Source organism: Kocuria sp. UBA5001 (assembly GCF_002398425.1).
GTDB lineage: Bacteria > Actinomycetota > Actinomycetes > Actinomycetales > Micrococcaceae > Kocuria > Kocuria salsicia.
The window spans coordinates 438,009-495,679 of record NZ_DGYR01000009.1; the positions used below are offsets into that span (position 1 = coordinate 438,009).

The 57,671-nt window shown below is 71.8% G+C and carries 48 protein-coding genes and 1 pseudogene (1 of these 49 only partly in view); 29 read left to right on the forward strand and 20 right to left on the reverse strand.

What is annotated here, in order from left to right; all coding sequences use genetic code 11:
- The 5 genes from B3G12_RS06005 to B3G12_RS06025 form a co-directional block, all read left to right on the forward strand.
- Positions 1-826, forward strand: an 826-nt coding sequence (locus tag B3G12_RS06005; RefSeq protein WP_290499607.1) for a PIG-L family deacetylase, incomplete at its 5' end; no start/stop codon positions are given.
- On the forward strand, positions 823-1,353 hold the full coding sequence (locus tag B3G12_RS06010) for a hypothetical protein (protein ID WP_290499608.1): 531 nt from the start codon (positions 823-825) through the stop codon (positions 1,351-1,353). The genes B3G12_RS06005 and B3G12_RS06010, both read left to right, overlap by 4 nt.
- Before the next feature lie 62 nt (positions 1,354-1,415).
- Complete coding sequence (fdxA, locus tag B3G12_RS06015) at positions 1,416-1,739, forward strand: ferredoxin (protein WP_055086032.1); 324 nt, start codon at positions 1,416-1,418, stop codon at positions 1,737-1,739.
- Between the two features lie 4 nt (positions 1,740-1,743).
- A complete protein-coding gene (dapC, locus tag B3G12_RS06020; RefSeq protein ID WP_145009599.1) occupies positions 1,744-2,889 on the forward strand; it encodes a succinyldiaminopimelate transaminase in 1,146 nt (381 codons plus the stop codon).
- Between the two features lie 175 nt (positions 2,890-3,064).
- The gene (locus B3G12_RS06025; RefSeq protein WP_144942041.1) at positions 3,065-4,366 is read left to right on the forward strand and encodes a citrate synthase; all 1,302 of its coding nucleotides are present in this window, start codon (positions 3,065-3,067) and stop codon (positions 4,364-4,366) included.
- A gap of 197 nt (positions 4,367-4,563) precedes the next feature.
- On the opposite strand, the gene galE is transcribed toward B3G12_RS06025, so the two are convergent.
- Positions 4,564-5,580, reverse strand: a complete 1,017-nt coding sequence (gene galE, locus B3G12_RS06030) for a UDP-glucose 4-epimerase GalE (RefSeq protein ID WP_144942043.1) — start codon at positions 5,578-5,580, stop codon at positions 4,564-4,566.
- A gap of 88 nt (positions 5,581-5,668) precedes the next feature.
- Positions 5,669-6,643, reverse strand: coding sequence for a 2,3,4,5-tetrahydropyridine-2,6-dicarboxylate N-succinyltransferase (gene dapD / locus B3G12_RS06035; protein WP_290499610.1), 975 nt, complete (start codon positions 6,641-6,643; stop codon positions 5,669-5,671).
- A 149-nt stretch (positions 6,644-6,792) separates the two neighbouring features.
- Here dapD and dapE point away from each other — a divergent pair, with 149 nt between their 5' ends.
- The 4 genes from dapE (at position 6,793) to B3G12_RS06055 (ending at position 10,283) form a co-directional block, all read left to right on the forward strand.
- A complete protein-coding gene (gene dapE, locus B3G12_RS06040) occupies positions 6,793-7,899 on the forward strand; it encodes a succinyl-diaminopimelate desuccinylase (protein WP_260983319.1) in 1,107 nt (368 codons plus the stop codon).
- Positions 7,900-7,965: 66 nt separating this feature from the next.
- On the forward strand, positions 7,966-8,772 hold the full coding sequence (locus tag B3G12_RS06045; RefSeq protein WP_144942047.1) for a TIGR00730 family Rossman fold protein: 807 nt from the start codon (positions 7,966-7,968) through the stop codon (positions 8,770-8,772).
- Positions 8,769-10,043, forward strand: coding sequence for a hypothetical protein (locus B3G12_RS06050; protein ID WP_144942049.1), 1,275 nt, complete (start codon positions 8,769-8,771; stop codon positions 10,041-10,043). Before B3G12_RS06045 ends, B3G12_RS06050 begins: the two co-directional genes overlap by 4 nt.
- A gap of 72 nt (positions 10,044-10,115) precedes the next feature.
- Entirely contained in the window at positions 10,116-10,283 is a 168-nt protein-coding gene (locus B3G12_RS06055) for a DUF3117 domain-containing protein (protein ID WP_082810297.1), read from the forward strand.
- Between the two features lie 101 nt (positions 10,284-10,384).
- Here B3G12_RS06055 and B3G12_RS06060 read toward each other — a convergent pair whose 3' ends face one another.
- Genes B3G12_RS06060 through B3G12_RS06070 form a run of 3 tightly spaced genes read right to left on the reverse strand, consistent with a single transcriptional unit; the run spans position 10,385 to position 11,870 of the window.
- The gene (locus B3G12_RS06060) at positions 10,385-10,756 is read right to left on the reverse strand and encodes a fluoride efflux transporter FluC (protein WP_144942051.1); all 372 of its coding nucleotides are present in this window, start codon (positions 10,754-10,756) and stop codon (positions 10,385-10,387) included.
- Positions 10,753-11,241: a fluoride efflux transporter FluC gene (locus tag B3G12_RS06065; protein ID WP_144942053.1), complete on the reverse strand. Its 489-nt coding sequence runs from the start codon at positions 11,239-11,241 to the stop codon at positions 10,753-10,755. Before B3G12_RS06065 ends, B3G12_RS06060 begins: the two co-directional genes overlap by 4 nt.
- Complete coding sequence (locus B3G12_RS06070; protein ID WP_144942055.1) at positions 11,238-11,870, reverse strand: O-methyltransferase; 633 nt, start codon at positions 11,868-11,870, stop codon at positions 11,238-11,240. Before B3G12_RS06070 ends, B3G12_RS06065 begins: the two co-directional genes overlap by 4 nt.
- A gap of 254 nt (positions 11,871-12,124) precedes the next feature.
- Here B3G12_RS06070 and B3G12_RS06075 point away from each other — a divergent pair, with 254 nt between their 5' ends.
- On the forward strand, positions 12,125-12,808 hold the full coding sequence (locus B3G12_RS06075) for a hypothetical protein (protein WP_144942057.1): 684 nt from the start codon (positions 12,125-12,127) through the stop codon (positions 12,806-12,808).
- A 45-nt stretch (positions 12,809-12,853) separates the two neighbouring features.
- Positions 12,854-13,213: a twin-arginine translocase TatA/TatE family subunit gene (locus B3G12_RS06080; protein WP_144942059.1), complete on the forward strand. Its 360-nt coding sequence runs from the start codon at positions 12,854-12,856 to the stop codon at positions 13,211-13,213.
- Here the strand turns inward: B3G12_RS06080 and B3G12_RS06085 are convergent, their stop codons facing one another.
- The 3 genes from B3G12_RS06085 to B3G12_RS06095 are packed head-to-tail and all read right to left on the reverse strand — an operon-like array spanning position 13,214 to position 16,267.
- Complete coding sequence (locus B3G12_RS06085) at positions 13,214-14,401, reverse strand: Mrp/NBP35 family ATP-binding protein (RefSeq protein ID WP_144942061.1); 1,188 nt, start codon at positions 14,399-14,401, stop codon at positions 13,214-13,216.
- The gene (locus B3G12_RS06090) at positions 14,398-14,976 is read right to left on the reverse strand and encodes a DUF1003 domain-containing protein (RefSeq protein ID WP_144942063.1); all 579 of its coding nucleotides are present in this window, start codon (positions 14,974-14,976) and stop codon (positions 14,398-14,400) included. The genes B3G12_RS06085 and B3G12_RS06090 overlap by 4 nt, the downstream gene beginning before the upstream one ends.
- Positions 14,969-16,267, reverse strand: a complete 1,299-nt coding sequence (locus B3G12_RS06095; protein WP_126874962.1) for a magnesium transporter MgtE N-terminal domain-containing protein — start codon at positions 16,265-16,267, stop codon at positions 14,969-14,971. The genes B3G12_RS06090 and B3G12_RS06095 overlap by 8 nt, the downstream gene beginning before the upstream one ends.
- Before the next feature lie 163 nt (positions 16,268-16,430).
- Here B3G12_RS06095 and B3G12_RS06100 point away from each other — a divergent pair, with 163 nt between their 5' ends.
- The gene (locus tag B3G12_RS06100; protein ID WP_290499626.1) at positions 16,431-17,513 is read left to right on the forward strand and encodes a general stress protein; all 1,083 of its coding nucleotides are present in this window, start codon (positions 16,431-16,433) and stop codon (positions 17,511-17,513) included.
- 111 nt (positions 17,514-17,624) lie between these two features.
- Here the strand turns inward: B3G12_RS06100 and B3G12_RS06105 are convergent, their stop codons facing one another.
- Positions 17,625-19,232 (reverse strand): aminopeptidase P family protein, encoded by a 1,608-nt coding sequence (locus B3G12_RS06105; protein ID WP_290499627.1) that lies wholly within the window; start codon positions 19,230-19,232, stop codon positions 17,625-17,627.
- Positions 19,233-19,353: 121 nt separating this feature from the next.
- Here B3G12_RS06105 and B3G12_RS06110 point away from each other — a divergent pair, with 121 nt between their 5' ends.
- Positions 19,354-20,205 (forward strand): PHP domain-containing protein, encoded by an 852-nt coding sequence (locus B3G12_RS06110; RefSeq protein ID WP_144942067.1) that lies wholly within the window; start codon positions 19,354-19,356, stop codon positions 20,203-20,205.
- Between the two features lie 171 nt (positions 20,206-20,376).
- Here B3G12_RS06110 and B3G12_RS06115 read toward each other — a convergent pair whose 3' ends face one another.
- The 5 genes from B3G12_RS06115 to B3G12_RS06135 all read right to left on the reverse strand — a co-directional run bounded on the left by B3G12_RS06115 (position 20,377) and on the right by B3G12_RS06135 (position 25,673).
- Positions 20,377-21,249, reverse strand: coding sequence for a DNA-methyltransferase (locus B3G12_RS06115; RefSeq protein ID WP_144942069.1), 873 nt, complete (start codon positions 21,247-21,249; stop codon positions 20,377-20,379).
- Positions 21,250-21,254: 5 nt separating this feature from the next.
- Entirely contained in the window at positions 21,255-22,958 is a 1,704-nt protein-coding gene (locus B3G12_RS06120; protein WP_290499630.1) for a DEAD/DEAH box helicase, read from the reverse strand.
- Positions 22,959-23,310: 352 nt separating this feature from the next.
- Positions 23,311-23,544 (reverse strand): DUF3107 domain-containing protein, encoded by a 234-nt coding sequence (locus tag B3G12_RS06125; protein WP_055086565.1) that lies wholly within the window; start codon positions 23,542-23,544, stop codon positions 23,311-23,313.
- A 91-nt stretch (positions 23,545-23,635) separates the two neighbouring features.
- Positions 23,636-24,316, reverse strand: coding sequence for a TetR/AcrR family transcriptional regulator (locus B3G12_RS06130; RefSeq protein WP_290499631.1), 681 nt, complete (start codon positions 24,314-24,316; stop codon positions 23,636-23,638).
- Between the two features lie 40 nt (positions 24,317-24,356).
- A complete protein-coding gene (locus tag B3G12_RS06135; RefSeq protein ID WP_144942203.1) occupies positions 24,357-25,673 on the reverse strand; it encodes a glutamyl-tRNA reductase in 1,317 nt (438 codons plus the stop codon).
- A gap of 173 nt (positions 25,674-25,846) precedes the next feature.
- On the opposite strand from B3G12_RS06135, the gene hemE reads away from it, so the two are divergent.
- From hemE to hemL, 8 genes and pseudogenes are all read left to right on the forward strand, one after another.
- Positions 25,847-27,085, forward strand: a complete 1,239-nt coding sequence (gene hemE / locus B3G12_RS06140; protein ID WP_144942075.1) for a uroporphyrinogen decarboxylase — start codon at positions 25,847-25,849, stop codon at positions 27,083-27,085.
- Positions 27,082-28,593, forward strand: a complete 1,512-nt coding sequence (gene hemG / locus B3G12_RS06145) for a protoporphyrinogen oxidase (protein ID WP_290499632.1) — start codon at positions 27,082-27,084, stop codon at positions 28,591-28,593. The genes hemE and hemG overlap by 4 nt, the downstream gene beginning before the upstream one ends.
- A gap of 105 nt (positions 28,594-28,698) precedes the next feature.
- A complete protein-coding gene (gene hemQ / locus B3G12_RS06150; protein WP_144942079.1) occupies positions 28,699-29,427 on the forward strand; it encodes a hydrogen peroxide-dependent heme synthase in 729 nt (242 codons plus the stop codon).
- A gap of 1 nt (position 29,428) precedes the next feature.
- On the forward strand, positions 29,429-30,640 hold the full coding sequence (locus B3G12_RS06155; RefSeq protein WP_144942081.1) for a ferrochelatase: 1,212 nt from the start codon (positions 29,429-29,431) through the stop codon (positions 30,638-30,640).
- Positions 30,637-31,581 (forward strand): hydroxymethylbilane synthase, encoded by a 945-nt coding sequence (gene hemC / locus B3G12_RS06160; RefSeq protein WP_144942083.1) that lies wholly within the window; start codon positions 30,637-30,639, stop codon positions 31,579-31,581. Before B3G12_RS06155 ends, hemC begins: the two co-directional genes overlap by 4 nt.
- Before the next feature lie 11 nt (positions 31,582-31,592).
- A pseudogene (locus B3G12_RS06165) lies at positions 31,593-32,468 on the forward strand (uroporphyrinogen-III synthase); the annotation flags it as partial.
- A 138-nt stretch (positions 32,469-32,606) separates the two neighbouring features.
- Complete coding sequence (gene hemB / locus B3G12_RS06170; RefSeq protein ID WP_260983329.1) at positions 32,607-33,599, forward strand: porphobilinogen synthase; 993 nt, start codon at positions 32,607-32,609, stop codon at positions 33,597-33,599.
- A gap of 80 nt (positions 33,600-33,679) precedes the next feature.
- Positions 33,680-34,999 (forward strand): glutamate-1-semialdehyde 2,1-aminomutase, encoded by a 1,320-nt coding sequence (gene hemL, locus B3G12_RS06175; RefSeq protein WP_144942087.1) that lies wholly within the window; start codon positions 33,680-33,682, stop codon positions 34,997-34,999.
- A gap of 243 nt (positions 35,000-35,242) precedes the next feature.
- Here hemL and B3G12_RS06180 read toward each other — a convergent pair whose 3' ends face one another.
- Positions 35,243-35,941, reverse strand: a complete 699-nt coding sequence (locus B3G12_RS06180) for a 3'-5' exonuclease (RefSeq protein ID WP_144942204.1) — start codon at positions 35,939-35,941, stop codon at positions 35,243-35,245.
- 366 nt (positions 35,942-36,307) lie between these two features.
- Here B3G12_RS06180 and B3G12_RS06185 point away from each other — a divergent pair, with 366 nt between their 5' ends.
- Positions 36,308-39,745, forward strand: a complete 3,438-nt coding sequence (locus B3G12_RS06185) for an ATP-dependent helicase (protein ID WP_145009555.1) — start codon at positions 36,308-36,310, stop codon at positions 39,743-39,745.
- Between the two features lie 2 nt (positions 39,746-39,747).
- Entirely contained in the window at positions 39,748-43,329 is a 3,582-nt protein-coding gene (locus B3G12_RS06190; RefSeq protein WP_349678115.1) for an ATP-dependent DNA helicase, read from the forward strand.
- Here B3G12_RS06190 and B3G12_RS06195 read toward each other — a convergent pair.
- Positions 43,326-44,642, reverse strand: a complete 1,317-nt coding sequence (locus tag B3G12_RS06195; RefSeq protein WP_290499634.1) for a macrolide 2'-phosphotransferase — start codon at positions 44,640-44,642, stop codon at positions 43,326-43,328. The genes B3G12_RS06190 and B3G12_RS06195 overlap by 4 nt on opposite strands.
- 85 nt (positions 44,643-44,727) lie before the next feature.
- Between B3G12_RS06195 and nudC the strand changes: the two genes are divergently transcribed.
- On the forward strand, positions 44,728-45,702 hold the full coding sequence (nudC, locus tag B3G12_RS06200) for an NAD(+) diphosphatase (RefSeq protein ID WP_290499635.1): 975 nt from the start codon (positions 44,728-44,730) through the stop codon (positions 45,700-45,702).
- 2 nt (positions 45,703-45,704) lie between these two features.
- Positions 45,705-47,504 (forward strand): ATP-dependent helicase, encoded by a 1,800-nt coding sequence (locus B3G12_RS06205; RefSeq protein ID WP_414672727.1) that lies wholly within the window; start codon positions 45,705-45,707, stop codon positions 47,502-47,504.
- 20 nt (positions 47,505-47,524) lie between these two features.
- On the opposite strand, the gene B3G12_RS06210 is transcribed toward B3G12_RS06205, so the two are convergent.
- Entirely contained in the window at positions 47,525-48,349 is an 825-nt protein-coding gene (locus tag B3G12_RS06210) for an alpha/beta fold hydrolase (RefSeq protein WP_144942097.1), read from the reverse strand.
- Positions 48,346-49,824 carry a flavin-containing monooxygenase gene (locus tag B3G12_RS06215; RefSeq protein WP_145009543.1) on the reverse strand — a complete coding sequence of 493 codons (1,479 nt, stop codon included), beginning with the start codon at positions 49,822-49,824 and terminating at the stop codon, positions 48,346-48,348. Before B3G12_RS06215 ends, B3G12_RS06210 begins: the two co-directional genes overlap by 4 nt.
- 291 nt (positions 49,825-50,115) lie before the next feature.
- Between B3G12_RS06215 and B3G12_RS06220 the strand changes: the two genes are divergently transcribed.
- Positions 50,116-51,123 (forward strand): LacI family DNA-binding transcriptional regulator, encoded by a 1,008-nt coding sequence (locus B3G12_RS06220; protein ID WP_145009541.1) that lies wholly within the window; start codon positions 50,116-50,118, stop codon positions 51,121-51,123.
- Between the two features lie 26 nt (positions 51,124-51,149).
- Here B3G12_RS06220 and B3G12_RS06225 read toward each other — a convergent pair whose 3' ends face one another.
- On the reverse strand, positions 51,150-51,965 hold the full coding sequence (locus B3G12_RS06225) for a hypothetical protein (protein WP_244944697.1): 816 nt from the start codon (positions 51,963-51,965) through the stop codon (positions 51,150-51,152).
- A gap of 104 nt (positions 51,966-52,069) precedes the next feature.
- Between B3G12_RS06225 and B3G12_RS06230 the strand changes: the two genes are divergently transcribed.
- The gene (locus B3G12_RS06230) at positions 52,070-52,663 is read left to right on the forward strand and encodes a M48 family metallopeptidase (protein ID WP_244944696.1); all 594 of its coding nucleotides are present in this window, start codon (positions 52,070-52,072) and stop codon (positions 52,661-52,663) included.
- A gap of 201 nt (positions 52,664-52,864) precedes the next feature.
- Here the strand turns inward: B3G12_RS06230 and B3G12_RS06235 are convergent, their stop codons facing one another.
- Positions 52,865-54,454, reverse strand: a complete 1,590-nt coding sequence (locus B3G12_RS06235) for a zinc-dependent metalloprotease (RefSeq protein ID WP_144942103.1) — start codon at positions 54,452-54,454, stop codon at positions 52,865-52,867.
- A 347-nt stretch (positions 54,455-54,801) separates the two neighbouring features.
- Here B3G12_RS06235 and B3G12_RS06240 point away from each other — a divergent pair, with 347 nt between their 5' ends.
- Complete coding sequence (locus B3G12_RS06240) at positions 54,802-55,884, forward strand: YlbL family protein (RefSeq protein ID WP_290499639.1); 1,083 nt, start codon at positions 54,802-54,804, stop codon at positions 55,882-55,884.
- Between the two features lie 108 nt (positions 55,885-55,992).
- Positions 55,993-57,671 carry the 5' portion of a UPF0182 family protein gene (locus B3G12_RS06245; RefSeq protein WP_144942105.1) on the forward strand. The gene runs 1,306 nt beyond the window's last position, so the window shows 1,679 of its 2,985 coding nt (coding positions 1-1,679); its start codon is at positions 55,993-55,995; its stop codon lies beyond the right edge, outside the window.

Here is a 57,671-nt window from a genome sequence, read left to right on the forward strand (position 1 = left end):
CGCCCGGGCGCGTCTGCTCTTCGTGCACGCGCACCCGGACGACGAGGCCGTGAACACCTCGGCCACGATGGGCCACTACAGCGCCCTGGGGGGCGAGACGGTGCTACTCACCATGACCCGTGGTGAGCGCGGCGAGGTCATCCCGCCCGCACTCCGGTACCTGGAGGTGGGTCAGCCGGGCTGCCCGGACACGGACGGCACCGCCCTGGGGCTGTACCGGATCGCGGAGCTCGACGCCGCCGCGCGCGCCATGGGTCTCGCGGACCGGTTCTACGCGGGGGAGCCCCCGGCGCAGGACCCGCGCGTGGGATTCGCGAACGGCGCGGGGAAGTACGTGGACTCCGGCATGAGCTGGGGTCCAGACGGCTACGCCCAGCCGGCCCTCGACGTCTCGCCCGCCGCCCTGACGGCGGCGGATCCCGAGGAGACGGCCGCGCACGTGGCTGCCGCGATCCGGGCGTTGCGCCCGCACGCCGTGGTCACCTACGCGGACGACGGCGGCTACGGCCACCCGGACCATGTGGCAGCCCACCGGGTCACCCAGCGCGCGGTCGAGATCGCGGCGTCTGCACCGGACGCCGCGGACGCCGTCTGGGACGTCCCCCTCTTCTGGGGCATCGAGAGCCAGGTGGACCCCGCCGACCCCCGGCTGCAGGCCGCGATCCACGGGGAGCTTGCCGTGAAGCGAGCCGCCATGGCGGCCCACGCCACGCAGATCGTGCTCGCGGAGGACCCGGAGGACCGCAGCTACACGATGTCCAACGGGGTGCCGCAACGCATCAACACCACCGAGACGTACCGGCTGCTGCGGCGGGCGGGCGCATGAGCACCTCCTCGCCGCAGCGCCGCGAGGCCCCGTGGGCATCCCCCGAGGGCCAGAGATCGTACGAGACACCGGCGACGGACGAGCTGTCGGCGCCGGACGAGGAACGGACGACGAACGGGCCACGGGCGTCGGACGAGCGCCCCGGCGCAGCGTCGTCGGCCCTGACCGCCGTGCTCACCGGCGTGCTCGTGGGAGCGGTGGCCACCGCCATGCACGGTGGGATCTGGTACCTGGACGGGTGGTGGCTGCCGTGGGGGCTCGTGTTCTCCGGTGCTCTGCTGCTGTGCGCGGGTCTGTGGTGCGGCACCTCCACCCGCAGGGTCTGGGCCGCCGCGGTGCCCGGCCTGGCCACGTACCTGATCGCCTGGGCCACGGCCTACCTCCGGCAGGGTTCGGCGCTCGTGGTCACCCAGTGGAGCGCGCCCATCGGCGTGGTGGGCATTGCGTGGTTCGTGGTGGTCTTTCTGGCCGTGATGGCCTCGGTGATTGTTACGGGACGTTGGCTGGCCCGCCGGTGCACGCGGTAGCGTCAAAGGCCCTTCGCTAGAATGGTCGAAGTTTTGGGAACAGAAGGAAAGGTCCAACAACCGTGACTTACGTGATCGCTCAGCCCTGCGTGGACGTCAAGGACAAGGCGTGCGTGGAGGAGTGCCCCGTGGACTGCATCTACGAGGGTGAGCGCAGCCTGTACATCCACCCGGACGAGTGCGTGGACTGTGGTGCGTGCGAGCCGGTGTGCCCCGTGGAGGCGATCTACTACGAGGACGACACACCGGACGAGTGGGCCGACTACTACAAGGCCAATGTGGAGTTCTTCGACGACCTCGGGTCTCCGGGCGGAGCCGCGAAGCTCGGCAACACCCACAAGGACCACCCCCTGATCGAGGCGCTGCCTCCGCAGAACCAGGACTGAACCGGTGGATGAGCGCCGCGGCTTCGGCCTGGACCTGCCCGACTATCCCTGGAACGCGCTGGCTCCGTACCGTCGTCTCGCCGAGGAGCACCCGGGCGGTGTCGTGGACCTGTCCATCGGCACGCCGGTGGACCCCACGCCGCTCGTGGTCCAGGACGCCCTGGCCGCCGCCGCGGACGCACCCGGGTACCCGACGACGCACGGTACCGCCGCGTTGCGCGAGGCCGTGGCCGCGTGGTATGCCGAGCGGCGCAACGTTCCCGGGCTGGATCCCGATGCCGTGATGCCCACCGTGGGCTCCAAGGAGCTCGTCGCGTGGTTGCCGCTGCTACTGGGGCTGGGCCCCGGGGACGTCGTCGTGCGGCCCGTGGTGGCCTACCCCACCTACGACATCGGGGCCCGGCTCGCTGGCGCCGAGGCCGTGGCCGCGGACTCCCTGGACGAGCTGGACCCGGCCGTGCGCGAGCGCGTACGCATGGTGTGGGTCAACTCCCCGGGCAATCCCACCGGCATCGTGCGGGACGTCGAGTCCCTGCGCACCCTGGTGGACCAGGCCCGCGCCCAGGGTGCCGTGGTGGTCTCGGACGAGTGCTACGCGGAGCTCGGCTGGGGCGCGTGGGACCCGTCGGAGGGCGGCGAACCCGTTCCGTCCGTACTGGACCCGCGCGTGAGCGGCGGGGACATGTCCTTGCTGTTCAGCGCGTACTCGCTGTCCAAGCAGTCGAACCTCGCCGGCTACCGCGCTGCGTTCCTCGCCGGTGACCCGGCGCTGATGCCGTCATTGATCAACTCCCGCAAGCACGCCGGGATGATCGTGGCGTACCCCGTGCAGGAGGCCATGCGCGTGGCCCTGGGGGACACCGTCCACGTGGCCGCGCAGAAGGCGCTCTACCGGGCCCGCCGCGCGGCGCTGAGGCCCGCGGTCGAGGCCTTCGGGCTGCGCGTCGAGCACTCGGAGGCCGGTCTCTACCTGTGGAGCACCGCGGGGGAGGACACATGGACCACCGTGGAGCGCTTCGCCCGCCTGGGCATCGTGGTGGGGCCGGGAACCTTCTACGGGGACGCCGGCGACGGCTTCGTCCGGCTGTCCCTCACGGCGTCGGACGAGCGCATGGCCGCCGCGGTGGAACGGCTCCGCACCGGGCGCTGAATGCACCTCCCGCGGGGCGGGAAAGTGGAATCGGGATCACACCAACGGGTAAGTTGGTGCCGGATCAATCTGTGTTCCCACCCGGCCCGCGTGCATGTCACCCGCCACGACGGTGTGGCGGACAGGGCCGCGAACAGGTCGCGGGACACCCCAGTCGAATTGCGAAGGACTCACCATGACAGAGGCCAAGAAGTCCACCGACAAGGTGGAGCTGAACTACGAGAAGGGCAAGTCCCTCGAGCTCCCCGTGCTGGAGGTGACCGAGGGCAACAAGGGCTACGGCGTGGGCTCCCTGCTCAAGGAGACCGGCAACGTCAGCTTCGACCCCGGGTTCGTGAACACCGCGAACACGCGCTCCACGGTGACCTACATCGACGGTGCCCAGGGCATCCTGCGCTACCGCGGCTACCCCATCGAGGAGCTTGCGGAGCACTCCAACTTCCTGGAGACCGCCTACCTGCTGATCTACGGCGAGCTTCCCACGCGTGAGCAGTACGAGGACTTCCAGCACCGCATCACCACGCACACCATGGTGCACGAGGACATCAAGATGTTCTTCAACGGCTTCCCCCGCTCCGCGCACCCCATGCCCGTGCTGTCCTCGGCCGTGTCCGCGCTGTCCACCTTCTACTCGGACTCCCTGGACCCGTTCAACAAGGAGCACGTGGAGATCTCCACCATCCGCCTGCTCGCCAAGGTCCCCACTCTGGCCGCGTACGCGTACAAGAAGTCCGTGGGCGAGCCGCAGCTGTACCCCCACAACAACCTCAACTACGCGGAGAACTTCCTGCGCATGTGCTTCGGTGTGCCCGCCGAGGACTACGAGGTGGACCCGGTGGTCGCCAAGACCCTGGACATCCTGTTCATGCTGCACGCGGACCACGAGCAGAACTGCTCCACCTCCACGGTGCGCCTGGTGGGTTCCTCCCACGCCAACATGTTCGCGTCCGTCTCCGCGGGCATCAACGCCCTCTACGGCCCGCTGCACGGCGGTGCCAATGAGGCCGTGCTGGCCATGCTGGACCAGATCCAGAACCGTGGGCTCTCCGCGGACGAGTTCATGGAGAAGGTCAAGAACAAGGAGGACGGCGTCCGCCTCATGGGGTTCGGGCACCGTGTCTACAAGAACTACGATCCCCGTGCCCGCATCATCAAGGGCTACGCGCACGACGTCCTGGCCAAGATGGGCGGCAACAACGAGCTGCTGGACCTGGCCATCGGCCTGGAGGAGAAGGCCCTCGCGGACGACTACTTCGTGGAGCGCAAGCTCTACCCGAACGTGGACTTCTACACGGGTTTGATCTACAAGGCCATGGGCTTCCCGGAGAAGATGTTCACCGTGCTCTTCGCGATCGGCCGCCTGCCCGGCTGGATCGCGCAGTGGCGCGAGATGATCGAGGACCCCGAGACCAAGATCGGCCGTCCCCGCCAGCTCTACGTGGGCGAGGGTGAGCGCCACTACCCCACGACCGACTGACCGCTCCCCGTACGCCGCCGCCCCGGTCACCTTCTCGGTGACCGGGGCGGCGTTCTCATGGGGCTTCTGCTGCGGCATCCCACCGCAGTACCGTGGTTGGGGCGGCCGGGGCTGCCCCAACGGCGTTGGCGCTTCGGAACCAGCCCGGTTGAGCGGGCCCGGCGGCACCAGCCGAGGGACCAGCTCCGGGAGAGGGCTCAGCCCTCGTAGCCGTTGGGGTTGTTCTTCTGCCAGTTCCAGTGGTCGCGGCACATGGTGTCCATGTCGCGGTCCGCGGACCAGCCCAGCTCCGCCAGGGCGGAGGCGGGATCGGCGTAGGACACGGCGGCGTCGCCGGGGCGGCGCGGGGCGATCTCGTAGGGGATCTCGCGCCCGGAGGCCTTCTCGAACGCCTCGCGCACCTCCAGGACGGAGTAGCCGCGGCCGGTGCCCAGGTTCCACACGTGCACCCCGGGGTCCTCGCTGATCCGGTCCAGGGCCTTGAGGTGGCCGTCCGCGAGGTCCACCACGTGGATGTAGTCGCGCACGCCCGTGCCGTCCGGGGTGGGGTAGTCACCTCCGAAGACCATGAGCTTCTCGCGCCGTCCCACCGCCACCTGGGCCACGAAGGGCATGAGGTTGTTGGGGATGCCGGAGGGGTCCTCGCCGATCCGCCCGGACTCGTGCGCGCCCACGGGGTTGAAGTAGCGCAGCAGCGCCACGGACCAGCGCTCGTCCGCCGCGGCGAGGTCCGAGAGCATGTCCTCGATGTGCTCCTTGGTGCGCCCGTAGGGGTTCTGGGCATCCATCTCGAGCTTCTCCGTGAGCGGCATGGTCTCGGGGGCGCCGTAGACCGTGGCCGAGGAGGAGAAGACGATGGAGCGGCACTCGTTTTCATCCATGGCCCACAGCAAATTCACGGTGCCACTGACGTTGTTCGTGTAGTACCACAGGGGCTTCTGCGCGGATTCCCCCACGGCCTTCAAGCCCGCGAAGTGGATCACGGCGTCCGGGCGGTGCTCGCGGAACACGCGGTCCAGGCCGGGGCGGTCCAGCAGGTCCACCTGCTCGAACGCGGTGACGTCCCGTCCGGCGAGTTCCGCCACGCGCTCCAGCGAGGTCCGCGAGGAGTTGGAGAGGTTGTCCAGCACCACGACGTCGTGCCCCGCCTCGAGCAGCGCCAGGACCGTGTGCGAGCCGATGTATCCGGTTCCCCCGGTGACAAGAATCTTCATGGACTCCACCCTATCCAGTGGGCCCCGGGAAACGGGTGTGGCCGGCGTCGCCAGAGGGCGGCGCCGGCCACGAACCGGGCGACGGGACTCAGTTGGCGTGCAGCACCGAGTTCAGCTTCACGGAGCCGCCGCTGCGGGGCAGGGCCTCCACTGCGCCGGTGGTGGAGTTGCGGCGGAACAGCAGGTTGTCGAGGCCCGAGAGCTCGGACGCCTTGACCACGCGGGGCTCCGCGGCGGCGTCGTCGAGCAGAGAGACCCGCGTGCCAGCGGTGACGTAGAGCCCGGCCTCCACCACGCAGTCGTTGCCGAGGGAGATCCCCACGCCGGCGTTGGCGCCCAGCAGGCACCGCTCGCCCAGGGTGATGCGCTGCTTGCCGCCGCCGGAGAGCGTGCCCATGATGGACGCGCCGCCACCGATGTCCGTGTGGTCGTGGACCACCACGCCGGCGGAGATCCTGCCCTCGACCATGGCCGCGCCGAGTGTGCCCGCGTTGAAGTTCACGAAGCCCTCGTGCATCACGGTGGTGCCCTCGCCCAGGTGGGCGCCCAGGCGCACGCGGTCCGCGTCCCCGATGCGCACACCGGAGGGGACCACATAGTCCACCATGCGGGGGAACTTGTCCACGGAGAAGACCGTCACGGGCCCTCCCGAGCGCAGGGCCAGCAGGGAGCGCGTGAGCTCCTCCGCGAGCACCGGCCCGCGGCTGGTCCAGGCCACGTTGGTCAGCAGACCGAAGAGACCGTCCAGGTTGAGGGTGTTCGGCCGCGCCAGGCGGTGGGAGAGCAGGTGCAGCCGCAGGTAGGCGTCGGCGGTGTCCTGCGGGGCGTCGTCCAGGTTGATGACAGTGGTCACGATCTCGGAGCGCACGTTGCGGTCCGGGTCCGTGGTGGCGGCCACACGCAGGTCTGCCTCGTAGGTCGTGTCGGGGTTGGCGCGCAGGGCGGGTGCGGGGTAGAAGACGTCCAGGACGGTCCCCGCGCGCTCGCCGGAGTCCACCACGGTGGCCAGGCCCACCGCGGAGGCCGTGCGGGAATTCTCGGTGCTCTCGCTCGTTGAAGTCATGGTCCCATCCTAGGGGGAGCGCCGGCGCGCACAGGCGACGACGACGCGGCGTCCCCGCTGGTGGGACGGGCCCGGCCCGTTGATGCGAGGGCCACGCTCAGCCGAGTGGCCCGGCGCTGGAGGCCGTTGCGGTGACTATGCTGGCAGCCATGGCAGCCGATCAGCAGACCCCCGTACTCGACCTCACCACGGACCCCGCGGACCTCACGGCGGCGCTCGTGGACGTGGAGTCCGTCTCGGACCACGAGACGCCCCTCGCGGACGCCGTGGAGGCGGCGCTGCGGGCGCTGCCGCACCTGAGTGTGCACCGGGACGGTGACACCGTGGTGGCCCGCACGAACCTGGGACGGGCCGAGCGCGTAATCCTCGCCGGACACCTGGACACCGTGCCCCTGCCCTCCGTGGAGGGGGCGCTGGGCACCGTGCCGTCCGTGCGGCGTCGTGAGGGGGAGCGGGACGTGATCTACGGTCGCGGCACCACGGACATGAAGGGCGGCGTGGCCGTGCAGCTCGTGCTCGCGCAGCAGCTGCGGGAGCCGAACCGGGACGTGAGCTACGTGTTCTACGACCACGAGGAGGTTTCCAGTGACGCCAGCGGCCTGGGGCGCGTGATGCGCAACGCACCGGAGCTGCTCGAGGCGGACTTTGCGGTGCTGCTCGAACCCACCAACGGCACCGTGGAGGGCGGCTGCAACGGAACCATGCGCTTCCGCATCACCACCCACGGAAAGGCGTCCCACTCGGGGCGCTCGTGGATCGGGGAGAACGCGATCCACAAGCTGGCGGAGGTGCTGGCCACCCTGGCGGGCTACGAGCCGAAGACCGTGGGCGTGGAGGGACTCGACTACCGCGAGGGCCTCAACGCCATCCGCGTCGGTGGGGGAGTGGCGGGCAATGTCATCCCGGACACCGCGTGGGTGGAGATCAACTACCGCTTCGCCCCGGACAAGACCCTGGAGCAGGCGCAGCAGCATGTGCGCGAGGTCTTCGAGGGCTACGAGATCGAGTGGCAGGACCTCTCCCCGGCGGCGCGCCCTGGTCTGGACCGCCCCGCCGCCGCCCAGTTCGTGGCGGCGGTGGGCCAGGAGCCCCAGCCCAAGTACGGATGGACGGACGTAGCCCGCTTCTCCGAGCAGGGGGTCCCTGCCGTGAACTTCGGACCCGGGGACGCGCTGCTCGCCCACACGGACCACGAGCACGTGCACGCCGACGCCGTCCGCGAGTGCCACCGCGCGCTCCTCTCCTGGCTCTCCTGAGACCAGACGCGCCCCGCCTCGGGGGCGCACGGCGAGCGTGCAGAGCGGGACAGTAGCCTGTCCTGCATGCACACTGCCGAGTCATTGAACGAGCACACCATGCCCCCGGAGCGCCACAAGGGCCCGGTGGTGCTGCGCCGCGAGCAGCTGCGCCGCAGCACCTCCGACGAACGGCTGCTGGACCAGCGCCCCGCCCCGCCGGAGGACTTCACCCGCACGGATCCGTGGCGCGTGCTGCGCATCCAGGCGGAGTTCGTGGAGGGCTTCGACGCCCTCGCCCACCTGGGACCGGCGGTAGCCGTGTTCGGTTCCGCGCGAACCGCACCCGAGCACCCCGAGTACGAGCAGGCCCGAGAGCTCGGGCGCGCGCTCGGGGAGGCGGGGTACGCCGTCGTGACCGGGGGCGGGCCCGGCGTCATGGAGGCCGCCAACCGCGGCGCCGTGGACGCCGGCGCGAAGTCCGTGGGTATCGGCATCGAGCTGCCCCACGAGCAGCACCTGAACGAATGGGTGGACCTGGGGATCAACTTCCGCTACTTCTTCGCCCGCAAGACCATGTTCGTGAAGTACAGCCAGGGCTTCGTGGTGCTGCCCGGGGGCTTCGGCACCCTGGACGAGCTCTTCGAGGCGCTGACGCTGGTGCAGACGGGCAAGATCACGCGCTTCCCCGTGATCCTGCTCGGCACCGAGTACTGGGGTCCGCTCGTGGACTGGATCACCAGCACGCTCGTGGCCAGCGGCAAGGTCGCCGAGGGGGACCTGGACCTGCTGCGCGTGACCGACAGCGTGAGCGAGGCCGTGGCCGTGCTGACCGAGGTCCACGCGGGCTCCGAGTCCCTGCCCGACGACGCCGCGCCCGGTTTCGGGGCATGAGCCGGGCGGCACTCGATCCGGCCGCCCGCGCTACCCCGTCCGACTGCACCGCACGGGTGCGGCACGCCCTCGCGCGGTGCCCGTGGTGGCTCGCGGTGGTGCTGGTCTACGGCCTCTCGCGGTTGTGGGGCTGGGTGGTGTTCGCCACGATCGGCGGGCAGCAGGGCCCGGGGCCGTGGGGCGACGGCGCCCTGGGCTACCTGGACTTCGTGAACACCTGGGACGCGGACTGGTACCACCGGATCTTCAACGAGGGGTACCCCTCCACGCTTCCGGTGGACACCCTCGGCACGGTGGTGGAGAACCAGTGGGCCTTCTACCCGGTGTATCCGCTGCTCGTGCGGGGCATCACCGGACTCACGGGCACCGGGTGGGCAGGCACCGCGGCCACCGTGTCCCTGGTGGCCGGATTCGGGGCGGCCCTGGTGCTGTACCGGCTGTTCTGCAGCGCACCCGTGATGACGCAGCCGCGCACGGCGGGCGGGGTCTCCCGGCCCGCGCTGTGGGCTGTGGCTGTCTTTGCCTTCAACCCTGTGGCGCCCGTGCTGCAGACCCCCTATGCAGAGTCCCTGAGCATGCTCTTCCTGTGCGGCGCGATCCTGTGCGTGGTCCGCGAGCGGCCCGTGTGGGCGGTGGTGCTCATTGCGGCGCAGGCTCTGACACGGCCAACTGGGGTGGCGCTCGCTGCAGCCCTGGGCGTCTGGTGGCTGTGGCGCAGCGTGCGGGACGTCCGCGAGCGGCGTCGGCCCTGGTACCGTTGCGCGGATCGCTGGCTGGCCGTGGCCCTGTGTGCGTGCGTTGCCGCGCTCGCGTGGCCGGCCGTCGCGTGGGCGGTGACCGGGGAACCGGACGCGTACACCGCGACGGAGGCCGCGTGGCGGGGCAGCGGAGTGGTGGTTCCGGTCGTGCCCTGGTTCCACGAGGCGGCGACCTTGTTCGGCCCGGTCGGGGGCCTGGTGGCCCCGGTGGTCCTCATGGTGGTTGCGGTGCTGCTGCTGCGGTCCGCACCGGTCAAGCGCTCACTGCCGTTCTTCGTGCGCGTGTGGCTCGCCGCGTACGGGATCTATCTGCTGCTCGTGCTCAACCCACAGACCTCCACGTTCCGGCTGCTGCTGCCATGGGCCCCCGCCGCGGCCGCCCTGGTGCACGTGAGCGACTCGCGGGCCTACCGCGTGCTGCTGGTGATCACGGGCGCTGTGCTGCAGTTCGTGTGGGTCGGGTGGCTGTGGCACTGGAAGCAGCTGCCCGGCGGAGGCGACTACCCGCCGTGATGGCCGTTCCCGGACCAGTGTGTGTGTTCGATACCATGGAGGGCGTCAGTACACACGAAGAGGAGCTCTCAGATGGCGGCCATGAAGCCGAGAACTGGTGACGGACCCATGGAGGTCACCAAAGAAGGACGCAGCCTGATCATGCGGGTCCCCCTGGAAGGCGGCGGGCGTCTGGTGGTCGAGCTCAAGGCGGACGAAGCGGCGGAGCTGCGCGAGTGCCTGGCGTCGGTGACCCAGTAGCACCGGCGTCCACCCCACCTCATGCAGCGAGGGCCCCCGAAACCGGGGGCCCTCGCTGTGTGTTTGGGGTGCTGTGTGTTTGGGGTCTTCCGAGGGGGGATTCAGCCGGCCCAGTGCGCGCCGAGTCTCATGCCGGCGGCGGCGGCGAGCAGGCTCCAGAACGCCGTGCCGAGCACCACGGCCAGCATGGCGCCGCCGCGGTGGCCGCGGGCCAGTCGAACGGCGTCCACCATCGCGGTGGAGAACGTGGTGTAGCCCCCGCACAGCCCCGTTCCCAGGGCCATGGTCCACACGGGACCGAGCACCATGCCCAGCCCGCTCACGAGCCCCAGCACGAACGAACCCGTGACGTTGACGACGATCATGGCCCACGGGAACGGACGCTTCTGACGCGAGGCGATCAGCCGGTCCACGAGGAAGCGCAGCACCGCGCCGGCGGCACCGCCCAGGGCGACGGCGAGCACGGCGATCACGGGGCCCCTCCATCCTGGGTGGCGCGCCCGGCGGCGTCGGACGAGCGCTGCAGTGCAGGTGCCGGATCCCCTCGCCCGGCCGCAGGACGGTCCCGCAGGGCGCTGCCGGCGAGAACCCCGAACGCTGCAGCGAGCAGACCGGCCCCGAGCGTGACCACGGCGTAGCCGAACGCCCCGGCGGAGTCACCGCCGTCGACCAGCTGCCACATCTCCTCGGCGAACGCGGAGTACGTGGTGAAACCGCCCAGCAGACCGGTGCCCACCAGCAGCCGCACGGTGTGGGCGCGCGTGCTCTCAACACCGGGGCGGGTCAGGAACTCCAGCAACAGGCCCAGCAGGAACGCACCCAGGGCGTTGACGGCGAACGTGGGCCAGTGCCACAGGGACCCTGCGGGCAGCACGTGGGCGACCCCCCAGCGGCCCAGGCTGCCGAGCGCCCCGCCGACGGCCACGAGCGCGGCGTCCCGCACGGGTGCCCGGCTCACCGGCGGACGGCCAGCAGCACGCCGGTGCCGGTGGACAGCACCGCGGTGGACAGCCTCGGCTCGTCGCGCAGCGTGCGCACGACCTCCCGCATGGCCACGGTCTCCTCCTGGCGCTGCGCGGGCTGGGGCACGAGGTCCTGGTGCAGGGCGTCGTTGACCACGAGCATCCCGCCGCGGCGCAGCAGCCGGGCACCCTCGATCACGTAGTCGGCCGTGCTCGCCACATCCGCGTCGATGAACACCATGTCGTAGGCGTTCTCGGTGAGTCGCGGCAGCACGAGCCCAGCCGCCCCGGAGATGGTGCGAGTGCGCTTGGTCTCGAACCCGGCCTCCCGGAACGTGTCTCGCGCGGCGCGCAGGGCACGGATGTCCGTGTCGATCGTGGTGAGGACGGACTCGGCGGGCATCCCGCGCAGCAGCGCGAGGCCCGAGACACCCGCACCGGTGCCCACCTCCACCGCGGTGGCGGGGCGGGCCGACGAGGCGAGGACGGTCAGCAGCGCGGCGGTCGCCGGGGTCACGGGGTCCAGCCGCAGGGCCAGGGAGCGCTCGCGGGCACGGAAGGCGGTCTCGTCCTCCGTGGCGTAGGCCTCGCAGTAGGCCCAGCTCGTGGTTTTATCCGTGGTCATGGACGCGGGGTGCCCTTCGCTGCTGTGTCTCGACGGTGCGCTCCCGGGTCCAGTGGACCCCGCGCTCCGCGGTTGGTGGACACGGCCTCGCGGCCGGGTCTCTTCGCTACGCTCAGCTTATCGCGGACCGTGCGCGGCGTCGGGAACACCCGGAGGACGCCCAGAGCTCTGTCAGGCTCCTGCACCACAATGGTCGCCGGAACGGCCCGGAACGGAGCCACCACCGGGGACGAGCTGAGCGGGAAGGGGAGCACATGGCCACACGTCTCGAGGGCCCTAGCACCCCGCGCACTCGTCTGCCGGGCAGGCGCACCGCGGGGCTCGTGGCCGCCGTTGCGGCGTGCGTGTGCGTGGCGCTGCTGACCGCGGTGGCGTTCACCGTGGGCAAGCGCTCGCAGCCGGAGGAGCAGCTCAGCGCCCGGGCCACCGCCACGTGGGCGCCCGGGGCCCAGGGGATGGTGGACACGACCTCCGAGTCGGACATCGGCACCCTCCGCTCCCAGGGCTGGGCGCTGCCTAGCCTCTCCTCGCAGGGCTACTCCATCGCGGACATCCGCCAGACCCGGGTGGGCGGACAGCCCGCCGTCGTGCTCTCCCTGCACAACGACCACGGCACCGTGACCATTGTGGAGCAGCGCGGACGGGTGAACGCGGAAAACCCCCTGGACGGCGTCACCGGGTTGCCGGTGAGCGCGGAGGGCATGGCGGCCTCCTCGATCTCCGGGTCCAGGATGTGGCTGGAGCGCCGCGAGTGGCGCGCCGTCGTGGCACGCACGGACGCGGTCTACACCGTGACGTCCCAGACCCCTCCGGCGACCATGGCGCAGACGGTCAGCGGAATCGTGGCGGAGGACCGGGGTCGGGTGAGTCTGCCCTCCGCGCAGGACGAGGGGTTCGCCGCCACCGTGGCGGACGGGCTCCGGAAGATGTTCGGGTAGGAGCGCCCCCGCGGGGGAGCTCCCTGACGTTGATAGGCTCGGCGAGTGTTCGGGATTTCTGGCGGAGAAGCCATCATCATTCTCATCGTGGCCCTGGTGATCATTGGGCCCGAACGGCTTCCCGAGTACACGCAGAAGTTCAAGGAGATGGTCAAGGCCGTCCGCCGCTACGCCACGGGTGCCACGGACGACCTCAAGGAGACCCTGGGCCCGGAGTTCTCGGACCTCGACTGGCGCAAGCTAGATCCCCGGCAGTACGACCCCCGTGTGATCGTGCGGGAGGCCCTGCTGGAGGAGGACCAGGACCGCGCGGCGCAGTCCCCCCGCGAACCTGCGCCGGGCACTCCCACGGTGCGACGGCTGGCCCGCGGCGAACGGGCGCCGTTCGACACCGAGGCCACCTGATCAGCCCCTCGGCGTGATTCCGAGGCTCTTCCCGGCGAGTCCCCGGCCCTGCTCGTCCAGAGCCCGGGCCACGTCCCACATCGCGGTGGCCGCGGGGGAGTCGGGGTTCGCCCACACAGCGGGAACCCCCCGGTCAGAGGCCTCCCGCACGGTGACGTCCAGGGGCACGCTGCCCAGCAGGGGGACGTCGTAGCCCAGCCGCTCGGTGAGGGACCTGGCGATCGTCTCGCCCCCGCCGGACCCGAAGACCTCCATCCGGGTGCCGTCTGGCATCACCATGGCGGACATGTTCTCCACGACCCCCGTGACCCGCTGCTCCGTCTGCTCGGCGAGCGTCCCCGAGCGCTGCGCCACGCTCACGGCAGCGTGCTGCGGGGTGGAGACCACCACCACGCCGGAGCGCGGCAGCAGCTGGCCCACCGAGATCGCGATGTCCCCGGTGCCCGGGGGCAGGTCCAGCAGCAGGTGGTCCAGGTCCCCGAAGTGCACGTCCGTGAGGAACTGCTCCACGGCCCGGTGCAGCATGGGGCCGCGCCACGCGACCGGTTGGGACGGGTCCACGAACATCCCGATCGAGATGACCTTAATGACACCGCGGGACCGGTGCCCGGCTCCCGCAGCGCTGTCCTCGGGCCGCCGGTCCACGCCCTCCGGGACCTCGACGACGGGCGGCAGGATCATGTCTCCCACGCGCGTGGGCGCCTGCGTGATGCCCAGCAGACCGGGCACGGAGAAGCCGTGGATGTCCGCGTCCACGATGCCCACGGTGCGTCCCATCGCTGCGAGCGCCGCCGCGAGGTTCACCGTGACGCTCGACTTTCCCACGCCGCCCTTGCCACTCGTGACAGCGTGCACACGCGTGAGGGTGTGCGGGTCGGCGAAGGGGTTGCTGCGGTGGTGGCCGAGACGTTCCTGCAGCTCCTGGCGCTGGGCCGGGGTCATCACCCCCACGTCAATGGTGACGTCCGTGACCTCGGGGACCTCCCGCAGGGCGGCGGTGAGGTCCGCCTCGATGGTCGAGCGCAGCGGGCACCCGGAGACGGTCAGCAGCACGCTGACCCGCGCCGCCCCGTCCTCCAGGGTTGCCGAGGGGATCATCCCGAGCTCCGTGACGGGGCGGCGCAGCTCGGGGTCGAGCACCCCGTCCAGGGCGGCTCGCAGCCGTGGGTCGACGTCATCCGTGGTCATCGCCGTGCTCCGTCCGTGTTCTTGGGCTGCGCGTCCTGCGCACCGCGCTGCGCCGCGCGCTCGTCCTGGTCCTGGATGATCTCCTCGAGCAGCCCGCGCAGCTCGGAGCGCACGTAGTCGCGGGTGGCGACCTCGCGCAGCGCGATCCGCAGGGACGCGATCTCCCGGGTGAGGTACTCGGTGTCCGCGAGGTTCTGCTGACCACGCTTGCGGTCCTCCTCCGCGACCACGCGGTCACGGTCGTCCTGCCGGTTCTGCGCGAGCAGCAGCAGGGGAGCCGCGTAGGAGGCCTGCAGCGAGAGCATCAGAGTGAGCAACGTGAAGTTCAGCGACCGGGGGTCGAACTGGATCTCCTCGGGGGCCATGGTGTTCCACCCGAGCCAGATGGCCACGAAGACCGTCATCCACAGCAGGAACTGGGGGGTGCCCATCCACCGAGCGATCGACTCGGTGGACTGGCCGAAGGCGTCCGGGTTGGGCCGGAACCGGGTGAGGAACTCCTGGCGCTTCTCCCGCGGCTGGTCCAGGGGACCGGGGGAGTACTGCGAGGACGGGTTCTGTCTTGAGCTACTCATACCGCTTGCCCACCTTTCGAACAGGGGTTCCGTCGTCGTACGTGCGCCAGTCCTCGGGCAGCAGGGCGTCCAGGACGTCGTCGATCGTGACCGCGCCCACGAGCCGGTCCTGGTCGTTGACGACGGGCAGGATCGTGAGGTCGTACGAGGCCAGCTCGCGCGCCACGTCTGCCAGGGATGCCTGGTCCGAGACGGGCTCGATGGAGCGGTCGATCAGGTTGCCGATGGCCTCGGGCGGGGGATAGCGCAGCAGCCGCTGGGTGTGCACGAAACCCAGGTACTTGCCCGTGGGAGTCTCCAGGGGCGGGCGGCACACCAGCACCGCGGACGCCGCTGCGGGGATGATCTCCTCCTGGCGGATGTGCGCCAGGGCCTCCGCGACCGTGGCCTCCGGGGAGAGCACGATGGGCACGGGGGTCATCAGCGAACCGGCGGTGCCCTCCTCGTACTCGCGCAGTCGTCGGACGTCCTCGGCGTCCTCGGGCTCCATCATGGTGATCAGTCGCTCGGCCTCTGCCTCCGGCAGCTCGTTGAGCAGGTCCGTGGCGTCGTCCGGGTCCATCTCCTCGAGCAGGGCGACGGCGCGCTCGTTGTCCAGGTGCGTGAGGATGAACACCTGGTCCTCCTCGGGCAACTCCTCCAAGACGTCCGCGAGGCGTTCGTCTTGCAGCTCTGCGGCGATCTCGAGCTTGCGCTTGTCCGGCATGTCCCGCAGCTCGTCCGCGAGGTCCGCCGCCTGGTCCTCCTCGTGCTGCGCGACCCACTGGGTGGCCGGCTGGTGGCCCGCGTTGGAGGGGTCGTCCGTGTCCTCCCAGTCCACGATCAGCGTCTGGTTGCGACGCCGGATCAGACCACCGGTCGTCTGAGAGCGGCGCACGAAGAGCTGCGAGATGACCCAGTCCCCCCGGTTGCCGGACTTCTCCATGGCGACGTCCTCGATGGTCGCCGTGCCGGAGCCGTCCAGGAGCACCACCGTGCGGTCGAAGAGCTCTCCCACCGCCAGCGTCTCGGCACCTCGCTGCTCGAAGCGGCGCAGGTTCACCAGGCCCGTGGAGATGATCTGGTCCGCGTCGATGCTCGTCACCCGGGTCATGGGCACGAACACGCGTTTCTTTCCCAGCACCTCCACCACGAGACCCACCACGAGGGGACGGTTCATCACCGACGGGCGGGAGCCGGGGCGCAGCAGGACCACGACGTCGCGCAACCGCCCCAGGCGGTCGCCCAGGGGGTCGAAGACGTCCAGGCCGATGAGCCTGGCGACGAAGATCTTGGAAAGGTTTGTGCTCACCTGTCCAGCCTAGTGAACACGGCGACACGCACGCATTCCGGGCGCGGAGATCCGGTTCACGGGCCCCGCGGAGAGGGGAGGGGGGGCGTCGTCGTGTTCACCGGTCGCGATGCCCCGGCGTTCTCCCGGCGGGCTCCGGGGCGGATACGGGACAATGGTGGACATGAGCAACTCGAGTCGAGGTCCCGCACAGCTGTCCATCGCCCCGGAGATGCCGCGCGGCGAGGTGGTCGGTCGCTACCGCACCTACGCGCAGGCACAGAAGGCTGTGGACCACATGGCGGACGAGAACTTCCCCGTGGCCATGGTCTCGATCATCGGAAGCGACCTGAAGTCCGTGGAGCAGGTCACCGGGCGCCTGTCCTACCCGCGCGTAGCCCTGCAGGGTGCGCTCAACGGCGTGGTCTTCGGTGCGTTCTTCGGCCTGCTCATGTCCCTGCTGGGCGGCGCGAACATGGCGGCCTCCCTGGGGCTGACCATGGTGCTGGGTGGCGCGTTCTGGATGCTGATGGCCACCATCACGTACGCGATGTCACGCGGCAAGCGGGACTTCACGTCCACGAGCCGGATCGTTGCGGGCAGCTACGAGGTGCTGGCGGCGCCGGAGGTCGCGGGCCAGGCGCGGCAGGTGCTCAGCGCCATGGAGCGCGGCCAGGCCGCGGGACAGAACGGCCAGGGCCAGCCCCCCGCCGGGTTCGGCGGGCGGGCGCCGCAGGGCGGCGAGTGGGGCGGCCCGCAGCAGGGCGGCCCCCGCAACGGCGGCTTCCAGGGCGGACCGGGCCAGGGTGCACCGCAGCAGCGGCCCCCGTACGGCGGCCCCGCGCAGAACGGCCAGTACGGCAACAACGGCCAGGGCGCCCCGTCGCAGCCCTACAGTCCCGAGCCCTACAACCCGCAGTCCCAGGATCCGCGGACCCAGTCGTCGTCCGCGGGCGGCACCGGCTACGCCGGGGACGCGGCGCGCCCCGACGGCTCCACCGCCGCGGGCCAGTCCGCACAGGAGAGCGCCAACCGCTCGGCGAAGTTCCCCGACCTGCCGGACGGCCGCCCCCAGTACGGCATCCGCATCGACCCCGAGGCCAACGGCACGCCCACGGCCCCCGCGGCCCGCCCCGAGTCCGACCAGAGTCAGCCTGCCCAGGCCCAGCCGGAGCAGACGGCGCCGTGGAACCGCCCGTCCGGCGACGACGCCGCCCAGCGTACGGACGAGACGGAGCGCCTGCCGCAGGACCGCCGCGACTCCTGAGCCGGGACTGGGCGCTCGTCACCCCCACCCCCCCCTACGAAAGAGACCGCGCCCCGCACCATCTCGGTGCGGGGCGCGGTCTCTGCCGTTCGGCGTATCCCGAGCGGGAGGTCAGGCGGCGGGTCCCGCGGCGGGGCCCACGTTCTCGTCCCGGTTCCAGATGCCTTGGATCCAGGACTCGACGTCCTCCGGGCGGCGGGGCAGCGCCTCGGAGAGGTTCTCGTTGCCCTGCTCGGTGATCAGGACGTCGTCCTCGATGCGCACGCCGATCCCGCGGTACTCCTCCGGGATCGCGAGGTCCTCGCTCTTGAAGTACAGCCCGGGCTCGATGGTGAAGACCATGCCCGGTTCGATCACGGCGTCCAGGTACAACTCGCGCTTGGCCTGCGCGCAGTCGTGGACGTCCAGGCCCAGGTGGTGGCTCGTGCCGTGGGGCATCCAGCGGCGGTGGTGCTGCCCGGCCTCGGACAGGGAGACCTCCGCGGAGACGGGAAGCAGCCCCCACTCCTCGAGCCGCTGGGCGAGCACCGTCATGGCGGCCGCGTGCACGTCGCGGAAGCGGTTGCCGGGCACAGCGACCTCGAATGCGGCGTCCGCGGCGTCGAGCACCGCCTGGTAGATCCGGCGCTGCACGTCCGTGTAGCTGCCGTCCACCGGCAGGGTGCGGGTGAGGTCCGCGGTGTAGAGGGACTCGGCCTCCACACCGGCGTCCACGAGGATCAACTCACCGGGCTTCACGGAGCCGTTGTTGCGGATCCAGTGCAGCACGGTGGCGTTGTTGCCGGCGGCGGCAATCGTGTCGTAGCCGAGGTCGTTGCCCTCCAGGCGGGCACGCGAGAAGAACGCCCCCTCGACCACACGCTCACCGCGCTCGCCGCCGATCGCGCGCGGCAGCACGGAGACGATGTCCTCGAAGCCGCGGATCGTCGCGGCCACGGCCTCGCGCAGCTGGGCGACCTCGTACCGGTCCTTGACCAGGCGCAGCTCGCTCAGCGCCTCGGACAGGGTGGCGTCCTTCGCGTCCGACTGCTCGAGGTCCACGCCAGTGTTGATCCGGGAGGTGTCCACGAGCGCGTCCATGTTCAGGTCCACGTCCCGCACGAGCCGGATGCTCAGACCGCCCAGGGCCGAGTTGCCGGCATCCTTCGTGACCGCGGTCTCCAGTGCGGAGAGGTCCTGCGTGGGCAGCGCGAACTCGTCCTGAAGCTGCTCGAGCGTGGGGCGCGGACCCACCCAGAACTCGCCGTTCTTGGCGTCCGCGTAGAACTCGGCGGAGTCCCGCCCGGCCATCGGGTGGAAGTAGAGGGTGGCCACGTGTCCCGAGCCGTCGTCCCCGGCTCCCTCGTCGGTGGGCTCCATGACGAGCACGGCCTCGGGTTCGTGGTCCACGCCCATGCCGGTCAGGTGGGCGAAGGCCGAGTGGGGACGGAAGCGGTAGTCGGTGTCGTTGGAGCGCACCTTCGGCGCGCCGGCCGGGACCACGAGGCGCTCACCCGGGAACAGTCGCGAGAGCCGGGCGCGGCGGGCGGCGGCGAACTCAGCGACCTCGGAGCGCGGCGTCGTCGTGTGCTCCGGCGCGGCCCAGCCGGAGGCCATGAACTCGCGGAACTGCTCGTTGTCGGGGCGCTGGGACCGGTTGTCCACGCGCTGCTCCATGGGCTGCGCGGTGTCCTCGCTCGCGTGCCCGGATGCTGTGGCGTGCTCTGAGCCCTGCGTCATGGGGCGCTCATCTCCTTCGCGGCGCGGATCCTCGCGCCCGTGGGGTCTGGTGGTGTCCGATCCATAGTGTCACGACGGTCAACCGGGCGGCGCGTGGGAGCCCGCGGGTATCGTGGCACGGGTGAAGATCGACCTGCACACCCACTCCATCGCCTCGGACGGCACCCAGACTCCCGCGGACGTGGCCCGCTCAGCCCGCGAGGCCGGACTCAACGTCTTCGCGCTCACGGACCACGACACGACGGCGGGCTGGCAGGAGGCTGGCGACGCCGCCGTGCGCCTCGGGGTGGCATTCGTCCCGGGGATGGAAGTCACATGCACCACGCAGGACGGGATCTCGGTGCACATGCTCAGCTACCTCCACGACCCCGGATACCAGCCGCTCGTGGAGCGGATCGAGGAGTGCCGCAGCAACCGCCTGACGCGGGCGCGCAGCATGGTGGAACTGCTCGCGGAGGACTACCCGATCTCGTGGCAGGACGTGCAGCACCAAGTGGGTCCGGGCGCCACGGTCGGGCGCCCGCACATCGCGGACGCCCTCGTGGAGCTCGGAGTGGTGCCCACCCGCTCCGCGGCGTTCTCCGGCCTGCTCTCGGGCCGATCCAAGTACTACGTGCGCCACCGGGCCCTGGACCCGGTGGAGGCCATCAAGCTCGTGCGTGCGGCGGGCGGGGTCCCGGTGTGCGCGCACCCCATGGCGCCGCTGCGGGGACGCGTGGCGAGTGCCGCGGACTTCGACGCCATGATCGACGTCGGGCTCGCCGGTCTGGAGGTGGCCCACCGGGACAACCCGGACGAGTCCCGCGCGATCCTCATGAAGCTCGCCGCGGAGCACGACCTGATCGTCACAGGCTCCAGCGACTACCACGGCGCGGGCAAGCCCAACCGGCTGGGGGAGAACTCCACCTCTGTGCGTTCGCTCACGAGGATCTGCGAACAGGCCACCTCTGGCGTGGAGGTGCGCTGGCCCTGAGGTCGGCAGCGGTGACCGGAGCGCGGCGTCGTCGGCGAGGGGCGGCCGCGACCTCTGGTCAAGCCGTCTCCCCACCGGATGGAAAGCAGGTGCTGCCGTCGGTTCGGGACCGGTGGTCGGGACAGTCGGTGGGCGGCGCGTCGTCCTCGGCCTGCTCGGCGAACGGCCCGCTCAGGGGGCGCGCAGCACCGGGACGCCCGGGAGGCGGCGGTGCATGACCGCCACGGACTCCGGGTTGCTGTCCACCAGCACGAACCGGCGGTCCAGGGCGGCGCAGACCGCGCCGGTGGTCCCGGAGCCGGCGAAGAAGTCGAGCACCCAGTCACCGGGGCGCGATGACGCCGTGACGATGCGCCGCAGCACCCCCTCCGGCTTCTGGGTGGGGTAGCCGGTCTTCTCCCGGCCCGTGGGGGAGACGATCGTGTGCCACCACACGTCCGTGGGCAGCTTGCCGCGGGCGGCCTTGGCCGGGCCCACGAGACCGGGGGCCATGTACGGCTCGCGGTCCACGTCCTCGGAGTTGAAGTGGTAGGCGTCCGGGTCCTTCACATAGACCAGGATGGTGTCGTGCTTCGCGGGCCAGCGCTTGAGCGTGCGCGCCCCGAAGTCGTAGGCCCAGACGATCTCGTTGAGGAAGCACTCCCGCCCGAACAGGGCGTCCAGCAGGATCTTCACGTAGTGCACCTCGCGGTAGTCCAGGTGCACGTACAGGGTCCCGTGGCTGGCGAGCACGCGCCGGGCGTGCAGCAGCCGGGGCTCCAGGAAGCCCAGGTAGTCCGCGAAGGAGTCCTCGTAGCGGCGCAGGCTGCCGAGCACCGTCTCGTAGGAGCGGCCCGCGAAGCCCACGCGGTCGCCCTCGCCCGCCGCACGGTGGATGGAACGGGTGGTGCGCCGCACCTGGTCCCGGCCCGTGTTGAACGGGGGATCCAGGTAGATCAGGGAGAAGCTCTCGTCCGGCAGCGACTCCAGGACCGTGAGGTTCTCACCGGCCACCACGGCACTGACGCCCTGCGGGTCGAACGCGAAGGGCGCCCGCGCCGTCATCCGTCTCAGTCCTGGGCGGCGGGGGAGTTCTGCTCGCCCTGGGCGGGCCGGTTCTGACCCGAGGGACGGCGTCGCCGACGACGCCGCTTCGCCCCGGTTCCCGAGTTCTCCGTGGACTTCTCGCGTGGAGCCCGGGTGGAGTCCTCGCGGGAGCCCTCACCGCCGGCCTTCTCGCCAGCGGAGCCGTCCCGCGAGCGCTCGCCCGAACGGCCGGGGCCATCCGAGCGACTGCGGCCCGAGCCCCCGGAGCGGCTACGGCCGGAGCCGCCGCCGGAAGTGCCCGAGCGACGTCGTGACCCCGAGCCGTCGCGCGAGCCGCCCGGGGAGCGCTTGTCGCCGCGCGCCGGGCGGGCGTCGCCCAGGTCCTCGAGCTCCTCGCCGGCGAGGCCCTCGAGCGTGCGCTGGGAGCGGGGCAGCTTGCCCTTGGCCGTGCGCGGGATGTCGAGGTCCGTGTAGAGGTGCTCGGAGGATGAGTAGGTCTCCACGGGCTCGGGGATGCCGAGATCCAGGGCCTTGTCGATCAGCCGCCAGCGGGGGACGTCGTCCCAGTCCACGAACGTGATGGCCGTGCCCTTGTTGCCTGCGCGCCCGGTGCGGCCCGTGCGGTGCAGGTAGGTCTTCTCGTCCTCGGGGCACTGGAAGTTGATGACATGGGTGACGTCCTCCACGTCGATGCCGCGGGCGGCCACGTCCGTGGCGACCAGCACGTCAACCTTGCCGTGGCGGAAGGCGCGCAGCGCCTGCTCACGGGCACCCTGGCCGAGGTCCCCGTGCAGGGGAGCGGCGGCGAAGCCACGGTGGATCAGCTCGTCCGCGAGCTTCGCGGCTGCGCGCTTGGTGCGCGTGAAGATGATGCTGCGTCCGCGGCCCTCGGCCTGCAGGATGCGCGCCACCACCTCATCCTTGTCCAGGTGGTGTGCGCGGTAGATGACCTGGCGGATGTCCTTCTTGGTGGTGCCCTCGTCCGGGGCGGCCGCGCGGATGTGCATCGGGTGGGTCATGTAGCGGCGCGCCATGGCGACCACGGGGCCCGGCATGGTGGCCGAGAACAGCATGGTCTGTCGCACCTCGGGAACGCTCGCGAGCAGCTTCTCGACGTCCGGGAGGAAGCCGAGGTCCAGCATCTCGTCCGCCTCGTCCAGTACGACCATGCGCACGTGGCTCAGGTCCAGGTAGCGCTGCCGGCTGAGGTCGATCAGGCGCCCGGGGGTGCCCACCACGACCTCCACGCCCTTCTCCAGCTCGGCGATCTGCGACTCGTAGGGCCGCCCGCCGTAGATCGTGGCCACGCGGGCGTTGCGGGTCTTCGCGGCGATCGCGAGGTCGCTGCCCACCTGCACGGCGAGCTCACGCGTGGGGACCACGATCAGGGCCTGGGGGGCGCCAGGCTTCTTGAGCTGCTCCCACCCGGCGTCGTCCCGCCCCACGGCGCGCTGCAGCGCGGGGATGCCGAAGCCGAGGGTCTTGCCCGTGCCGGTCTTGGCCTGGCCGATGATGTCCTGCCCGGACAGCGCGATGGGCAGCGTCATGGCCTGGATGGGGAACGGGGAGGTGATGCCGTGGGCGGCGAGGGCGTCCACGATGTCCTGGCGGACGCCGAAGTCCGCGAACGTGGTCTCGGCCACGGGCTCGGCGGTCTCGACGGCCTGGGCCCCGGCCTCGTCGAGCTCGGGGGCTTTGTCCTGCGGTGTTGCGGTGATGTCGGTCACGAAAGTCCTTCACGGGTTGGCGCGGGGCACGAACCGCGGTGTCCGCTGCCGAGTCCGTCCTGGTGGACGGGCGGCGCGGGCCGGGGGCCGCCGCGCGGTGAGAGGAAGCCGATCGTGAAACGCACCCCGTCCGAGCGCTCTGCGGGGGGCGCTGGGGCTCTCCGGGCGGGATCCTCGAAAACGGGTGACAAGTGAACGTGACGGTCTCGTGGGACGACCGGTCATCCTGGCAAACAGTCCCAGTGTACCTGCTGCACGCACGGTGCCCCCGGACGGGAGGTCCGGGGGCACGCACGGCGGGTCCTGGTGGTGGCGCCGGGCGGCGTCGGGCGTCCCGGGGCGTTTGAGCGGATCAGCCGAGGGGCAGCGGCGTGAAGCCCACCTTGCGCTTGGTCTCCTGGCCGGTCTCCACGTAGCCGATGCTCGCGGCGGGGACCACGGTGGTGCTGCCCTTGGTGTCCTGGAGCACGAGCGGCGTGCCGGACTGCAGGGCCTCGCTGACCTTGGCCTGGACCTCCTCCGCGCCGAGCTCCGAGTTCACGACGAGCTCGCGGGCCACGTTCTGGATGCCGATCTTGATTTCCATGGCTTGCCTCCTGCGACGGCGCGCGCTCACCGCGCGCCGGTGGGTGTCCTGTGTGCCGGACTCGGTGCCACCTCCGGGGCGGCGTGCCGTGTCAGGCGTGATCGTCGCCGCTCAGTCTAGGAGCCGCCTCGGCCCGGTCCTCGTCGAGCATCCTGATTCCGCCCCAGGCTAAACGGAAAACCTGCTCCTGCACCTCCTCCCGGGGGCCGGAGTCCGGGTGGTTGACCCAGAACACCGCGGAGGACTGCACCATGTGCACGAGACCGCGGGAGAGCAGGGTGGCCTGCAGCGCGGGGATGCCCGCGTTGGGTCCCAACAGGGCTGCCACGGCCTCCGCGACCCGCTCGTAGAACTCGTCCAGCTGGGCGGCAACCTCCGGGAAGGACATCAGGTCCGCGGAGAACACGAGCTTGTGGGCCACGGGGCTGGTGCACACGAAGCCGAAGTGCGTGTCGATCACGTTGCGCACCCGCTCCTTGTCCGTGTCCGCAGCGGACAGGGAGGCCTCCAAGCGCTCGGAGAGCTCCCGGAGCGTGAACTCCACGAGGCCGAGGAACAGCTCACGCTTGCCGGGGAAGTGCTGGTACAGCACGGGCTTGGACACACCCGCCGCCGTGGCGATCTCGTCCATGGACGTGGCGTGGTAGCCGCCTTCGGAGAAGACCCGCAGGGCGGTGCTGAGTAGCTGCTCCCGACGCTGGTCCCGGCTCATCCGGCGTGCTCGGGGGTGCTCGGAACGGCTGCGCGCCTCGCCGAGATCGGTCGCGTTCATGGGGTCGTCCTCCGGTCCGGGCGGCACGCCCGTGGTGTCGTCATCCCGCGGCACGCGGTCGGGGGGTGTCTGAGGAGGATCGTTCAGCGGGGGGTTCCTGTGCTTCCCCTGCGGTGCTGCGTGAACCGACCTCCAGGCCGTACAGCGCTTCCAATCCGGTGATGTACTCGTCCGCGCGGCCCTCGGCGGCGAGCTGGCGGGCCCGCACGGTGGGCGTGTGCAGCAGCGAGCGCACCATGCGGCGCATGGCCAGCTCGATCTGCTCTTCCGCACCCGTGCAGCCGTGGTGGGTGCGGACCTTCTTGAGCTCCGCGTCCAGCACGGACATGGTGTGCTTGCGCAGTGCCACGATCGCCTCGTCCATGCCCCGTGCGCTGCGGGCCGCCTCGAAGCGCTGGGCCGCGTGATCCACGATCTCCCGCGCGGCACTCACGGACTCGAGGGTCTCCTCGGGTGCGGCCACGCGCACGGACTCCAGGGTGATCAGTTCCACCTCGGGCAGGTCCGCGACGGCGGGGTCGAAGTCCCGCGCCAGGGCGAGGTCGACCACCGTGCGGGGCCCCTCCGGGAACACGTCCGCGGGCATGGGCGCCGAGCCTCCGGAGCAGCCGATGACGACGTCGGCCCGGCGCAGCGCCGCGGGCAGCTCCACCTGCGTGACGGGGGAGCCGCCGCGCTGGTCCGTGAACTGCTGGGCGCGCCCGGAGCCGGAGTAGACCTCGATGTCCGCGCAGCCTCGGTCGCGAAGGGCAGCCATGGTGGCGCCGGCGTAGGCGCCGGTGCCGAAGACCAGGGCGCGGCGGCGGGGCCACTGCCCGGGGGTGATGTCATCCGCGAGGTCGAGGGCCACCGAGACGATGGACCGGCCACGCTCGCCGAGCGCGGTGCGGGTGCCCACCTCGCGCGCGGTGCGGGCGGCGGCCTCGAAGAGCTGGACGAGGTGGGGGGAGGCGGTGCCGGACTGGCGGGACTGGTTCAGGGCGCGTCGCACCTGACCGGTGATCTCCCGCTCGCCGACGACGGCGGACTCCAGCCCGGATACCACGGTGAAGAGGTGGCGGGGCACGCCCTCACCCTCGTGCGCGTCCATGGTCTCGAGCACGAAGCCCGCGTCCAGCCCGCAGCGTTCGGAGATCCGTTGGGCAACGTCCTGCTGGGCCCGGTGCACGAGACCGGGGGCCTCGCCCGGGACCTCGCCGTAGAACTCCAGCCGGTTGCAGGTGGACAGCGTCACGGCGCCCGCCAGCGCTCCCGTGGAGACGGCGTCCTCGGCCACACCGAGGGCTCCGGTGCTCAACCGGGCAACAGTGTTGAGGTCAACGGATCGGTGGGATGCGACAAGACAGAAGAGAACCACAATCAAGCCATCCTAGACGAAGTCGATGCGCTACGCCCAGCATAGCCACGGGCGGCCCCTGGGCCCGGAAGAGCAGCCCCTCGACTCGGGCAGGCGGGCGGGCCCGGCACCGGGCGGGACGGACAGTCCGTCGCCAAAACTCCCAGGTCTCCTTTGGCACAATGGGGAGCACTATGGCTTCCCAGATCGAGCGCGACGGCGACCACCGCGACCCCCTCAGCAGCGAGACCCCCGCCGCGGCCGCGCCAACCGTGGCGGACGGCACGGGCGGGTCCCGCCGGGTCGCGCCAGGACCGGGCACGCCAGGCCCGGACGCGGCAGGGGTGCACGAGGCAGTCTGGGCCCGGCGCCTGTCCCGCGTGCCGCAGGGCCACCCGCTGCACGGCACGGTCCGTGACTCCGCTCTCATCCGCACGCTGTGCGCCCTGCCGGTCCCGCACACCCCCGTGTGGTTCATGCGTCAGGCGGGCCGCTCCCTGCCGGAGTACCGCGAGGCGCGCCGAGGCACGGGGATGCTCGAGGCGTGCCTCGACCCGGCCCTCGCGGCGGAGATCACGCTGCAGCCGGTGCGCCGCCACGGCGTGGACGCCGCCATCTTCTTCTCGGACATCGTGGTTCCCATGAAGCTCGCGTCCGTGGACGTGGACATCGTCGCCGGGCGCGGCCCGGTGCTGGCGCATCCGGTGCGCACCGCCGCGGACGTCGCCGCCCTGCCCGAGCTGCCGGACGCGGCCCTGGACCCGATCCGCGAGGCTGTGTCCCGCACCGTCGCGGAGCTCGGGGACACCCCTCTGATCGGCTTCGCGGGAGCCCCGTTCACCATTGCCGCCTACGCGGTGGAGGGCGGGCCGTCCCGGGACCACCTGCGGCCGCGCACGATGATGCACGCGGACCCCTCGGCCTGGAACGACCTGGCGCAGTGGGCGGCCCGCACCTCCGGGGCGTTCCTGCGGGCGCAGGTCGAGGCCGGGGCGAGCGCCGTGCAGCTGTTCGACTCATGGGCCGGCTCCCTCTCGCTCGCGGACTACGAGCAGCACGTCCGGGCGCACTCTGCGCAGGCGCTCGCGGCGGTCGAGGACCTCGGCGTGCCCCGGATCCACTTCGGCACCGGCACGGGGGAGCTGCTGGGTGCCATGCGCGACGCCGGTGCGGACGCCGTGGGCGTGGACTACCGGATCCCGCTGGACGAGGCCTCCCGGCGGCTGGGGGAGCGTACCGTGGTGCAGGGCAACATCGACCCCGCCCTGCTGGGCGCACCGCGGGAGGTCCTGCACGAGCACACCCGGGACGTCCTGCGCCGCGGCCGCACCGCACCCGGACACGTGGTCAACCTGGGCCACGGTGTTCCCCCGGAGACGGACCCGGACGTGCTGAGCGAACTCGTGACCTTCATCCACAAGGAGACCCGGTGACAACTTCCTCCGGTGAGAAACGGCGCACCCCCAGGCGCCCTCGGACCGCACTCGTGGTGGGTGGCGGCGTGGCGGGTCTCACGGCCGCACGCGATCTCGCCGCGGCGGGGCTGCGCGTGACCCTGGTGGAGGCCTCCGACCACTTCGGCGGGGCCGTGGGTGCACACCAGGTTGCGGGACTCGTGCTGGACTCCGGCGCCGAGTCCTTCGCCACCCGTTCCACCGCCGTCCCGGAGCTGCTGGACGAGCTCGGTCTCGCGGACCGGGTGGTCACCCCGGACCCGGCGGGCTCTTGGCTCTACCTGCCCGAGGGCGCCATCCCCGCACCGCACTCGGGCGTGCTGGGGATTCCCGCGGATCCCTCCGACCCCGAGCTGCGCGTCCCCCTGGGACGCGCCGGACTCGCGCGGGCACGGCTGGACCGGGTGCTGCCCGCGACCGTGGGAGCCGGCGAGCGCACCGTGGGCGGTCTCGTGCGCGCCCGCATGGGTCAGCGCGTCGTCGACAGGCTCGTGTCCCCGTTCGTCTCCGGCGTCTACTCCATGCACCCGGACCGTCTGGATGTCGACGCCGTCACGCCCGGTCTGCGCAGCAGACTGCGAGAGCTCGGCAGCCTGGGGGCCGCGGCCGGCGCGCTGCGCGAAATCACCCCCGCCGGCTCGAACGTCGCGGGGCTCGACGGCGGGATGAATCTGCTGAGCGAGCGCCTGGTGGACGACGCCGAGCGGCTGGGCGTCAAGCTCGTCACCCGCTACGACGTGATCGCGCTGGACCGCGATCCCCGCCGGCCGGGCTGGATGGTCATCCAGCGCCAGCCCATGGACGGGGACAAGACGGCTGTGGCGCGCGGCGAGCTGCTCGTGATGGCCACGGACGGGCCCACCGCGGTGCGGCTGATGGGCAGCCACATGCAGGACGCCCAGAACTACACCCCGCGCCCCGGCCCGCGCATTGCGCTGGCCACGCTCGTGCTGGACTGCCCCGCCCTGGACCCCGCGCCGCGCGGCACGGGGCTGCTCGTGAGCGAGGACGTCCGAGACGTCAGCGCCAAGGCGCTGACCCACGCGAGCGCCAAGTGGAAGTGGGTGGCGCGGGAGGTCGGCGAGCACCGTCACGTCCTGCGGCTGTCCTACGGCCGTGCGGCGCAGCGCGGCTCCGGCCCCTCCCCGGAAGTGGCGCTGGAGGACAAGCACCTCATCGCCCTGGCCCTGGGGGACGCCAGCACGCTGCTGGGGGTCCCCATCGAGCCGGAGCAGCTCGTGGGTGCGGACGTCGTGCGCTGGCACGCGGCGCTGCCACGCACGGATGCGGGGCACAGCGCCCGAGTCACGGGCTTCCGCCGGGCGCTGAAGGAGATCCCGGACGCCGCCGCCGTGGGCGCGTGGCTGTCCGGAACGGGTCTCGCGGCGGTTGTCGCGGACACCCGAAAGCAGGTCCGCACGCTGCTGGAGCACCACGGCTACGACACCGGCACCCCCTCGGGGAGCGCGGGCACGAGCCCGCACTAGGCACCGCGGTGCGCGGGCGGCGTCGTCGTGGGCAATGGTGCTCTGACGGCACCGCGAGCGCGGCGCGGACGGGAAGAGAACAGGACGTGGAAAGGAACGCGCAGGATGAGTGAGCACGCAGCGAAGACACAGGAGCACGGCGGCCAGAAGGCCGCGCCGGGCGGCGAGGACAAGCTCTACTGGTCCCAGTACACGGTGCTGGAGCGCACGGGGGACCGGTCGCAGAACGCGGACTCGGCGGCCAACAGGGAGAGTTTCGACACACTCGTGGCGCGGCTGGCGGAGCGGGACGTGGTCGTGCGGGGCGTGTACGACGTCTCCGGGATGCGCGAGAGCGCGGACCTGATGCTCTGGCTGACGGGCAGGAAGCCGGACGCCCTGCAGGCCGCCGTGCGCGAGCTGCGCCGGGAACCGCTGGTGGCCGGCACCCGCCAGTCCTGGAACGCCATGGGCGTGCACCGCGAGGCCGAGTTCACCTCGAACCACTCGCCGGCCTTCGCCCGGGGTGCAGAGCCCAGGGATTGGGTGTGCGTGTATCCGTTCGTGCGCTCCTACGACTGGTACTACATGAACCCCGAGCGCCGCGGCGAGATGCTCAAGAACCACGGCATGAAGGCGCGCGACTACCCCCAGGTGCTCGCGAACACCATCGCGTGCTTCGGGCTCAACGACTTCGAGTGGCTGCTGGCGCTGGAGGCCCCGGAGCTGGTGGACCTCGTGGACGTGATGCGCCACTTCCGCAACACCGAGGCGCGGCTGCACGTGCGCGAGGAGACCCCCTTCTACACGGGCCGCCGGATCCGCACGGACGAGATCGGAGAGGTCCTCGCCTGAGATGACTGAGACCCGCAACGACCAGACCAATGCCCTGAGCGCGGCGCGCAGCGCGCGGCCGCACGAGTTCCAGGCCCTGATCCTCTCGTCCTTCGGCGGACCCGAGGGCCAGGAGGACGTCATCCCGTTCCTGCGCAACGTGACGCGCGGGCGCGGCATCCCGGATGAACGGCTCGAGGAGGTGGCCACGCACTACCGTGCCAACGGCGGTGTGAGCCCCATCAACGCCCAGAACCGTGCGTTGCGAGACGCCCTCGAGGCGGAGCTCGCGCGGCGGGGGATTGAGCTGCCTGTGCTGCTCGCCAACCGCAACTGGGACCCGTACGTGGCGGACGTGCTGCGTGAGTGCCACGAGCGCGGTTACACGGACCTGCTGGTGATGGCCACGAGCGCCTACTCGGGCTACTCCAGCTGCCGCCAGTACCGAGAGGACTACGGCGTGGGACTCGAGGAGACCGGGCTGCAGGACGTCATGCACGTGGAGAAGATCCGGCAGTACTACGACTCCGAGGGTTTCCTGCGCCCCTACGCGCGCAACTTGCGCGACTCGCTGCAGGCTCTGCGCTCCCGCACGGACGGCGGGCTGCGGGTGCTGTTCACCACCCACTCGGTGCCCATGACGGACGCCAACGCCGCAGGCCCGCAGCGCATGGCCTTCGAGGGGGACTCCGCCTACGTGGCCCAGCACCTCGCGGCCGCGCGCTGGATCGTGGAGCAGGTGGGGGAGGAGATGGCCGACGTCGAGTGGGAGCTGGTCTACCAGTCCCGTTCCGGGCCCCCGTCCACGCCGTGGCTGGAGCCGGACATCTGCGACGTCATCGAGTCGCTCCCCGAGCAGGGCGTGACCGGCGTGGCCGTGGTGCCGCTGGGCTTCGTCTCCGACCACATGGAGGTGATGTGGGACCTCGACACCGAGGCCCGAGACGCCGCCGCCGAGGCGCAGCTCGAGTTCGAGCGGATCCCCACTGCGGGAACGGACCCCGAGTTCGTGGCCGCTCTGGTGGACCTCGTGGAGCAGCGGCTGGGGACCCCCACCGCACCGCCGCGAGTCTCCGCGTGCTCCCGCGGCACGTGGTTCGACGAGTGCGCTCCCGACTGCTGCGTGAAGGTGCTGCACGGGCGGGACGAGCCCCGGCCCACGATCGCCCAGCGGCCGCAGGGGGAGCCCATCCCCGTGGACCTGGACACGGACGGCGGGGTGGTCCTGCGGTGAGCGCCGGCGTCTTCACCGTGGGCACTCGAGGCTCCCAGCTCGCGATGACCCAGACCCGCTGGGCGGCGGATGCGGTGACCCGCGCGAGCGGCGTGGCGCACGAGGTCGTCACGGTGCGCACCGAGGGGGACGTCCTCACAGGTCCCCTGTCCCAGCTGGGCGGCACCGGCGTCTTCGCGACCGCCCTGCGCTCGCGCGTGCTGGACGGGGACGTGGACCTCGCGGTGCACTCCCTCAAGGACCTGCCCACGGCGGACGTCGAGGGACTCGTGGTCGCCGCGCTGCCCGAGCGCGAGGACCCGCGGGACGCCCTGTGCGCCCGCGACGGCCTCACCCTGGAGGAGCTCCCCGAGGGGGCGGCCGTGGGAACGGGCTCGCCGCGGCGCGTCGCGCAGCTGCGGGCCCTGCGCCCGGACCTGCGCATCGTGGACATCCGCGGCAACGTGGGCACCCGCCTCAACCGCGTGGCGCCGGCGGACCCGGGAGATCTGGACGCCGTCGTGCTGGCCGCCTCCGGACTGATCCGGCTGGGACTCGAGGGACGGATCACCCAGTACCTGGACCCGCACCTGATGCTCCCCGCTCCCGGGCAGGGTGCGCTGGCGCTGGAGGTGCGCGCGGACCTGGACCCGGACACCGGGCTGGCCCGCGGCCTGACCGCCGTGGACCACCTGCCCACGCGCCTGGACGTCACCGCGGAGCGCACCGTCCTGGCGACGCTCGAAGCGGGCTGCGCGGCCCCGGTGGGCACGTACGCGCGCCTGGTGGACGGTGTCCTGGAGCTCGAGGTGGTCGTGGCCGACCCGGACGGCTCCGAGGTCATGCGGCACGCGGCGTCCCTGCCGGACGCGGACCTCGAGGGTGCCGCGGCCCTGGGTGCGCACGTGGCCCAGGAGCTGCTGGGCAACGGTGCCGGACGACTGGCGCGGTTGAGCCTGTGACCCCAGCGCGCGTGCTCATCACCCGCGATCCCGCCGCAGCGCACGAGCTCGCCGCGCTGCTGCGGGAGCGGGGCCACGAGCCGTGCGCGTCCCCGATGCTGGAGGCGCAGCGTCCGGCCGATCCCTCGGAGTTGGCGGGGCTGCTCGACCAGGCCGCTCACCCGTCCGCGCCCACGTGGCTGTGCGTGACGTCGGCCACCACGGTGGCCGCGCTCGACGCCGTCGCGGAGTCACCGGGCTGGGGCGCGCAGCTGGAGGCGGCGCGCGCCACGGGCCTGCTCCGTGTGGCCGCGGTGGGAGAGGCCACCGCCCGGGCGCTGGGGGAGTACGGTGTGGGGCTGGACTTCGTGCCGTCCCGCGTCCAGAGCGCGGCGGGCATGGTGGCGCAGTGGCCGGAGCATCCCGGCGCGCGGTCCAACGAGGATTCTCGGGAGGCTCCGCGTGCTTCCCAGCGGACGGGCACGACGCCGCTGGCCCTGCTTCCCGTCTCGGCCCTCGGCTCGGACACGCTGGCCCAGGGTCTGCGCGAGCTGGGCTACGACGTGCGGCGGGTGACCGCGTACGAGATGGTGCCCGTGCCCGCGGAACGGCCCGTGCGGCGTCGTGAACCCGAGCCCCTGGCCGGAAACTCGGCGAGCGGCGGGCTGGCGGACCGAGAGCACACGGCCGAGGAGCTGCCCGTCAAGGAGCTGGCTCCCGAGTCCGCCCGGGCCGCGTGTACGGCGGGTGAGGTGACCGCGGTGGTGGTCACGGCACCGTCGCGGGCCGCCGCACTGCTCGACGGGCAGCGGCCCGCCGCCGACGTCGCATGGGTCGCGATCGGCGAGCCCACCGCCCGCGCGCTGCGGGAACGGGGCCTGAGCCCCGTGACCGCCACCTGGCCGACGCCGCGGGACCTGGCGGACGCGGTCGACGCCGCGCTCGGCACCGCACGACCCGACGGCCGCACCACGGCCGAAACAGACGCACGACCAACGACCTGCACCGACACGGATCAGGAGAACGAGAAGATGAACGACGACGAGATGTCCTACAACCTGGTGTCGCGCCCGCGCAGGCTGCGCGCCACCCCCGCCATGCGCCGGTTCGCGGCCGAGACGCGGGTGACGCCCTCCGAGCTGATCCTGCCGGTCTTCGTCAAGGAGGGGCTGAGCGAGCCGCAGCCGCTCGCGTCCATGCCGGGCGTGGTCCAGCACAGCATGGACTCGCTGAAGCGCGCGGCCGCGGAGGCCGTGGAACTCGGCCTCGGCGGCTTCATGATCTTCGGTGTCCCCGAGACCCGCGACGCGGTGGGCTCGGCGGCGCTGGACCCGGAGGGGATCCTCAACCGCGGCATCCGTGCCGTGAGGGAAGAGGTGGGGGACGAGATCGTGGTGATGTCGGATCTGTGCCTTGACGAGTTCACGGACCACGGCCACTGCGGCGTGCTGGACGGGCAGGGCCGCGTGGACAACGACCGCACCCTGGAGATCTACGGTCGCATGGGCGTGGTGCAGGCGCAGGCCGGAGCGCACATGGTGGCTCCGTCCGGGATGATGGACGGTGAGGTGGGCGTGATCCGTGCCGCGCTGGACGCAGCCGGGCAGCAGGAGACCTCGATTCTCGCCTACAGCGCCAAGTACTCCTCCGCCTTCTACGGACCGTTCCGCGAGGCCGTGGACTCCACGCTCACGGGGGACCGCAAGGCCTACCAGATGGATCCCGCCAACCGCCGCGAGGCCCTGCTGGAGATGCAGCTGGACCTCGACGAGGGCGCGGACATGGTCATGGTCAAGCCGGCCATGAGCTACCTGGACATTCTGCGCGAGGTCGCGGACGCCTCCCCGGTGCCGGTCTCCGCGTACCAGATCTCCGGGGAGTACGCGATGATCGAGGCCGCCGCCGCGAACGGGTGGATCAACCGGGACGCCGCTGTGCGGGAGTCCGTGCTGTCCATCAAGCGCGCGGGCGCGAACTCAATCCTGACCTACTACGCCACGGAGCTCGCGCGGTGGTTCCGTGATGAGAACGGCCGGTAAACGCACGAGCGCCGCGCGTGGGTCTGCCGCGCCACGGTGTCCCCGGGAGCCGCTCCCGGCGAAAGGAATGAAGTGATCTCATGAGTGTTTCGCAAGAACTGTTCGACCGCGCCCGTCGGGTGATGCCCGGGGGAGTGAACTCCCCCGTGCGCGCGTTCAACTCGGTGGGCGGCACCCCACCGTTCATCGCCGCAGCAAAGGGCCCCTACCTCACGGACGTGGACGGCCGGGAGTACGTGGATCTCGTGTGCTCGTGGGGTCCCGCCCTGCTGGGCCACGCCCACCCCGTGGTGACCGAGGCCGTGCACGAGGCCGTGGAGCGTGGGCTGGGCTTCGGTGCCTCGACCCGCGGGGAGACCGAGCTCGCGGAGCTCGTGGTGGACCGCGTGGCACCTCTGGAGGAGATCCGCATGGTCTCCACGGGCACGGAGGCCACCATGACGGCCCTGCGCCTGGCCCGTGGCTACACCGGGCGGGACCTCGTGGTGAAGTTCGCCGGCTGCTACCACGGCCACGTGGACTCCCTGCTCTCCGAAGCCGGTTCCGGGGTGGCCACCCTCGCCCTGCCCGGTTCCGCCGGAGTCACGGCCGCCACGGCCGCCCAGACGCTCGTGGTGCCCTACAACGACCTCGCCGCCCTCGAGGCCGTCTTCGCCGAGCACCCGGGAGAGATCGCCGCCGTCATCACCGAGGCCGCCCCCTGCAACATGGGCGTGGTCACCCCGGCGAACGAGTTCAACGCTGAGATCCGGCGTCTCACGCAGGACAGCGGCGCCCTGATGATCCTCGACGAGGTCCTCACGGGCTTCCGTGTGCACGAGGCCGGCTACTGGGGACTGAGCAACGAGCACGGCGAGGACTGGGCCCCGGACCTCTTCACGTTCGGCAAGGTCATCGGCGGGGGACTGCCCACTGCCGCACTCGGCGGACGCCGAGAGATCATGGAGCACCTGGCGCCCACGGGTCCCGTCTACCAGGCGGGCACGCTGTCCGGGAACCCCGTGGCCATGGCCGCGGGCCTCGCCACCCTGAAGCTCGCGGACCGGATCGCGTACCAGACCATCAACCGGCGCTCGGAGCAGCTGCGCGCCGGGCTGCGCGAGGCGTTCGACGCCGCCGGGCTCGACTACTCGCTCCAGGAGGCGGGCAACCTCTTCTCCGTGGCGTTCGGCACCCGCGAGCACGGCGTGCACGACTACGCGGACGCCAAGGCGCAGGAGAGCTTCCGCTACACCCCGTTCTTCCACGCGATGCTCGATGCCGGGGTCTACCTCCCGCCCTCGGTCTTCGAAGCCTGGTTCCTCTCCGCGGCCCACGACGACTCGGCGATGGAGCGGATCCTCTCGGCACTGCCCGCCGCCGCGGAGGCCGCTGCCTCCGCGCAGCCGCCGCAGGACTGAGCGGGCACCCCGGGCCGCCGCACACGGTGGCCGCGAGGATGTGACAACGGCGCGGCCCCCCTTCACGGGGTGCCGCGCCGTTTTTCTCTCGGCAGGTCGGCAGGTCGGCAGGGCAGCGGGGCCGTCTGAGCCAGCGGGTCAGCGGGCAGCGGGGTCACCAGGGTGCTCGGAGCGGAGGTGCCCAGAGGCGCGGGCGACTCGGCGCGGCCGTGACCAGGGCGCGGGTGCGCGGGGCGGAGGACGTCAGGGGCGCGGGTGCACGGGCCAGGTGCCGTCCACCACGGCGGCTGGATCCTTGCGCCGGAAGTACTCCTGCAGGGAGGCGGCCTGCTCGGCGGCCCACCCGATCTGCTGCTCGTGCAGCCGGGCGGCGGGCTGGCGCAGCTCGGCGAAGCGCGTGGCGAGCGCGGTGGCGAGGCGCTCGGTGGCGAGGGCGTCCGCGGCGGAGGTGTGGGCGGCGTCGAGCACCACGCCGTACTCCTCGCACAGCGCGCCCAGGGTGCGCTTGCCGCGGCGATAGCGGTGCACCTGCTTGTTGAGAACGAACGGGTCGAGCACGGGCAGCGGTGCGGGCGCGGTGAGGCCGTGGCGTTCGTTCTCACGCGCGAGGACCGTGAGGTCGTAGGCGGCGTTGAAGGCGAGCACCGGCACACCGTGGTCCCAGAGCCCGGCGAGGACGTCGTCGAGCTCCGCGGTGACCTCCGCGGCGGGGCGGCCCTCCGCGCGGGCGCGCTCGGTGCTCACGCCGTGCACCGCCGCGGCCTCCTCGGGGATCTCGACCTCGGGGTCCGCAAGCCACTCCCACTCCCGCAGCACGTCCCCGGAGGGCGAGACCAGCACCACGGAAGCCGTCACGATACGCGCCTGCTGCGGGTCCCGGCCGGTGGTCTCCAGGTCGAAGCACGCGCGGGGACCGTCGGTCCACGACGAATCTGGGTCCACGAGGGTGCCCTCGAGCGGGTTCACGGCGGCGCCACTGAGCGGTGCGCCCGTGGCGGGCGGCTGCGGGGAGCCGACGACGTCGGGCGCGGCGGTGCCGTGCGGCGCCAGGTCCCGGGGCGGTTCTGCGGGAGCCGTCGGCGCGGCGTCCACCTGCGGGGAGTTGACGTGCGGTGCCTCGAACAGGGCGGGCTGGCCAGGGAGCGCCGGTTCCGGGGCCGGGTCACCGGCGCCGGCCGGCGGCGTGGGCGCGTCGAAGAGCGCGGGCTGGTCGGAGTCCTCGGGACGGTGCGCGGAAGCCATGACCTCACGGTACCGGGAGCCGCCGACATGCTTATGAGTGTCGGAACGCCGTGGTCTGATGTGGTCATGCAAACGCAGCGTGAAGCGTCCTGGCGCGTCCTGCCGCCGCGCGGACTGGGCTCGGCCCAGGCCCCCGCGGTGCTGGACCCGGCTCAGGAGAGGGTTGCGGACCTGCCGCCCGGCCACGGTCCCGTGCTGGTCCTCGGCGCCCCGGGAACGGGTCGCAGCACCGTCACGGTCGAGGGCGTGGTGCGGCGCATCGCCGCTGGCGCGGATCCCCAGCGCATCCTCGTGCTCACGCCGTCGCGGGAGACCGCCGCCACGCTGCGGGACCTCGTCAGCAGCCGGGCCGCAGCGACCATCAGCACGCCGCTCGTGCGGGCCTGGCAGGCCTACGCGTTCGACGTCCTGCGGCGCGCGCTGGCCGAGGGACTGCTCCCGGGGGTCGCCACCGCCCCCGTCCTGCTCTCCGGGCCCGAGCAGGATGCCTTCCTCGCGGAGATGATGCGCGGCCACGAGGCCGGGTACGGGGGCGCGGTCGTGTGGCCCCCGGAACTGGACCAGGCCTTGGGCACGCGGGGGTTCCGTGGGCAGCTGCGGGAGCTCTTCGACCGGATGAACGAGTACCGTGTGGCGCCTGAGCAGCTCGCGGCCTGGGCCGAGCCCCTCGGCCATCCGGAGTGGCGCACTGCCGCGGCGTTCCGAGCCGAGTACCAGCAGATCCGGGCCCTGCGGATGCCGAACGCGTTCGACCCCTCAGAGCTCGTGGACCGGGCCGCGGGCGTCCTGGAGGAGAATCCCGAGTTCCTCGCCCGGGAGCAGCAACGGCTGGATGCCGTGCTGGTGGACGACCTCCAGGAGGCCACCCCCTCGGCCCACCGGCTCATCGGTGTGCTCACGCGCGGCCGGGACGCCGTCTACACGGCGGATCCTGACACCACAGTGCAGGGATTCCGCGGCGCCCGTCCGGACCTGTTGCGCACCCTGGAGGAACGGGTGGCCACTGCGGCCCACCCCCTGCAACGGCTGCACCTCGGCACGAGCCACCGCATGCCGCGGCAGGTGAACCTGGCATGGCAGCGGGTCGCGCGCGCGGTGTCCGTCGTGGCGGGTGCCCGCACCGACCGCTCGCCCGCGCCGCCGGAGACCGAGGGTGAGGATGCCCGCGTGGGCTCGGTGCGGGTGGCGCTCTTCGAGTCGCCGACCGCCCAGGCACGCTGGTGTGCGGACCACTTCCTGCGGCTGCATGTGCTGGACGGTGTGCCGTACCGGGAGATGGCCGTGGTGGTCCGCAGCGGCTCCCAGCTATCCGGGCTCACCCGTCAGCTCGCCGCATTGGGAGTCCCCACCACCACCTCCGCGGCGGAGACGCCGCTGCGGGACGAGCCCGCCGTGATCCCCCTGCTCAACGCCCTGCGCATCCTGCTGGCGGCGCAGGACCGCGGCGTCGGGCCCCAGGACGCGTTGAGGAACGCGACGGACGGTGCGGCTGAGACAGCAACAGACACAGAGACCGGGGACGGGACAGACGCCGCCGGGGACCTGGACCGTGACGAGCGCGGCACCATGCTCACTGCCACCGCGGCCGTCTCCCTGCTGACCTCGCGGATCGGCGGCGCCTCACCCATGGAGGTCCGCCGGATCCGCCAGAAGCTGCGCGGCTACGAGCTGCGCACGGGCGGTGGCCGCACGAGCGACGTCCTCCTGGTGCAGGCCCTCACGGACGGGGTGCTCCTCGAACTCGCGGAGGTCCGCTCGGACGCTGCCGCCCGTGTCGCGGACATGCTGCTGGAGGGCCAGAACGCGCTCCAGGAACCGGGGGCCACGGCGGAGTCCGTTCTGTGGGCCCTGTGGGAGGCCTCGGGCGTTGCCCCGAGATGGCGCCGTCGTGCCCTGGCCGGTGGAGCGGAGTCGGTGCGCGCGGACCGGGACCTGGACGCCGTTGTCGGCCTGTTCGAGGCCGCCGAGCGCTTCGTGGACCAGGTTCCCGGCGCCACGGCGCGTGCGTTCATGGAGTACATGGACCACCAGGAGCTGCCCATGGACACCCTCGCCGCGCGCGCGCCCGCTGAGGACAACGTGGCGGTGATGACACCGGCGGGGTCCGCGGGACGGGAGTGGAAGCACGTGGTGGTGGCTGGCGTGCAGCAGGGCGTGTGGCCCAACACGGCACTGCGCGGGCAGCTGCTCGGCACGGACGTCCTCACGGACGCGCTGGACCACGGGCCGGAGCAGGCCCTGCGGCTAGGGGTGGTGGACCGGCTGCGGCAGGTGCGCTTCGACGAGCTGCGCCAGTTCTCGACCGCCGTCTCCCGGGCGGGGGAGAGTCTCGTGGTCACTGCCGTGGCCTCGCAGGACGAGCAGCCCTCCGAGTTCGTGAACCTGGTGGTAGGGAACGAGGGACAGGACACCGGGATGGTCGTCGAGCACCTCACCGCACCCGAACCCCTCACCCTGCGGCAGCTCACGGGCACCCTGCGCCGCACCCTGACCAGCGGCGCCTCCGACGAGCACGAGCGGGAGGCAGCGGCTCGGCTGCTGCACGATTTCGCCACCGCGGCGCAACCGGTGCGCGGGGCGGCCCCCGACGAGTGGTGGGGCCACGCCCCGCTCTCCAGCGAGGAAGCACTGTTCGACGCCGAGGAGGCGGTGCGTGTCTCGCCGTCCAAGATCGAGACGATCCACCGTTCACCACTCGACTGGTTCGTCGCCGAGGCCCGGGCCACCGAGGTCACGGACCTCAGCCGCAGCCTGGGCACCCTGGTCCACGACATCGCCGAGAACATGCCGGAGGCGGACGCCACGGAACTGGTGGCCGAACTGCGACGCCGCTGGCCCGCGCTCGGCATGCCCGCCGGGTGGACGGGCGCGCAGGAGCTCGAGCGCGCGGAGGAGATGCTCCGCAAGTTCGCCCAGTACGCCCGGGACATGGGTGGCAAGCACGGACGGCGGCTGGTGGGCGTGGAGGGAAGCTTCGAGGTGCTCGTGCGGGACGCCGCCAGGGATGCGCTGCTCACGGGTCGGGTGGACCGTCTCGAGGTCGACGCCCACGGACGCCATGTGGTGGTGGACCTGAAGACGGGCCGCTCGAAGCCCTCCAAGGAGGACCTCCCCGAGCACCCCCAACTCGCGGCGTACCAGGTGGCGCTGCAGGCCGGGGCCGGGCAGGCCATGGCAGAGCTCAGCCGCGCCGAGGACCTGCACGAGGCGCACCGGCCCGAGCGGATCGAGCTGCCCGAGGGAGTCGTGCTCGCCCAGCCTGGTGGTGCCCTGCTGGTCCAGCTCGGGGACGCCACGAAGACCCCGGGCGTCCAGGTGCAGGAGCCGCTGGACGAGGAGCAGAGCTGGGCGAGGGAACTCATCACCCGGGCCGCCGCACTGGTGGCGGGAACCCGGTTCGAAGCGCGCCACACGGCGGCCCAGGAGTCCGGGTTCGGCATCCGGTGCTCGGTGCCGTGGGTGTGCCCGCTGTGCGCACAGGGGAGACAGGTGACGGAGAAGTGACCGTGCAGCAGAACTTTGAGGAAAAGGTCCGGTACTCGCCGGAGCAGATCGCCGAGGCGCTGGGGGAGCACCCGCCCACCGAGCAGCAGTCGACGGTGATCTCCTCGCCGCTGACGCCCCGGCTGGTGGTGGCGGGAGCGGGGTCGGGCAAGACGACCACCATGTCGGACCGCGTGGCGTGGCTCGTGGCCAACGAGCTCGCGCAGCCGGAGGAGATCCTCGGCGTCACGTTCACCCGCAAGGCCGCCGGCGAGCTCTCCCAGCGGATCAACCACAAGTTGCGCAAGCTGCGCGCCACGGGGCTGATCACCGAGCCGGACGACGGGGACGGCGCCCCGGAGGCCGTTCAGGAACCCACCGTGAGCACCTACCACTCCTACGCGAACTCCCTGGTGCGCAGCTACGGCCTGAGACTCGGCGTGGAGTCGGACACCGTGCTGCTCGGGCAGGCCCAGGCATGGCAGCTGGCCCACGACCTCGTCCAGGGCTGGGACGGGCCCCTGCCCGCAAAGGTTCCGGCGGCCTCCACACTCACCACGGGACTGATGAAGCTCGCCTCCGAGGCGTCCGAGCACCTGGTGGACGCCCACCGCGTGCGCGAGTACGTCCACAACCTGCGGCTGCGCTGCCAGGGCGCTCCCCCTGCCGGCCGCAAGCGCAGCCCCGGGGGCAAGGTCAACGACGCACTGGCCCGAATGGAGCAGACGGAGGTCCTCGCGGAGCTCGTGGAGCGCTTCCACGCCGTGAAGCGAGTCGACTCCGCACTGGACTACGGGGACCTGCTCGCCCTGGCCGCCCGGATCGTGCAGGTGGACCCCCATGCCCGCGCCGTCGAGCGGGACCGTTTCCGTGTGGTCCTCCTGGACGAGTTCCAGGACACATCCCACGCCCAGCTGGCCCTGTTCGCCGGGCTGTTCGGGGAGGGGCACTGCGTCATGGCGGTGGGGGACCCGCAGCAGTCGATCTACGGGTTCCGTGGCGCGTCCTCCGGGCAGCTGTTCAGCTTCGTGGAGAACTTCCCGCGCAGAGGGGCCTCCGAGGAGGACCCGGCACAGTTCGCGGACACCAGTTTCCTCACCACCGCGTGGCGCAACAGTCTCTCGGTGCTGGACGTGGCCAACACCGTGGCCCAGCCCCTGCGCACACCCCCGCCGTGGAGCCGCTCGGCCGCCACCGTGGAGGTCCCCGCACTCGACCCCGCCCCGGGCGCGGTGCGGGGCAGGGTCCGGGTCAGCAGGTTCCTCACGGACACGGAGGAGGCTCGGGAGGTCGCCGGCCGCATCCACGAACAGCGTGCTGCGCACAAGGGCCAGCCCCTCGAGGAGATGCCCACCATGGCGGTGCTGTGCCGCCGTCGGGCCCAGTTCGAGCCCCTGCGCCTGGAGCTCGAGGCGCTGGACATCCCCTACGAGGTGGTGGGCCTGGGCGGGCTGCTGGACACCCCGGAGGTCGGCGACGTCGTCGCCATGCTGTACGTGCTCACGGATCCGGGCCGCTCGGACGCGCTCGCCCGGCTGCTGACCGGCGCCCGCTGGCGGCTCGGCACCCGGGACCTCGCGGCCCTCGGCGACTGGGCCGCGGCGCTCGAACGAGGCCACGAGCGCGCGGCCCGGGGCGAGACCGACGATCCCACCCGCGCCGACGGCGGTCCCGCCGGGGACATCACGGGCGGGAACGCCACGGGTGAGCACGCACCGGGTGGGACCGACGCAGCCGAGGAGACGGTCGTCATGGCGGACATCGTGGACCGGGCGAGCCTGATCGAAGCCCTGGAGACCCTGCCCCGCGAGGACTGGGTGTCCCCGCGGGGTCGCAGCATCACCCCGGAGGGGATGCGAAGGCTGCGGGCGCTGCGCCAGGATGTCCGGGAGCTGCGACAGGTGCTCGGAGACGAACTGACCAGTGTGCTCCACGAGGTGGAGATGGTCCTGGGCCTGGACGTGGAGCTCGCCGCCCTGCCGGACACGGATCCGGTGCACGTTCGGCGGAACCTGGACGGTTTCCACGACCAGGCCGTACAGTTCACGGCCACCACGCGCACGCACGACGTCCCGGCGTTCCTCGAGTGGCTGGAGGCGGCCTCCCACGAGGAGAACGGTCTGGAGCTGCCGCCGTCGCACACCCGGCACGACGCCGTCCAGCTGCTCACGGTGCACGCCTCCAAGGGGCTCGAGTGGGACCATGTCCACGTGCCCGGGCTCAACCGGGACGACTTCCCCAGCAAGAACCCGTCCGCGTGGACGGGGGAGGCGGCCAAGCTGCCGTGGCCCCTGCGTGGGGACGCCCACCAGCTGCCCCAGTGGGAGGCGCGCACCGAGGACGTGCGGGAGCTGGAGGAGTCCTTCGCCGAGTTCCTGGAGGACGTCTCGGAGCACGACCTGGCAGAGGAGAGGCGCCTCGCCTACGTCGCGTTCACGCGCGCCAAGTCCCTCCTTGAACTGTCCGGGAGCGTCTTCCGGGGGGCCTCCAAGGGTGCGAAGGACCCGTCGCCGTTCCTGCTCGAGGCGCGGGAGCTTGCAGAGGGGGTCAGCGCGGGTATCGAGCTCGGACCGTGGGTGGAACCGGAACCCGGTACCGCCAACCCGCAGCTGGACACCCGGGTCAGCGCCCTGTGGCCCTACGACCCCGTCGAGGGCCCGGAGATCGTGCGCACCGCGCGGGACGCAGAGGGGGAGCTCACGGAGACTGTGCTGCCGCCGGCGCACCGGGGGCGTCGCGCCCGGTTGGACGGCGCGGCCCGTGCCGTGCGCGAGGGTGGCTTCGACGCGACGCGCGACCTCACGGACCAGGATCTCGAGTGCGGCCCCGCGGGAGATCTCGTGACCCGGTGGCGGCGGGAGGCGGAGCTGCTGCTGGCGCGTCGTGAGGCCACCGACGAGCTGCGGACCGTCCACATGCCGTCCCACGTGTCAGCCTCCGCACTGGTGGCCATGGACACGGACCCCGAGGAGTTCGTGAGCACCCTGCGGCGGCCCATGCCGCGCCGTCCGGGCACCGCCGCCCGCGCGGGGACCGCGTTCCACTCGTGGGTCGAGGACTTCTTCGGGGACACGGCCATCTTCGACCTCGACGAGCTGCCCGGCTCGGACGACTACGTGGACGAGGACCTCGACCTGCCCCGTCTCACGGAGACCTTTCGGCGCAGTCCGTGGGCCACCCTGCAGCCCTATGCGATCGAGCTCCCCGTGGAGACCCCGGTGGGCTCGCTCACCGTGCGCGGCCGCATCGACGCCGTGTTCCGCACAGGGGACGGCTGGGAGCTCGTGGACTGGAAGACCGGCCGGGTGCCGCGAGGACGGGACCTGCGGCGCAAGGCGGGGCAGCTGGCCCTGTACCGGCTGGCCTTCGCAAGGCTGCAGGACGTGCCCCTGGAACGGGTGTCCGCCGCGTTCTACTACGTGGCCGCGGACGAGGTGGTCCGTCCCCACGACCTCGCCGGGGAGCGTGAGCTCGAGCGGATCGTGGAGTCCCTCTACCAGAGGGGCGTCCCTGGCTCGGATCAGGACCCGGATCGGGGCCCGGGCTCCGAGACCTGGCCCGGCCGGACGCGGCGGTCGAATCCGGCGGAGGAGGCTGGGAACTAGGCGTCGGTGCGCCGGCTCACCGCGGCGGCGGTCGAACCACCGTTCCCGGGACGGGCGGGCCGGAGCCGGGGCCCGTCGTCGCCCGCGGATGTGGCTCCGGGGGCTGTAGAAGCCGTTCCCTGTGTCCCGGTCGCCACGCCGTCCGCGTTCTCCGCAGCACCCGGGCCCGGCACACTGTCGGGAGCGGACGGGCCGTCCAGGTCCGATGCCGCGGGACGCCCCCACGACCCGACCCGGCCGGTCGTTCGGCCGAGGGGCGACGGACCGTGCTCGTCCACATCGAGGCCCGTCACCGTCGCGTCCACCGTGGCCCGAGCACCGGGCGCGTCCACCCCCGGGGTCGGCGAGGCACTTGCGCGGACGTCCTGCGCGAGCGTGGCGAGCATGCGCTCGGCGTTGTCCACCATGGACGGGATCCCGCGGTCCACGCCGCGCACGAGCCACTCGGCGAGCGCGAACTCGGCCTTGAGGTGCGCGCGCCGCAGCAGGTGGCGGTCCGGCGGCTGCACCGCGCTCACGGAGTACGCCTCGAGCACGGTGTCCACGAAGGTCGGGTCTGCCATGCCCACGAGCCACGAGAAGTCCTGGGCCGGGTCGCCCACATGCAGGTCGCTCCAGCCGGTGAAGGAGACGAGCGCCCCGTGGTCCACGGTGACGTTGTCCTCGTGCAGGTCGCCGTGGACCACGCGGGTGGAGAACTGCCAGAGGGTGGTGTCCTCCAACGCGTCCTCCCAGCGGCGCAGCAGCTCACCGGGGATCAGCCCGGTGGTGGCCGCCTGGTCGAGGTCGTGCAGCATCCGCTTGCGGCACTGCTCCGCAGAGTAGGCGGGAAGGTCCGCGTCCATGACGAGGGCGCGGGGCAGAGAGTGCAGGGTCCCGAGCGCGCGACCGAGCTGCACCGCCAGCGGTGCCCGTGGCGCGGCACTCGGGGAGGGCACGTGCAGGGGCGGCTCGGGGTCCTCGTTCTGCTGCTGCAGCTGCCGAAGGCTGAGGGTGTGCCCGGGCAGGTGCGAGTACACGAAGGTGCGCAGCCCGTTGTGCGCCACGGAGCCGGCCACGGAAGGCAGGTGGAAGGGCAGGCGGGCGCGTACGGAGGGTGTGAAGGCCTGCAGCACCAGGTGCTCCGTCTCGAGGCGCATGCTCGACTCGGTGTTCAGGGGGCTGCGGACGCGCCAGCGCCGACCGTCCGCGTCCTGGATGATGCACGAGCGGAAGTCCGCGGGGTCGTCGGGGGAGGGACCGGTGGCCACAGGGGCCACCCCGGGCACGGCTGCGGCCGCCACGGCGGCTAGCAATTCGGGGGTCGTCCTCACCTCACCCACCCTACCGGCCTCGGCCCGGGGCGGGCTGTCCACCGCGGCCCGTGAGGATGTCCGGACCCCGGTCTACAGTGGTCGGGTGATCTCATCCCAGGACCGTCCCGGCGCCGTCGCGCCACTGCTCGACGACGCCCAGCTGCCCTTCGCCGGGCGCCCGTTCGACCGGGACGCGGTCGCCCGGGAGCACAGTGATCTCGTGGCTGAGGCGCTCGCCTCGCCCACCGCGCGGGTGCTCGTGCTGCGGGGCTCCCAGGCCCCCGCGCGCGACGGCGCCCTGGTCCTCCCGCTCGTGGCGGAGGTCCCGGGACCCACGGATGATGTCCGCCGCCCGGACGTGTACCTGGGCCGCCTGGCGGACGGCACCCAGGTGATCCTGCGCACCTTCCCCGAGGACACCCAGCTGTCCGGTCTCGACGGTGCCCGGTGGGAGGGGCTGCGCACGCTGGCCACCGTGGTGGACCCCGAGCAGACGTCGTTGCTCGTCACGGCGCAGGCGGTGGCCTTGTGGCACCGCGACCACCCGCGGTGTCCTCGCTGCGGGGCGCTCACGCAGAGCATCCGCTCCGGGTGGGCCCGGCGCTGCCTCGAAGACGACTCTCTGCACTTCCCCCGCACGGATCCAGCGATCATCGTGGCGGTGGTCGAGGACGGCCCGGACCCCGCCTCGCAGCGCGTCCTGCTGGGCCGCTCGGCGGCATGGGCCGGCAACATGTACTCCACGTTCGCGGGTTTCGTGGAGCCTGGGGAGTCCGCGGAGCAGGCGGTGGTCCGCGAGGTCGGGGAGGAAGCGGGGATCACCGTGCACACGGTGCAGTACCAGGGCTCGCAGCCCTGGCCGTTCCCGCGCTCCCTGATGCTCGGCTTCCGGGCTCTTGCGAGTTCCGACGCCGCCGTGGCGGACGGCGAGGAGATCCTCGAGGTCCGCTGGTTCACCCGGGAGGAGCTCGTGGCGGCTGTCACGGACGGCACCGTCACCCTGCCGGGCGCCGTGTCCATCGCACACGCCCTGATCGTCAGCTGGCTCGGTCACAAGCTGCCAGAGACCGGGTGGTGAGCGTGGCGGAGCAGCGTGTCGAGGAGCAGAGCGCGGAAGAGCGGATCCTGGGCGGGCTGGACCCGGAGCAGCGAGCCGTGGCCACCACCCTGCACGGGCCGGTGTGCGTCCGGGCCGGAGCGGGCACGGGAAAGACGCGAGCGATCACGCACCGGATCGCGTGGGGGATCGCCTCCGGTGTGTACACCCCGCAGAAGACCCTGGCCCTGACCTTCACGGCGCGGGCGGCCAACGAGATGCGGCAGCGGTTGCGCGTGCTCGGGGCCCCGGGCGTGCAGGCCCGCACCTTCCACTCGGCTGCGTTGCGGCAGCTGCAGTACTTCTGGCCGCAGGCCGTGGGCGGGCCGCCCCCGGAGATCGTGAACCACAAGGCCCGGCTGATCACCGAGGCGGCGCAGGCCATGAGGCTCACCACGGACCGCGCGACCGTCCGTGACGTCGCCGCGCAGATCGAGTGGGCGAAGGTCACCATGCTCACCCCGGACACCTATGTCCAGGCGGCGGAGGGCCGTGACATGCCCGCGGGTTGGGACGTGCGCACCATGCAGCGGCTCTACCAGTCCTACGAGGACCTCAAGGCGGACCGCCACCTCATCGACTTCGAGGACGTCCTGCTGATCACCGTGGGCATCCTGGAGGAGGACGAGCGGATCGCGGCGGCGGTGCACTCCCAGTACCGCCAGTTCGTGGTGGACGAGTACCAGGACGTCTCCCCGCTGCAGCAGCGCCTTCTCGACGCGTGGCTTGGCTCCCGGGACGACCTCTGCGTGGTGGGGGACGCCTCCCAGACCATCTACTCGTTCACCGGGGCCACGTCCCGGCACCTGCTGGAGTTCCCGGCGCGCTACGCGGGTGCCACGGTCGTGGAGCTCGTGCGGGACTACCGCTCGAGCCCGCAGGTGGTCAACACCGCCAACAGGCTGCTCGCGGCCCGCCGCCCCACACTCGGCACCGCGCCGGACACATGGGCCACCCCGCTGCGGCTCGTCTCGCAGCGCCCGGCGGGGCCCGAGCCCACCTGGAACGAGTATCCGGACGACGAGGCCGAGGCCGCCGGCGTCGCGGTCCGTGTCCGGGATCTCATCGACGACGGCGTGGCGCCCCACGAGATTGCCGTCCTGTTCCGCACCAACGGGCAGTCGCAGGTCTTCGAGGCGGCGCTCGCGGACGCCGACATCGGCTTCCAGCTGCGCGGCTCGGAGCGGTTCTTCAACCGCCCCGAGATCCGCCAGGCCATCGTGCAGATCCGCTCCGCCGTCCGCACCGAGGGCGCGGACCGGGCGGACGTGCCCCAGCAGGTGCGGGACATGCTGCGCTCGCTCGGCTACAGCGACCGCGCACCGCGCTCGGACAGCGCCACGCGGGCCAGGTGGGAGTCGCTGCGCGCCCTCGTCTCGCTGTCGGACACCATGGCCGCCCGCGCGGCGGACAAGGACGAGACGCTGTCACTCGCGGGTTTCGCCCAGGAGCTGGAGCGCCGCGCCACCACCCAGGAGGCACCCGTGATGGACGGGGTCACGCTGGCCTCGATGCACTCCGCGAAGGGCCTCGAGTGGGACGCGGTGTTCCTCGCCGGGCTCTCCGAGGGGCTCATGCCCATCTCCTTCGCGGACACCCCGGAGGCCGTGGACGAGGAACGGCGTCTGCTCTACGTGGGGATCACCCGAGCGCGCGAGCACCTCGTGTTCTCGTGGTCGCTCTCGCGCACGCCGGGTGGGCGCCCGAACCGCTCGCGCTCGCGGTTCCTCGACGCCGTGCTGCCCCCGGCGTCGGGCGCGCCCGCGCGCCGTCGTTCCCGGTAGGACGACGACGCCGCGGCGGCTCAGCCCCGGTGGTCCACCTCGTCCCAGAACTCGCGCGCCAGGTGCGCGAAGTCCTCAGCACGCTCGATCTGTGGCCCGTGCCCGGTGTCCGCGAAGCGGTGGGTGCGAGCGCCCAGGGCCTTGGCGCCGCGCGCCATGTGCCGGAACGGCAGCACCGTGTCCTTGTCGCCCCACACGATGAGCACGGGCACGCCGGTGGCCCGGACGCGGGGGAGCAGCGCCCTGCGCCAGCCACCCTTCACGCCCGCGACTCCACCGAGCGAGCGCAGCATCCCCAGGAACGCGTCCGTGCCGCCGGGGCGCCCGGCCAGCTCGTAGCCGTGCTGCACACGCTCCTCGGTGACGAAGGCGGGGTCGTGGTACATCGCGCGTTCGGAGCGCCTGGCGCCCTCACGGCTGGGGCGCATGGCGCGCTCGCCCAGACCGGGGATGCTCGCCAGGCGCAGCGCGGGACTCACACCGCGGCCGAAGCCGGCGGAGTCCGCGAGCAGCAGGCTGCGCACGAGCTCCGGGTGGTCCGCGGTGAGCTGCATCGCCACGGCGCCGCCCAGGGAGTTGCCGACCACGTGGGCCGGGGCGACGCCCTGCGCGCGGAGGAACCCAGCGACGTCGCCCGCCAGGCGTTCCAGGGTCATGCCGCCGTCCGGGGCGGGGGAGTCCCCGAAGCCCGGGAGGTCCACGCTCCACACCTGGAAGGAGTCCTCCAGCAGCTCGTGCTGGGCCTGCCAGTCGGCGCGGCTGCGGCCGATGCCGTGGATGAGCAGCACCGGGGCGCCCTGCCCGCCCACGCGGTACGCGATGTCGTTGCTCAGCCGAGCGCTCACGACGCCACCGCCGCGGTCTCAGGGGTGGCCGGTGTGAACTCGAGCTGCCCGTCGCGCTCGCTGCCCGGTCGGAACAGGACTTTGTCCCGCAGGTAGTTCTGCCGCACGTGCCACGCCCCGTCCGGACCCTGGCGGGGGAGCAGGTGGGCGCCGCGCTGGATGTAGCCGGAGGCCAGGTCGATCAGGGGGCGCAGCTGGGACCGCGGCCCCTTGTAGCGCGGCGTCACGGCCACGGCGCCCCGGCGGTCCGTCTGGTCCAGCAGCCGACGGAAGTAGTCGGTGATGAGATCCACGCGCAGCGTCCACGACGAGTTGGTGTAGCCGATCGCGAAGGCGAGGTTCGGCACGCCGTCGAGCATCATGCCCCGGTAGCTCACCCGCGTGGCAGGATCCACGTGCTGGCCGTCCACCTGGACGTCCACGGCCCCGAAGAACTGCACGTTCAGGCCGGTGGCGGTGACGATCACGTCTGCCGGCAGGTGCCGTCCGGAGGTGAGGTCGATGCCGTCCGCGGTGAAGCGTTCGATGGTGTCGGTGACCACCTCGGCGTCGCCCTCGCGGATGGCCCGGAAGAAGTCGCCGTCCGGGGCGGCGCACAGCCGCTGGTCCCACGGGTCGTACTCGGGGGTGAAGTGCTCGTCCACGGGGAAGGTGGGACCCAGGTGCTTCACCGCGCCCTTGTGCAGCAGCTCGCGCATGGCCTGTGGGCGGCGGCGGCTGAACTCGTAGATGAACATCCCGCGTGCGATGTTGCGCCACCGGTTGGCCTCCCCGGCCAGGCGCGGCGGGAGCCAGGAGCGCAGCTTCATGCCCGCGGTGTCCCTGCCGGGCACGGAGGCCACGTAGGAGGGGGAGCGCTGCAGCATGCTCACGTGCGCGCCGCGCTCGGCGAGCGCCGGGAGCAGGGTCACGGCCGTGGCGCCGCTGCCGATCACGACGACGCGCCGGCCTGCCACGTCCACGTCCTCGGGCCAGTGCTGGGGGTGGATGACCGTGCCCCGGAATTCCTGCAGGCTCGGCCACTCGGGCGTGTAGCCCTCGTCGTAGCGGTAGTAGCCGGTGGCCATGAACAGCCAGCGCGAGCTCAGTCGCGAGGTCTCCCCGGTGTGGACGTCCTCGTGGGTGACTGTCCAGGTGCTGGTCTCGGAGGACCACTGCGCGCTGCGGACCCGCTGTCCGAAGCGGATCTCGGAGGTGACACCCGCCTCGTCCGCGGCCTCGCGCAGGTACTCGAGGATGGTGTCGCCGGTGGCCAGGCTGCGCTCCCCGGTCCAGGGGTGGCTGCGGTAGCCGAAGGTGGCCATGTCCGAGTCGGAGCGGATGCCGGGGTAGCGGAAGAGGTCCCACGTGCCCCCGAGGTCGTCCCGGGCCTCCAGGACGGCGACCGTCCGCCCGGTTCCCGCAAGTTCGCGCGCGGCCCCGATGCCCGAGATGCCTGCGCCGACGACGATCACGTCAACGTCGTACGTGCTCATGGTGCGTCCCACTCCCTGTGGTCCTGTGCTGATGTGCTCGGTGTCCCGCCGCTGCCAGCCGGTGCCCTGCCCACTGTGCCGACTGCGTGCACGGCCCGGTGTCGGGCGGGTGTACTAACGCGTGTTAGTGTCTGTGGCACCGAGTGTAACAGGTCACATCAAGGGCGTCAGGGGCCAGGCTGTCAGAAGCTCAAAGCACCGGTGCATCTGTGCATCGGAGGACCAGGGTGCGCGGTGGTGCATCCAGCGCGTCTGCCCTGGGCGGAGCACGGCGGGAGAAGGAGCACGCGTATGGACGGTCAGGAGATCTCGCCCCGGCGGGCCACGAGTGCGGACGTCGCGCGGCTGGCGGGCGTCTCGCGCACCACCGTGAGCTTCGTGCTCAACGACACCCCCACCCAGTCGATCTCCGCGGAGACCCGACGCCGCGTGCTCGCCGCGGCGCGAGAGCTCAGCTACGCGCCGTCGGCCGAGGCGCGGGCGCTCAGCCGGGGCCGTTCCACGTCCGTGCTCGTCTACCTGCCGCCCGCCCGTTCCCTGACCGAGGAGATAGGGCGGATCGTGGAGCGGCTCTCCATGCTGTTCGACGAGGCCGGGCTGTCAATGGTCATCCACGCGTGGACCCGCCGCCCCGCGGCGCAGGTGTGGTCCTCCGTCACCCCGGCCGCGGTGCTCGCGTGGGACCTGACGGACGAGGACGCGCAGCTGATGCGCGGCAACGGCGTGCGCGGCGTGGCCTCCTGGACGGGCACGGACGCGATAGGCCGGTGGGTCACCGGCGCGAGGGAGCAGGACAGCGCACGGCTCCAGGTGGGACGGCTCGTGGCCGCCGGCCACCACCGGCTCGGCTACGCGGTCACGGGGGCAGACCACATGCACGGTGCATCCCAGTGGCGCTGCGAGGTGCTTCGCCGTGAGTGCGAGCAGCGCGGCCTTCCCGCACCCGGCGTGATCAGGTTGCCCGCGGATCCGTCGCGAGCCGCGCAGGCACTGGAGCAGTGGCGTGCCAGTGCGCCCGGGGTCACGGGGATCTGCGCACACGACAGCACTGCGGCGCTGGCCGTGCTGGCCGGTATGCGACGACTGGGGTGGCGCGCCCCGGAAGACCTCGCGGTGGTGGGCGTCAGCGACTCCGCAGCGGCGGCCCTGGCCGATCCGCCGCTGACCATGGTGGCGCTGGATCCAGAGGTCACCGCGCGCTACATCGTGGACGTCGTCACGGCGCTCGTTGCCGGGAGTCCGACACCGCCTGCGCCGTCCAGCGGCGGAGCGATCCTCGTGGACCGTGATTCCGTCTGACCCACCGCGGGCCCAGGCGACACGCTTCACGGGCCCATGAAGGACAGCGAGCACAGGCATCCGGGCTCGGGCGGCAGCAGAATCCGCCGCAGGCCGTGGTGCAGGGTGGGCCCCGCGAGGCACTGTCCCGCTGGAGGTTCACCGAGCTCCGCGGCGTCGTCGAAACCGAGCGCGAGGGACAGCAGGATTCCCGCGATCTCGCCTGCCACCACGGTGCGGGTCACCCGGCGGAAGGGCTGCGCGCGTTCCGAGAGGGCGGGTGCGGTCGCCACCAGCGGGTGCTCGCGGACGAACGCGCGGGCGTGGCGGGCAGCACCGGTCACGCAGCTGCGGCACGGCCGGTGCGCCCAGTCCGTCACGGGCCAGCGCACCACGCACGCGCCGTCCGTGAGCACCGTGAGGGTGGGCAGGTGCCCATCCACGTCCGGCACCGGGGGCTCTCTGAGATCCGCCAGGAGATCGCCCGCCACCGACCACGCGTGGACCGCGACTGCCCCGCCCACGGCGGCGCTCGGAAAGAGCTCCGGCGCGGTGAGGGGCACGCAGCGCGGGGAGCGCCGCCGGAGCATGGCGCGCATGGCGAGCTCCCGGGGCAGTCCTTCCGTCTGCGCGGGGTAGGGCCCGTCGAGGGCGTCCAGGGCGAGCACGCGAGACCGGTCGTTGACGTCGAAGAGACAGACCCCGGCGTCCGCCAGGGCGAGGGCCACCGCCGCCGCGAGCGGGTCGAGCCCGGTGAGGAGCACCCGGACATCGTCCACCCTCGGCACGGCGGCGCCCGGCCCCGCGAAGTTTTTGGGTGGTGATGCCGAGGTGGCGCGGACGGTGGACGTGCGCTGAGTCATGGCACCACTGTTCGACGCGAACCAGGCGCCGGGCCAGGCGCCGCGGGTAATCCACAGGGCGGATCGGCTTTGGCCACGCCCGGGTGGGGTGGTGGACTGGTGACATGCCCAGGAGACGAGCCCCCCAGCAGGCGCAGGACATGCCGGAGATCATCGTGCAGCGCAGCGCGCGACGCACCAAGACCGTGAGCGCCCACTTCAGCGGGGAGGCGATCGTACTTGCGGTGCCCCAGCGGGCCACCCGGGCGCAGATCGCGCACTGGAGCAGCACGCTGGTCCCCAAGGTGGTGGCGAAGCGTCGGACGGCGGAGGCCGCGGCCCGGCAGCGATCGACCGACACCGCGCTGGAGGAGATGGCCCAGCGGCTGTCCCGCACGTACCTGGACGGCGCGGCGCGACCCACGAGCGTGCGGTGGTCCGCGCGGCAGCACACGCGCTGGGGCTCGGCCACGCCCAGCACGGGAACCATCAGGATTGCCCGGCGCCTCGCGGACGCGCCCTCATGGGTTCTTGAGACCGTGGTGCTGCACGAACTCGTCCACCTGCTGGAGGCGCACCACAACGAGCGCTTCTGGGAGCTGGCGCGGCGCCATCCCAGAGCGAACGACGCCGCCCAGTTCTTGGACGGCGTCGCATGGGCAGAGCGTCACGGGGCCGGGGAGCCCGAGGATAGCGTTGCCAGTACTCAGCCCCGGTAGGCCCCGGGCTGGCGTCGTGCCCGGGGCCCGCACGGCGCCTGGTGGACCCAGCCGCGTCTGGTGGACCACCGCGTTCTCAGCGGATCGGGAGAGCAGGGCAGGTCAAGGAGACCCGGCGGATCGAGCGCACCGAGCACACCTGGTGGACCGAACAGACCCGGCGGACCCGTGGTGGCCGGTCCGCCGGACACCGGCCCCGTCTCAGCGCGCGGAGGGCCCCTCGGGGTCGGTGCCATCGGCGGGATCCTGGCCCTGCGGCCCGTTCTTCCCGGGCCCGTCGTTCGAAGCTCCGTCGTCCGCAGTGCCGTCGTCAGAAGCCCCGCTGTCCGGAGCACCGCTGTTGGCAGACCCGCTGCTCCGGGAGCTGTCGTCCTGAGATTCGTTGCCTTGTGCTCCGGCGGCCTCTGAACCTGGGGCCTCCGAATCGGTGGTCTCCGACCCGGACGCCCCGGACCCGTCGTCGTAGCCGCCCGAGAGCAGCTTCTCGAGGGCGGCGTCCATCTCCTCGTCGCTGGCCGTCAGCAGTCCGCGGCGCTCCTCGAAGCCCTGGGGGTCGTCGAGGTCCTCGTCGGTGGGCAGCAGCTCGGGGGACTCCCAGAGGCCGTCCCGCTCGGTGGTGCCGCGCTGCTCCTCCAGGTACGCCCAGAAGGCGGCCGCCTCGCGCAGTCTGCGTGGCCGCAGCTCGAGACCCACCAGGGAGCCGAAGGTGCGCTCGGCGGGCCCGCCCTCCGCGCGGCGCCGCGCCATCATCTCGGTGAGGGCGGGAGCGGACGGGATGTTCTGCGTGGCGGCCACAGTGACCCTGTTGACCCAGCCCTCGATGAGCGCGAGAACGGTCTCCAGCTTGGCCAGCGTGGCCTCCTGGCTGGGCGTCATCTCGGGGCTGAAGACCCCGGAGGTCAGGGCGTCCTGGATGCCGGAGGGGTCCGAGGGGTCCAGCTCCTGGGCGATGGACTCGATGCGCTCCATGTCGATGTGGATCTCGGAGGCGAAGGCCGTGATGAGGTCCAGCACGTACTGGCGCAACCAGGCGACGCCGTGGAACAGGCGCGTGTGGGCGGCCTCGCGGATGGCCAGGTAGAGCATGACGTCCGAGGCGGGCAGGTCCAGCCCCTCGCTGAACTCGGCCACGTTGGACGGCACCAGGGCGCACTTGTCCTTGGCCAGGGGGATCCCCACGTCCGTGGAGGAGAGCACCTCGCACGACAGCGCGCCCACCGCCTGACCGAGCTGCATGCCGAACATCATGGACCCGGCACCGGCGAGCATCCCGGAGAGGTCCGCACCGCCCATGGCCTGGGAGAGCTCCGGCGGAAGCTGCTGGGTGAGGGCCTCCGTCATGGCCTTGGACACCGAGGTGGCCACCGGCGCGGACATCTCCTGCCACGTCTGCCACGTGGCCTCTACCCACTCGGCTCGCGACCACGCGGACGGCAGCACCGGGGCCTCCCCGAACGCGGTCTTCTCCGTGAGCCACAGGTCCGCGAGCTTCATGGCGTCGCTCACGGCGCCCTTCTGCTTCTCCGTGACGGACGGATCGCCCTTCTGGGCGGCGGCCTGCCGGGCGTTCTGGTGGGCCAGCTCCCAGTTCACGGGTTCACCGCTGCCGGAGGAGCTCATCATGGACCGGATCTGCTGGAACATCATGGACATGGCCTGCGGGTCCACGGGCATCCCGGCGGGCATGTCACCGGGCTTCATGGCGCCGGAGCCAAGCAGACGTTCGAACATCTCCTGGAACGGGTCTTTGGGGTTCTCCCCGTTCTCGTCGTTGGGAGGATTCGAAGGCATGGGACCGCCAATCATCGAAAGAAGTCTGGGACTGCTTCCAGACTATCGGGAGGGCCCCAGCCCGAACCACTGTTCCCGCTCCCGGTTCGCTGACGGCTCAGGTCCTGCAAGCCACTTGAGAATGGGCGCCGGGACGCATGGCAAGGGGGTTGCCGCACCCACTGGCCGGGGGAGCTGTCCACGACCCGGGCGACGTCGTCCCAGGGACTGCGGGGGAGGGCACGTGCCGGGCACGACGACGCCGCGTGGCGACCCCGCGGCGTCGTCACCCCGTACCAGGGGGGAGCGGGGCGCGGCGCGCCGAGTACCATGGGGCGGTCCAGGAGGCCGCGGGAAGGGAACGAGACGTGACAGCTGAGCAGAAGGGGCGGTGGCGCGCACGCGTGCGACGGCCGTCGTTGCCCTCGGCGGCGCTCGCCGGTATGAGCGTGCTGCTCGTGGCCGGTGTGGTGCTGCCCGCACCGTACGTGGTCGAGGCCGCCGGACCCACGTTCAACACCGTGGGCAGCCACGACGACAAGCAGCTCGTGAAGATCACGGGCGCCGAGACCTACCCGAGCAACGGCCAGCTGGACCTCACCACGGTCTACGTCCAGGGTGGGCCCTCCGGCCGGATCAACTCCATCAACGCGATCCTCGGCTGGCTGGACCCCACGGAGGCCGTGCTTCCCGAGCACACGCTCTACCCGCCGCAGACCACGGGCCAGCAGGTGGACGAGTCCAACGCCGTTGCCATGACCACGTCCCAGGAGGACTCTGTGGCCGCGGCCATGACCTACCTGGGCAAGCCCTTCACCACCACGCTCACCGTGCACGCACTCGTGGCCAGCGGGCCTGCGGAGGGCGTCTTGCAGGCGGGGGACGAGCTTGTGTCCGTGAACGGCACGCGCGTCACGTCCCTGGACGGGCTTCGCAAGCAGCTGGATGCCGCCGGGGCCAGGGGTGCCGAGATCACGGTGCGCAGGGACGGGAAGGAGACCACCCGGCACGTGGCCCTCACCCGGGATGCGGACGATTCGCGCTGGCAGCTCGGCGTGTACCTTGTGCCCCACTACGACTTCCCCGTGGACGTGGACTTCCAGCTCGACCAGGTGGGCGGACCCAGCGCGGGCATGATGTTCGCGCTCGGGATCATCGAGGAGCTCACCCCCGGGTCCATGGCAGGAGACCAGCACATCGCAGGGACCGGGACCATTTCCCCGGACGGCACGGTGGGTCCCATCGGAGGCATCCGCCAGAAGCTCGAGGGCGCCAAGGACGCAGGGGCCACCTACTTCCTGGCGCCATCGCAGAACTGCGACGAGGTGGTGGACCACGTCCCGGACGGGCTCACCGTGGTGGAGGTGAACACCCTGGGCGAGGCCGTGAACTCGGTGGAGCACGCCGCCGCAGGCAACGTCACGGACCTGCCCAGCTGCGGCACGCGGTGACACCTCCGACACCGCGCAATTGCGCGTGTCAGAAGGGCTCAGCACAATAAGGTTGACACTGATCGTCGACAGACCGTCAGCCGCGCCCAGGAATCTACGAGGTATGCAGTGACCGCCGGATCCACATCCCCCCGTCCATCCAGCAGGTCCGCGACGGGCCGGCGCAAACGAGGGGCACTGCTGCCCACGGTGATTGCGGTGGTGGTCCTCATCGCGCTGTTCGTGGGCTTCACGCAGGTCTACACGAACGTCCTGTGGTTCCAGCAGCTCGGCTACCTGCGGGTTTTCATCACCCGGAACCTCGCCGTGGTCGGGCTGTTCGTGGTGGCCGCGCTGATCGTGGCCGGCCTCATGTTCCTCAGCCTGTGGCTCGCCTACCGCAACCGCCCCCGCGGTGAGGAGCGGATCAGCGAGAACATGCAGAAGTACCAGCAGGCGCTGGACCCGGTGCGCAAGGTCGTCATGGTGGCAGTGCCCGTGATCTTCGGGCTCTTCGCCGCCTCCACGATCGCCTCCCAGTGGAAGACGGTGCTGCTGTTCTTCAACCAGGAGCCGTTCGGGCAGACGGATCCGCAGTTCAACCTGGACCTAGGGTTCTACGTCTTCACCATTCCGTTTCTGCGCCTGCTCCTCGGGTTCCTGGTGACGGCACTGCTGCTCGCCGGGGTGGGTGGGCTGCTCATGCACTACGTCTACGGCGGCATCAGGATCCACGAGCGCGGGATCGACACCACCCGGGCGGCCCGCGTGCAGCTGGGATCGATCGCGGCCGCGTTCCTGGCCCTGCAGGCCGTGAACTTCTGGCTCGACCGCTACTCCACCCTGACCTCCAACTCCGGCAAGTGGACGGGCGCGCTCTACACGGACGTCAACGCGGTGATTCCCACCAAGGGGATCCTCGCCGTCGCTGCCGTCCTCGTGGCCATCCTCTTCGTCGTGGCCGGGTTCATCGGCCGCTGGAAGCTTCCGCTGATCGGCGCCGCGATGCTCGTGGTGGTGGCAGTGGTGGCCGGCGGGCTGTACCCGTGGGCCATCCAGCGATTCCAAGTGACGCCCACTGAGCAGGCCCTCGAGAACGAGTACATCCAGCGCAACATCACCATGACCCGCCAGGCCTACGGGCTGGACGACACCGAGGTCACCCCCTACGACGCCACCACGAAGACCGAGCAGGGCGCACTGCGTCAGGACACGGAGACCACCTCCAACATCCGCCTGCTGGATCCGAACGTGGTCTCCTCCGCGTTCGCCCAGCTCCAGCAGTTCCGGCCGTACTACCAGTTCGCGGACAACCTGAACGTGGACCGCTACGACATCGACGGCCAGACGCAGGACACGGTGATCGCCACCCGCGAGCTGAACCCGGACCAGATCCAGGGCTGGTACAACCAGTCCGTGGTCTACACGCACGGCTACGGCGTGGTCGCGGCCTACGGCTCACGGGTGCAGGAGGACGGCAAGCCGCAGTTCATGCAGGCTGGCATCCCCTCGAAGGGCCAGATCTCGGACGACTACGAGCCGCGCATCTACTTCGGTCAGAACTCCCCGGAGTACTCGATCGTGGGTGGCGGCGAGGGCGACGCCCCGCTCGAGCTCGACCGGCCCCAGACCAACGAGGGGGACGCCGCGGACGCGAAGACCACGTTCAGCGGTGACGGTGGGCCCAACGTGGGCAACCTGTTCAGCAAGCTCGCGTACTCCATCAAGTTCCAGTCCACGGACATGCTTCTCTCGGACGCGGTCCGTCCGAACTCCCAGATCCTCTACGACCGCAACCCGCGGGAGCG

Coding starts and splice junctions, on each gene's coding strand:
- B3G12_RS06010 (WP_290499608.1), top strand. CDS start 823: ATGAGCACCTCCTCGCCGCAGCGCCGCGAGGCCCCGTGGGCATCCCCC.
- B3G12_RS06025 (WP_144942041.1), top strand. CDS start 3,065: ATGACAGAGGCCAAGAAGTCCACCGACAAGGTGGAGCTGAACTACGAG.
- galE (WP_144942043.1), bottom strand. CDS start 5,580: ATGAAGATTCTTGTCACCGGGGGAACCGGATACATCGGCTCGCACACG.
- dapD (WP_290499610.1), bottom strand. CDS start 6,643: ATGACTTCAACGAGCGAGAGCACCGAGAATTCCCGCACGGCCTCCGCG.
- dapE (WP_260983319.1), top strand. CDS start 6,793: ATGGCAGCCGATCAGCAGACCCCCGTACTCGACCTCACCACGGACCCC.
- B3G12_RS06045 (WP_144942047.1), top strand. CDS start 7,966: ATGCACACTGCCGAGTCATTGAACGAGCACACCATGCCCCCGGAGCGC.
- B3G12_RS06050 (WP_144942049.1), top strand. CDS start 8,769: ATGAGCCGGGCGGCACTCGATCCGGCCGCCCGCGCTACCCCGTCCGAC.
- B3G12_RS06055 (WP_082810297.1), top strand. CDS start 10,116: ATGGCGGCCATGAAGCCGAGAACTGGTGACGGACCCATGGAGGTCACC.
- B3G12_RS06070 (WP_144942055.1), bottom strand. CDS start 11,870: ATGACCACGGATAAAACCACGAGCTGGGCCTACTGCGAGGCCTACGCC.
- B3G12_RS06075 (WP_144942057.1), top strand. CDS start 12,125: ATGGCCACACGTCTCGAGGGCCCTAGCACCCCGCGCACTCGTCTGCCG.
- B3G12_RS06085 (WP_144942061.1), bottom strand. CDS start 14,401: ATGACCACGGATGACGTCGACCCACGGCTGCGAGCCGCCCTGGACGGG.
- B3G12_RS06090 (WP_144942063.1), bottom strand. CDS start 14,976: ATGAGTAGCTCAAGACAGAACCCGTCCTCGCAGTACTCCCCCGGTCCC.
- B3G12_RS06100 (WP_290499626.1), top strand. CDS start 16,431: ATGAGCAACTCGAGTCGAGGTCCCGCACAGCTGTCCATCGCCCCGGAG.
- B3G12_RS06105 (WP_290499627.1), bottom strand. CDS start 19,232: ATGACGCAGGGCTCAGAGCACGCCACAGCATCCGGGCACGCGAGCGAG.
- B3G12_RS06115 (WP_144942069.1), bottom strand. CDS start 21,249: ATGACGGCGCGGGCGCCCTTCGCGTTCGACCCGCAGGGCGTCAGTGCC.
- B3G12_RS06125 (WP_055086565.1), bottom strand. CDS start 23,544: ATGGAAATCAAGATCGGCATCCAGAACGTGGCCCGCGAGCTCGTCGTG.
- B3G12_RS06130 (WP_290499631.1), bottom strand. CDS start 24,316: ATGAACGCGACCGATCTCGGCGAGGCGCGCAGCCGTTCCGAGCACCCC.
- hemE (WP_144942075.1), top strand. CDS start 25,847: ATGGCTTCCCAGATCGAGCGCGACGGCGACCACCGCGACCCCCTCAGC.
- hemQ (WP_144942079.1), top strand. CDS start 28,699: ATGAGTGAGCACGCAGCGAAGACACAGGAGCACGGCGGCCAGAAGGCC.
- B3G12_RS06155 (WP_144942081.1), top strand. CDS start 29,429: ATGACTGAGACCCGCAACGACCAGACCAATGCCCTGAGCGCGGCGCGC.
- hemB (WP_260983329.1), top strand. CDS start 32,607: ATGTCCTACAACCTGGTGTCGCGCCCGCGCAGGCTGCGCGCCACCCCC.
- hemL (WP_144942087.1), top strand. CDS start 33,680: ATGAGTGTTTCGCAAGAACTGTTCGACCGCGCCCGTCGGGTGATGCCC.
- B3G12_RS06185 (WP_145009555.1), top strand. CDS start 36,308: ATGCAAACGCAGCGTGAAGCGTCCTGGCGCGTCCTGCCGCCGCGCGGA.
- B3G12_RS06215 (WP_145009543.1), bottom strand. CDS start 49,824: ATGAGCACGTACGACGTTGACGTGATCGTCGTCGGCGCAGGCATCTCG.
- B3G12_RS06220 (WP_145009541.1), top strand. CDS start 50,116: ATGGACGGTCAGGAGATCTCGCCCCGGCGGGCCACGAGTGCGGACGTC.
- B3G12_RS06225 (WP_244944697.1), bottom strand. CDS start 51,965: ATGACTCAGCGCACGTCCACCGTCCGCGCCACCTCGGCATCACCACCC.
- B3G12_RS06230 (WP_244944696.1), top strand. CDS start 52,070: ATGCCCAGGAGACGAGCCCCCCAGCAGGCGCAGGACATGCCGGAGATC.
- B3G12_RS06235 (WP_144942103.1), bottom strand. CDS start 54,454: ATGCCTTCGAATCCTCCCAACGACGAGAACGGGGAGAACCCCAAAGAC.